Origin of the sequence: Methylophilus sp. Leaf414 (genome assembly GCF_001425425.1) — a bacterium.
Taxonomy (GTDB): Bacteria; Pseudomonadota; Gammaproteobacteria; order Burkholderiales; family Methylophilaceae; genus Methylophilus.
Genome location: NZ_LMQQ01000002.1, coordinates 346,028 through 403,698, shown reverse-complemented (window position 1 = coordinate 403,698; position 57,671 = coordinate 346,028). Strand labels below are relative to the sequence as shown.

Annotated in this window: 52 protein-coding genes (2 of these 52 running past the window's edge); 26 read left to right on the top strand and 26 right to left on the bottom strand. The window is 49.5% G+C overall.

Annotated elements, in window-relative coordinates; genetic code table 11:
* Window positions 1-208: the final stretch of a methyltransferase gene (locus ASG24_RS06250; RefSeq protein ID WP_235562332.1), read on the top strand. The gene continues 809 nt to the left of window position 1, outside the view; only the last 208 of its 1,017 coding nucleotides appear in the window; its start codon lies beyond the left edge, outside the window; the stop codon is at window positions 206-208.
* 8 nt (window positions 209-216) lie between these two features.
* Here ASG24_RS06250 and ASG24_RS06245 read toward each other — a convergent pair whose 3' ends face one another.
* From ASG24_RS06245 to ASG24_RS06235, 3 genes are all read right to left on the bottom strand, one after another.
* On the bottom strand, window positions 217-756 hold the full coding sequence (locus ASG24_RS06245) for a YgjP-like metallopeptidase domain-containing protein (protein ID WP_055868915.1): 540 nt from the start codon (window positions 754-756) through the stop codon (window positions 217-219).
* Between the two features lie 117 nt (window positions 757-873).
* Window positions 874-2,790 (bottom strand): bifunctional diguanylate cyclase/phosphodiesterase, encoded by a 1,917-nt coding sequence (locus ASG24_RS06240; RefSeq protein WP_055868914.1) that lies wholly within the window; start codon window positions 2,788-2,790, stop codon window positions 874-876.
* A 472-nt stretch (window positions 2,791-3,262) separates the two neighbouring features.
* A complete protein-coding gene (locus ASG24_RS06235) occupies window positions 3,263-3,637 on the bottom strand; it encodes a hypothetical protein (protein WP_055868913.1) in 375 nt (124 codons plus the stop codon).
* Between the two features lie 248 nt (window positions 3,638-3,885).
* On the opposite strand from ASG24_RS06235, the gene ASG24_RS06230 reads away from it, so the two are divergent.
* The gene (locus ASG24_RS06230) at window positions 3,886-5,694 is read left to right on the top strand and encodes an alpha-amylase family glycosyl hydrolase (protein ID WP_200936976.1); all 1,809 of its coding nucleotides are present in this window, start codon (window positions 3,886-3,888) and stop codon (window positions 5,692-5,694) included.
* Window positions 5,695-5,775: 81 nt separating this feature from the next.
* Here the strand turns inward: ASG24_RS06230 and ASG24_RS06225 are convergent, their stop codons facing one another.
* Window positions 5,776-6,234, bottom strand: coding sequence for a DUF2846 domain-containing protein (locus ASG24_RS06225; protein ID WP_055868911.1), 459 nt, complete (start codon window positions 6,232-6,234; stop codon window positions 5,776-5,778).
* Between the two features lie 169 nt (window positions 6,235-6,403).
* Between ASG24_RS06225 and ASG24_RS06220 the strand changes: the two genes are divergently transcribed.
* Complete coding sequence (locus ASG24_RS06220) at window positions 6,404-6,583, top strand: hypothetical protein (RefSeq protein WP_055830272.1); 180 nt, start codon at window positions 6,404-6,406, stop codon at window positions 6,581-6,583.
* A 6-nt stretch (window positions 6,584-6,589) separates the two neighbouring features.
* Here ASG24_RS06220 and ASG24_RS06215 read toward each other — a convergent pair whose 3' ends face one another.
* Window positions 6,590-7,555: a DUF72 domain-containing protein gene (locus ASG24_RS06215; protein ID WP_055868910.1), complete on the bottom strand. Its 966-nt coding sequence runs from the start codon at window positions 7,553-7,555 to the stop codon at window positions 6,590-6,592.
* A 461-nt stretch (window positions 7,556-8,016) separates the two neighbouring features.
* Here ASG24_RS06215 and ASG24_RS06210 point away from each other — a divergent pair, with 461 nt between their 5' ends.
* Genes ASG24_RS06210 through ASG24_RS06200 form a run of 3 tightly spaced genes read left to right on the top strand, consistent with a single transcriptional unit; the run spans window position 8,017 to window position 11,688 of the window.
* Window positions 8,017-9,528 carry a PAS domain S-box protein gene (locus ASG24_RS06210; RefSeq protein ID WP_055868909.1) on the top strand — a complete coding sequence of 504 codons (1,512 nt, stop codon included), beginning with the start codon at window positions 8,017-8,019 and terminating at the stop codon, window positions 9,526-9,528.
* Entirely contained in the window at window positions 9,500-9,943 is a 444-nt protein-coding gene (locus ASG24_RS06205; protein ID WP_055868908.1) for a response regulator, read from the top strand. Before ASG24_RS06210 ends, ASG24_RS06205 begins: the two co-directional genes overlap by 29 nt.
* 2 nt (window positions 9,944-9,945) lie before the next feature.
* Window positions 9,946-11,688, top strand: coding sequence for a bifunctional diguanylate cyclase/phosphodiesterase (locus ASG24_RS06200; RefSeq protein ID WP_055868907.1), 1,743 nt, complete (start codon window positions 9,946-9,948; stop codon window positions 11,686-11,688).
* 49 nt (window positions 11,689-11,737) lie between these two features.
* On the opposite strand, the gene ASG24_RS06195 is transcribed toward ASG24_RS06200, so the two are convergent.
* On the bottom strand, window positions 11,738-12,628 hold the full coding sequence (locus tag ASG24_RS06195; protein ID WP_055868906.1) for an NAD(P)H-binding protein: 891 nt from the start codon (window positions 12,626-12,628) through the stop codon (window positions 11,738-11,740).
* A gap of 254 nt (window positions 12,629-12,882) precedes the next feature.
* On the opposite strand from ASG24_RS06195, the gene ASG24_RS06190 reads away from it, so the two are divergent.
* Window positions 12,883-13,746 (top strand): bestrophin family protein, encoded by an 864-nt coding sequence (locus ASG24_RS06190; protein WP_055868905.1) that lies wholly within the window; start codon window positions 12,883-12,885, stop codon window positions 13,744-13,746.
* A 41-nt stretch (window positions 13,747-13,787) separates the two neighbouring features.
* Here ASG24_RS06190 and ASG24_RS14635 read toward each other — a convergent pair whose 3' ends face one another.
* The 5 genes from ASG24_RS14635 to ASG24_RS06170 form a co-directional block, all read right to left on the bottom strand.
* Window positions 13,788-13,958 (bottom strand): hypothetical protein, encoded by a 171-nt coding sequence (locus tag ASG24_RS14635; protein ID WP_156376529.1) that lies wholly within the window; start codon window positions 13,956-13,958, stop codon window positions 13,788-13,790.
* A 332-nt stretch (window positions 13,959-14,290) separates the two neighbouring features.
* Window positions 14,291-14,743: a DoxX family protein gene (locus ASG24_RS06185; protein WP_055868904.1), complete on the bottom strand. Its 453-nt coding sequence runs from the start codon at window positions 14,741-14,743 to the stop codon at window positions 14,291-14,293.
* Entirely contained in the window at window positions 14,694-14,978 is a 285-nt protein-coding gene (locus ASG24_RS06180) for a putative DNA-binding domain-containing protein (RefSeq protein ID WP_055869407.1), read from the bottom strand. Before ASG24_RS06180 ends, ASG24_RS06185 begins: the two co-directional genes overlap by 50 nt.
* Entirely contained in the window at window positions 14,951-15,733 is a 783-nt protein-coding gene (locus ASG24_RS06175; protein ID WP_082488006.1) for a DUF692 domain-containing protein, read from the bottom strand. Before ASG24_RS06175 ends, ASG24_RS06180 begins: the two co-directional genes overlap by 28 nt.
* 43 nt (window positions 15,734-15,776) lie before the next feature.
* Window positions 15,777-15,998, bottom strand: coding sequence for a hypothetical protein (locus ASG24_RS06170; RefSeq protein WP_055830290.1), 222 nt, complete (start codon window positions 15,996-15,998; stop codon window positions 15,777-15,779).
* Between the two features lie 167 nt (window positions 15,999-16,165).
* Between ASG24_RS06170 and ASG24_RS06165 the strand changes: the two genes are divergently transcribed.
* The 3 genes from ASG24_RS06165 to ASG24_RS06155 all read left to right on the top strand — a co-directional run bounded on the left by ASG24_RS06165 (window position 16,166) and on the right by ASG24_RS06155 (window position 18,985).
* A complete protein-coding gene (locus tag ASG24_RS06165) occupies window positions 16,166-16,705 on the top strand; it encodes a sigma-70 family RNA polymerase sigma factor (protein WP_055868903.1) in 540 nt (179 codons plus the stop codon).
* Window positions 16,702-17,343 carry a DUF1109 domain-containing protein gene (locus ASG24_RS06160; protein WP_055868902.1) on the top strand — a complete coding sequence of 214 codons (642 nt, stop codon included), beginning with the start codon at window positions 16,702-16,704 and terminating at the stop codon, window positions 17,341-17,343. The genes ASG24_RS06165 and ASG24_RS06160 overlap by 4 nt, the downstream gene beginning before the upstream one ends.
* A gap of 349 nt (window positions 17,344-17,692) precedes the next feature.
* Window positions 17,693-18,985, top strand: a complete 1,293-nt coding sequence (locus tag ASG24_RS06155) for a sodium:proton antiporter (RefSeq protein WP_055868901.1) — start codon at window positions 17,693-17,695, stop codon at window positions 18,983-18,985.
* 101 nt (window positions 18,986-19,086) lie between these two features.
* Here the strand turns inward: ASG24_RS06155 and ASG24_RS06150 are convergent, their stop codons facing one another.
* Together ASG24_RS06150 and ASG24_RS06145 are read right to left on the bottom strand one after the other, a co-directional pair.
* Window positions 19,087-19,320 carry a DUF2171 domain-containing protein gene (locus ASG24_RS06150; RefSeq protein WP_055830297.1) on the bottom strand — a complete coding sequence of 78 codons (234 nt, stop codon included), beginning with the start codon at window positions 19,318-19,320 and terminating at the stop codon, window positions 19,087-19,089.
* A 42-nt stretch (window positions 19,321-19,362) separates the two neighbouring features.
* Window positions 19,363-19,827: a PA2169 family four-helix-bundle protein gene (locus ASG24_RS06145; RefSeq protein ID WP_082488005.1), complete on the bottom strand. Its 465-nt coding sequence runs from the start codon at window positions 19,825-19,827 to the stop codon at window positions 19,363-19,365.
* Between the two features lie 188 nt (window positions 19,828-20,015).
* Here ASG24_RS06145 and ASG24_RS06140 point away from each other — a divergent pair, with 188 nt between their 5' ends.
* From ASG24_RS06140 to ASG24_RS06115, 6 genes are all read left to right on the top strand, one after another.
* Complete coding sequence (locus ASG24_RS06140) at window positions 20,016-20,252, top strand: DUF2789 domain-containing protein (protein WP_055830299.1); 237 nt, start codon at window positions 20,016-20,018, stop codon at window positions 20,250-20,252.
* Window positions 20,253-20,541: 289 nt separating this feature from the next.
* Complete coding sequence (ovoA, locus tag ASG24_RS06135; protein ID WP_055868900.1) at window positions 20,542-22,644, top strand: 5-histidylcysteine sulfoxide synthase; 2,103 nt, start codon at window positions 20,542-20,544, stop codon at window positions 22,642-22,644.
* Window positions 22,626-23,852: a MalY/PatB family protein gene (locus ASG24_RS06130; RefSeq protein ID WP_055868899.1), complete on the top strand. Its 1,227-nt coding sequence runs from the start codon at window positions 22,626-22,628 to the stop codon at window positions 23,850-23,852. The genes ovoA and ASG24_RS06130 overlap by 19 nt, the downstream gene beginning before the upstream one ends.
* A 98-nt stretch (window positions 23,853-23,950) precedes the next feature.
* Window positions 23,951-24,610, top strand: coding sequence for a tetratricopeptide repeat protein (locus tag ASG24_RS06125; protein ID WP_235562330.1), 660 nt, complete (start codon window positions 23,951-23,953; stop codon window positions 24,608-24,610).
* A gap of 63 nt (window positions 24,611-24,673) precedes the next feature.
* The gene (locus ASG24_RS06120; RefSeq protein ID WP_055868897.1) at window positions 24,674-26,488 is read left to right on the top strand and encodes an ABC transporter ATP-binding protein/permease; all 1,815 of its coding nucleotides are present in this window, start codon (window positions 24,674-24,676) and stop codon (window positions 26,486-26,488) included.
* 141 nt (window positions 26,489-26,629) lie between these two features.
* Window positions 26,630-27,721, top strand: a complete 1,092-nt coding sequence (locus tag ASG24_RS06115; RefSeq protein ID WP_162241158.1) for an ADP-ribosylglycohydrolase family protein — start codon at window positions 26,630-26,632, stop codon at window positions 27,719-27,721.
* Between the two features lie 88 nt (window positions 27,722-27,809).
* On the opposite strand, the gene ASG24_RS06110 is transcribed toward ASG24_RS06115, so the two are convergent.
* Together ASG24_RS06110 and ASG24_RS14630 are read right to left on the bottom strand one after the other, a co-directional pair.
* Complete coding sequence (locus ASG24_RS06110) at window positions 27,810-28,013, bottom strand: hypothetical protein (RefSeq protein WP_156376527.1); 204 nt, start codon at window positions 28,011-28,013, stop codon at window positions 27,810-27,812.
* 46 nt (window positions 28,014-28,059) lie between these two features.
* The gene (locus ASG24_RS14630) at window positions 28,060-28,218 is read right to left on the bottom strand and encodes a hypothetical protein (protein WP_156376478.1); all 159 of its coding nucleotides are present in this window, start codon (window positions 28,216-28,218) and stop codon (window positions 28,060-28,062) included.
* A 103-nt stretch (window positions 28,219-28,321) separates the two neighbouring features.
* On the opposite strand from ASG24_RS14630, the gene ASG24_RS06105 reads away from it, so the two are divergent.
* The 3 genes from ASG24_RS06105 to ASG24_RS06095 all read left to right on the top strand — a co-directional run bounded on the left by ASG24_RS06105 (window position 28,322) and on the right by ASG24_RS06095 (window position 30,967).
* Window positions 28,322-29,251, top strand: a complete 930-nt coding sequence (locus ASG24_RS06105) for a hypothetical protein (RefSeq protein WP_235562329.1) — start codon at window positions 28,322-28,324, stop codon at window positions 29,249-29,251.
* 182 nt (window positions 29,252-29,433) lie between these two features.
* A complete protein-coding gene (locus ASG24_RS06100) occupies window positions 29,434-30,408 on the top strand; it encodes a DUF3034 family protein (RefSeq protein ID WP_055868894.1) in 975 nt (324 codons plus the stop codon).
* 49 nt (window positions 30,409-30,457) lie between these two features.
* A complete protein-coding gene (locus ASG24_RS06095) occupies window positions 30,458-30,967 on the top strand; it encodes a group 1 truncated hemoglobin (protein ID WP_055868893.1) in 510 nt (169 codons plus the stop codon).
* 97 nt (window positions 30,968-31,064) lie between these two features.
* Here the strand turns inward: ASG24_RS06095 and ASG24_RS06090 are convergent, their stop codons facing one another.
* The 5 genes from ASG24_RS06090 to ASG24_RS06070 form a co-directional block, all read right to left on the bottom strand.
* Window positions 31,065-31,994 carry an acyl-CoA desaturase gene (locus tag ASG24_RS06090; protein ID WP_055869394.1) on the bottom strand — a complete coding sequence of 310 codons (930 nt, stop codon included), beginning with the start codon at window positions 31,992-31,994 and terminating at the stop codon, window positions 31,065-31,067.
* Window positions 31,995-32,017: 23 nt separating this feature from the next.
* Window positions 32,018-33,043 carry a YheT family hydrolase gene (locus ASG24_RS06085; protein ID WP_082488004.1) on the bottom strand — a complete coding sequence of 342 codons (1,026 nt, stop codon included), beginning with the start codon at window positions 33,041-33,043 and terminating at the stop codon, window positions 32,018-32,020.
* A 16-nt stretch (window positions 33,044-33,059) separates the two neighbouring features.
* Window positions 33,060-33,533, bottom strand: a complete 474-nt coding sequence (locus ASG24_RS06080; RefSeq protein ID WP_055868892.1) for a cupin domain-containing protein — start codon at window positions 33,531-33,533, stop codon at window positions 33,060-33,062.
* Between the two features lie 12 nt (window positions 33,534-33,545).
* The gene (locus tag ASG24_RS06075; RefSeq protein WP_055868891.1) at window positions 33,546-34,091 is read right to left on the bottom strand and encodes an RNA polymerase sigma factor; all 546 of its coding nucleotides are present in this window, start codon (window positions 34,089-34,091) and stop codon (window positions 33,546-33,548) included.
* Between the two features lie 474 nt (window positions 34,092-34,565).
* Window positions 34,566-35,210 (bottom strand): hypothetical protein, encoded by a 645-nt coding sequence (locus tag ASG24_RS06070; protein ID WP_055868890.1) that lies wholly within the window; start codon window positions 35,208-35,210, stop codon window positions 34,566-34,568.
* 241 nt (window positions 35,211-35,451) lie between these two features.
* Here ASG24_RS06070 and ASG24_RS06065 point away from each other — a divergent pair, with 241 nt between their 5' ends.
* Window positions 35,452-37,785, top strand: coding sequence for an ATP-binding protein (locus tag ASG24_RS06065; protein ID WP_055868889.1), 2,334 nt, complete (start codon window positions 35,452-35,454; stop codon window positions 37,783-37,785).
* A gap of 140 nt (window positions 37,786-37,925) precedes the next feature.
* Window positions 37,926-40,145, top strand: a complete 2,220-nt coding sequence (locus ASG24_RS06060) for a bifunctional (p)ppGpp synthetase/guanosine-3',5'-bis(diphosphate) 3'-pyrophosphohydrolase (protein ID WP_055868888.1) — start codon at window positions 37,926-37,928, stop codon at window positions 40,143-40,145.
* A gap of 21 nt (window positions 40,146-40,166) precedes the next feature.
* On the opposite strand, the gene ASG24_RS06055 is transcribed toward ASG24_RS06060, so the two are convergent.
* From ASG24_RS06055 to ASG24_RS06040, 4 genes are all read right to left on the bottom strand, one after another.
* On the bottom strand, window positions 40,167-41,114 hold the full coding sequence (locus ASG24_RS06055; RefSeq protein WP_082488003.1) for an alpha/beta hydrolase: 948 nt from the start codon (window positions 41,112-41,114) through the stop codon (window positions 40,167-40,169).
* A 328-nt stretch (window positions 41,115-41,442) separates the two neighbouring features.
* Window positions 41,443-43,779 carry a P-loop ATPase, Sll1717 family gene (locus ASG24_RS06050; protein ID WP_055868887.1) on the bottom strand — a complete coding sequence of 779 codons (2,337 nt, stop codon included), beginning with the start codon at window positions 43,777-43,779 and terminating at the stop codon, window positions 41,443-41,445.
* 62 nt (window positions 43,780-43,841) lie between these two features.
* Window positions 43,842-44,534: an NrdJb gene (locus ASG24_RS06045; RefSeq protein ID WP_055868886.1), complete on the bottom strand. Its 693-nt coding sequence runs from the start codon at window positions 44,532-44,534 to the stop codon at window positions 43,842-43,844.
* Window positions 44,535-44,726: 192 nt separating this feature from the next.
* Entirely contained in the window at window positions 44,727-46,892 is a 2,166-nt protein-coding gene (locus tag ASG24_RS06040) for an adenosylcobalamin-dependent ribonucleoside-diphosphate reductase (protein WP_055868885.1), read from the bottom strand.
* Window positions 46,893-47,262: 370 nt separating this feature from the next.
* Between ASG24_RS06040 and waaA the strand changes: the two genes are divergently transcribed.
* Window positions 47,263-48,528, top strand: a complete 1,266-nt coding sequence (gene waaA / locus ASG24_RS06035; RefSeq protein WP_082488016.1) for a lipid IV(A) 3-deoxy-D-manno-octulosonic acid transferase — start codon at window positions 47,263-47,265, stop codon at window positions 48,526-48,528.
* A gap of 1,008 nt (window positions 48,529-49,536) precedes the next feature.
* On the opposite strand, the gene ASG24_RS06030 is transcribed toward waaA, so the two are convergent.
* Together ASG24_RS06030 and ASG24_RS06025 are read right to left on the bottom strand one after the other, a co-directional pair.
* Window positions 49,537-50,277: an LrgB family protein gene (locus tag ASG24_RS06030; RefSeq protein ID WP_055868883.1), complete on the bottom strand. Its 741-nt coding sequence runs from the start codon at window positions 50,275-50,277 to the stop codon at window positions 49,537-49,539.
* On the bottom strand, window positions 50,270-50,650 hold the full coding sequence (locus ASG24_RS06025; protein ID WP_055868882.1) for a CidA/LrgA family protein: 381 nt from the start codon (window positions 50,648-50,650) through the stop codon (window positions 50,270-50,272). The genes ASG24_RS06030 and ASG24_RS06025 overlap by 8 nt, the downstream gene beginning before the upstream one ends.
* Before the next feature lie 80 nt (window positions 50,651-50,730).
* On the opposite strand from ASG24_RS06025, the gene ASG24_RS06020 reads away from it, so the two are divergent.
* From ASG24_RS06020 to ASG24_RS06005, 4 genes are all read left to right on the top strand, one after another.
* A complete protein-coding gene (locus tag ASG24_RS06020) occupies window positions 50,731-51,432 on the top strand; it encodes a DUF2490 domain-containing protein (RefSeq protein WP_055868881.1) in 702 nt (233 codons plus the stop codon).
* 58 nt (window positions 51,433-51,490) lie between these two features.
* Window positions 51,491-55,279: a methionine synthase gene (metH, locus tag ASG24_RS06015; RefSeq protein ID WP_055868880.1), complete on the top strand. Its 3,789-nt coding sequence runs from the start codon at window positions 51,491-51,493 to the stop codon at window positions 55,277-55,279.
* Window positions 55,280-56,529: 1,250 nt separating this feature from the next.
* Window positions 56,530-56,853: a hypothetical protein gene (locus tag ASG24_RS06010; RefSeq protein ID WP_235562328.1), complete on the top strand. Its 324-nt coding sequence runs from the start codon at window positions 56,530-56,532 to the stop codon at window positions 56,851-56,853.
* Between the two features lie 265 nt (window positions 56,854-57,118).
* On the top strand, window positions 57,119-57,671 hold the 5' portion of the coding sequence (locus ASG24_RS06005; protein WP_055830343.1) for an efflux RND transporter periplasmic adaptor subunit. It continues 527 nt past the right edge of the window; 553 of the gene's 1,080 nt are visible here — the first part of the coding sequence; the start codon lies at window positions 57,119-57,121; its stop codon lies beyond the right edge, outside the window.

Genomic DNA, 57,671 nt, shown 5'->3' with positions numbered 1-57,671 from the left:
GTTTCTGGAAGAAGTCAAACAGAAGACCAAAGAAGCTGGTTGCACCTATCAATATTCAGAGATTGACCCGGATATTTTCAGTGAAGAACTTGCTACCGATGCCTATGCGCGGGCAGACAGAATTGCCGCCGTCTGGTTATTGATCAGCCGGCCTACCATTGAGGCAGATAACTTGCTGCAACTCATCAGCACAGTAGCTGAACCGTAAGCCAGCACTTACTTTGTAATGGATACAGGGGTTGCAACAGTCGGCATCTTGTTCAACGTCAGCCATAGCAAATGTACCCGGCAATCAAACTCATATTGCATGTAATTGGGTTCCATATGCTGGCACAATTGATAAAACGCTTTGTCGTGATCACGTTCTTTCAGGTGCGCGAGTTCGTGCACGACGATCATGGTCAGAAATTCAACCGGGGTAGATTTGAAAAACGCTGAAATGCGGATTTCTTTTTTGGCTTTAAGTTTGCCGCCCTGCACCCGCGAAATAGCAGTATTTAATCCTAGCGTCTGTTTTTCTACCGTGAGTCGATTATCAAAATAGACTTTATCTAACAACGGTGCATTTTTTAAATAGCGCTGCTTAAAATCGTTGCAGAAGTCATACAGTGCCTTATCGCTTTGAATAGCATGTGCCTGCGGATAGCGCTTGCTTAGGTAATCGCCCAATTTGCCTTGGTCATGCAATTGTGCAATCTGCACATGTAACTGTGCGGGATACCCGGGTAAATATTGCTGGATTAACTGCAAAGACATACAGCTATTTTAGTGCACCAGCCCAATATTGGAAAATCAAACGGATTTAGGCAATGTAACAAGTTTGGAATCGGATACGGTGAAACTCCCACGCCAGCGATTGCTTAACAGAATCACCTAGGCAACCAAATCCTGTTTTAACTCATGTTCAGCCAGGTATGCAGGAATATGTTCCGCTGCCATAGGCTTGGAATAGAAATATCCTTGTACCAGCTGGCACCCCATCTGCTGCAAAAACTGCACCTGGCTACCGGTTTCAGCCCCCTCGGCAACGCACTCAACCTGCATGCCCTGGCACAAGGCCAGAATTGAACGCACAATGGTTTGGCTAGTGGTGTTGGTTTCAATATCCTTGATAAAACTACGGTCGATTTTGAGCTTGTCCAGCGGCAGGTTTTGCACATGGCTCAGACTGGAATAACCGGTGCCGAAATCATCCAGGGCAATCCGCGCACCCGCCTGGCGTAGCAGTTCGATATTATCTTTGGCGGTGGCAAAGTCCTGCAACAGCGCCGTTTCGGTGACTTCAAAAACAAAACGTGAAGGATGCAAACGGCTCTGCGCTACCATGTAAATCAGCTCTTCAATCACCGCTTTATTGGTCACGTCATATGCTGACAAATTGAAAGAGAGGCGAATGTGTGCCGGCCATTCTGCCATCACGATAATAGACTTGTGGAACATCAACCGCGTGAGGTCAGAAATTACTCCTAAACTTTCTGCCACACCAATAAACACCGCTGGTGGCACAATGCCTAAAGTTGGACTATTCCACCGCGCCAGGCTTTCAAATGAGCTTATCTCGCCAGTGCCTACATTGATGATAGGTTGAAACACCGGGAACAGCTCTGCCTCCATATCCGCCACACGCAATGCCTGGTCTACCTTGTGCAGATGCTGTCGCTCTTCCTCGAGTGTCTTCGAGTAAATCTCCATATTGCCACGGCCAGTGCGTTTCATGTGATAAAGCGCAAAATCCGCATGTTCATACAGTTCTTGCGCAGTATCTTTGGTGTTGGAAAACACGCAGGCACCAATTGAAGCCTTGATGTTAATGAGAATGCCGTCGACATTCATAGGTTGCGAGATGATACGATTAATCTCTTTGCCTACCTGCTTTAAAATCGCATTCTGCGCATCCGTGACTATCTCGAATGCAAACTCATCGCCACCCAAACGGTAAAACTGCACGCCGGCGATCTTTACACGTGCCAGGCGCTCGCCTACTTCCCTCAAGACCAGGTCGCCAGTATGGTGTCCGTATACATCATTCACTGGCTTAAAATTATCCAGGTCTATAATGCCGACCGCAAAGGGTTCTGCGGTTTTTTTGGCACGTGCGAGTTGCTGTTCTACATGCAGGAAAAACTGGCGGCGGTTCGGCAATTGCGTTAACGCATCCAGATTTGCCAGCCGCCGGTTTTCTTCCAGCAAAGTATGGGTTTCGTAAGTGGCATTAATAAGCCGGTCAAACACGTTGTTGCTGGCCCGCATGGCGAATAGCATGCCTATCTCAAACACCAGCACCAGCCCGGCCAGCACATACGGTTGTTGAAAATTTCCCATGAAAATGCATACCAGCGCAGCAGAAATTAGCAGAAAATTATAGATGAAAGCCGCAATCCCAATCTTACTGAAGATGAATGCAAAACACAGGCCAAACAGTGTGATATAGATAACGAGGAAATAATGCCCGAAGCTATCGGTATGGTTGAACAAATACAAACTGCGGAAAAATGTGATGGTGCCGGAAATGATCAGTACTACCGATGCCGCGCGCAAGCGCCAGCGAACTTTTTCTATGCCAGGGTTATCTTCGCGGTGCCAGAACCAGTACATAAACAACATGGCGGCAAAGGTCATGCGTATCAGCGGCAAGGCAATAGATACGCGCCAGTCAACGCCATCCCGCAAAGCAATAATCTGGATAGCCGTCGCACTTAAGCCGGCAAATATGACGACAGGCACATCAGCCATCAGGCTGTGATACCTGGCCAGCAAAAGCTCAGAACTCGTTGTTTTAGAAAAAGGCATGTTTTAATTCACTTCTGATTGACTGATATTAATTGCTGTCAATTTGTTTTAATCTTTTGGAAATAGACACATTTTCCACTCTATTCTCAATTGTCAGCTTCATAAAAAGTGCATCAAAACCAATTGGCGACGGGCTGTCACTCTCTTTAAATAGTTATCACATCAAAAATTCAGTCACCGCCAGCTGGACAAATCAACATAGGGGAAAAGATTCCGTATGGTAAGCTAGTCCTACAAAAACTGAGCTTTTCGTGAACAGTTTTTAATAAAATGATTATTAAATCCATTCCAGCTGACTAAATGGTGAATTTACTAGCATTTGCTAAGCCGCTATTGGATCAGATCGCTTACTCTTAGCAGAGACGGTTAATCGCTCGCTACAGAGCAAATTTGTTCGACTTCCATTGCATTGATTGAAAAAGAAAAAGCCGGGGAATCCCGGCTTTTGTCATTGTAAATTCTAAGACTTCATTTAAATCGTTGCTGAATACCCTCTATGCCTGACAGGTCTTGCGATAGGCAAAGGCGCTTCTTCAAACTCATTCTGGTAAACCTTGATTAGCTCATCGCCATGCTTCAAAGTCAGTTCAAATCTAGTCACATCTGATGAGGTCAAAGTCTCAGTGCACTCCATTGATTTGTAAGTCAGAGAGAGATAAATATCTGGCTCAATCTGCAATTCGAAGCATTGACCATAAGCAGCGCCACAGCTGACGTCGGTCTGGCTGAATCCCAGTACCCGCGCATTGCGGCAGGCAATAAACCAATAGCGCTCTTTGCAAGCCTGGTTTATCGAAACCCTTAACTCTTCAAACACTTCATTCGCAAATTCAATCGATGTCAGCATAATTCTTTAACCTGTCCACAACTTTAATAATTTAAATTTTCGGCTATTTTAGTGGCGCAGCCGATTTTTGATTGCAGGCTTGCGGCTGATTCTCAAGTAAGACTTTTCTGACAGAGTCCGCTGACAGCATTATCAGAATCAGACTTCTTTTGACACCTTTATAGATTGTATAGATTCTCCTACATTATCCACGCGTGAATAATTCACGTGCGGCTCAACACTAACGATTTATTAACGGAGTTATCATCATGTCGTCTGCCAGCCTGCAACCCTCCTTCGATCCATTGCCCGGAATGGGCGCTATTCCACATGCGCATGGGGTGGCATTTCGCGTATGGGCGCCTAATGCAGACAAGGTCTCAGTTATCGGCACTTTTAATGACTGGCAAGCGGAGACGGATGACTGTGTGCATGAAGAAAATGGCTACTGGTATGCCGATCTTTCCCATGCCAAGCCAGGTGATGAATACAAGTTTCATATCGTCAATGGTGAACAGCAACTGCAACGTATAGACCCTTACGCCAAAATCGTTACCAACTCGGTAGGTAGCGGCGTGATTCCTGCGCTGGATTTGTTCGAGCCGCCAAAAAACCATTTTCAAATGCCCGCCTGGAATGACCTGGTCATTTATGAAATGCATATCGGCACGTTTAATACTGAAGAAGGCAAGGTCGGCACGTTTGACAGTGCCATTGAACGCCTGCCACACCTGAAAGCATTGGGGATCAATGCGGTCGAGCTGATGCCGATTGCTGAGTTTGCCGGTGATTATTCCTGGGGTTATAACCCTGCGCATCCTTATGCTATTGAAAGCGCTTACGGTGGTGCGGACGGCTTCAAGCGTTTTTTAACCGCAGCACATGAAGCGGGCATCGCCGTGATTGTGGATGTGGTTTACAACCATTTTGGTCCATCCGACATCAGCTTGTGGCAGTTTGATGGCTGGAGCGAAAACAATAAAGGCGGTATTTATTTTTATAATGACTGGCGTTCCACTACGCCTTGGGGCGATACGCGCCCGGATTATGGCCGTGGCGAAGTGCGCCAGTATATTTTTGATAACGCCATGATGTGGCTGGGTGACTACCATGCCGATGGTCTGCGTTATGACATGACGCTGTATATCCGCAGCGTAGAAGCCGATGCGCAGGACCTGATTGCCGAAGGCTTCAGCCTGCTGCAATGGATCAACAGTGAAGTGCAAATTCGCCATCCGGGCAAAATCACCATTGCAGAAGACCTGCAAAATAGCGCGGAGCTCACCTTGGCTAAAGAGCATGGCGGCGCTAACTTCAGCAGCCAATGGGATGCCGGGTTTGTGCACCCGATCCGAGAGGCATTGATAGAAGGCGATGATGCCCATCGTTCTATGCATGCCGTGCGCGACGCCCTGCTGAATCAGTACAATCATGATGCATTCCAGCGTGTGGTCTATACCGAATCACATGATGAAGTTGCCAACGGCAAACAACGCCTGGTTTCTGAAATTGACCCTAGCGATCGTCCGAACAGATATGCCATCAAACGCTCAACCCTGGGCGCTGCACTAGTCCTGACTGCGCCAGGCATTCCCATGCTGCTTCAAGGCCAGGAATTCCTGCGTGATCAATGGTTCCGTGATGACAGACCCATCGACTGGCAACGTGCAGAAGAGTACGCCGACATTACCACCCTCTACCGCGACCTGATCAATCTTCGCCTGAACCGAGCAGGGCATTCCGCTGGTTTAAGCGGGCAACATACGTCGGTTTACCATGTGAATGACAACGACAAACTGATCGCCATGCATCGTTCAAAAGAAGGTGGCGCTGGTGATGACGTAGTCGTCGTGTTCAACTTCGCCGAAGGCCGCAAAGAAAATTATGTCATCGGCCTGCCGCAAGGTGGTGAATGGAAGCTGCGTTTCAACAGCGACGCCACGCTCTATAACGAAGAGATGGATGAAACCCCTTCAGGTGACATCAATGCCAACGAAGAAGGCAAGGACGGTTTAGGCTACTCAGCGCCAATCACCATTGGCGCCTATACATGCCTGATTTATTCGCAGGATAAATAAACAAACGACATCTTCAAAAACATTGAAAGCTTGTTAACAAGAAAGCCGCACTTAGCGGCTTTTTTGTTAGGCTTAATGCGATTACTGACTGCAATGTCCTTGGCTTGCCAAACCCAAACCAGATATTTGTTTCTGTCCCTCAGTTTCATCTACCAGTTTCAACCCTGCACCACCAACTGCGACGCCAAACTTAATATATTGCTGGATGAAGTAATTTTTTCCACTTTCGGTTTTAAGCAATAAATCGTTAGGTGAAAATTCGGATTCAGTTGAAATCTTATGTTCCTGGTTTGCACTTACTTCCTGGAAGAAAAATACGTTAGGCGCTGTTTCGCCCAAACATTTCCCATCCACCCAGACATCCTTCTTCAAAGCGCCGCCAAACGAACCATAGCGATATACGTAGAGACCGGACTTGCCATCTGCTGGTGGCTGGAATTTTTTGGCATCACTTGTTTTTTGTGAAGATTCCATCGGCACTGAAGCACAACCAACGACCAGAAAAGCGCTTAAAGTAACTAATAACGTTTTGTTTTTCATATTATCTTTCTTATTTTTTTAGATAATTAATAACCCAGAGACGTTTAACAGAGAACTGCCAAACAATGCTCAATATACATGAATTTACAAACGGAATTATTAAGCGACTCAAACTTTAACTGCGATCAACTGCTCCAACCTATAGGTAACTTCCTGAAGGAGAAACATCATGACCACAGCGTTAAAAGAAGCCAAACTGGAAGCGCATTTAGATGCGGTGGAAAAACACAAAGCATTACTCGAAAAATTACATTTGAATGGCAACCAGCATCTGGATGAAGTAAATAGCTCGTTGCAAGAATTGACCCTGACATTGGAAGAGTATTTGAAGATTATCGGCATTCCGTAAAGCGGGTTACTTTGCCGGTTTTGCTTTCCCCCGGGCTTTGGTGGGATTCAATTCGCCAGGCTCATCCGCGTGTGACCAATCCAGTTCACGCAACCCGGATTCCAGTTCCAGCCGCCTTAACAGCTTGCGTGCATCAAACGGCGCTTTCACTTTGATATCATTATCAAAATAGCAATACACATCGCGTGATTTGCGTTGTGTCGGAGCCTCTTCAGAAACCAGTTTCGCATCTTCCGGCTGGCTGCCTTTACTCCAGGCATCGATGCGCGCAGCCCAGTGATCGAGTGCCTTATCGGTGTAACCACTGGCATACAGCTCTTCTGCGCCATGCAACCTTAAGTAAGTGAAATCGGCGGTGATATCTTGATTATCCGGCCACTTGCCTGCCGTATCTGCAATCACCAGTGCCACGTTATATTTGCGCAGCAATGTTATAAATTCGGGAACCTCGAAACTCTTGTTGCGGATTTCTACCGCATGCCGCAACGCACGTTTTTGATCGGCTTTGATAAATTCACGATTGTGCATAGTGGCATCACGCTTTTCAGCCAGCTTGGCAGCGGCTTCTGTGTCATGCGGTAACTGCTTCAAAAAATTTTCGAACAGAGCTGCATCGAACCTGAAGCTCGGCGGAAACTGCCACAAGACAGGTCCCAGCTTTTCCTTGAGCGCCAGCAGGCCCGAGGCAAAAAAATTCGCCAAGGCTGTTTCAATATTTTCCAGCCGTAATATATGGGTAATGTAGCGCGTGGCTTTAATGCTGAATACAAAATCTGGCGGTGTTTGCTCATACCAGCTCAGGTAACTACTTGGCCGTTGCAAGGCATAAAAAGAGCCATTGAGCTCGATGGTTGGCAACGCCTGCGAAGCAAACTCAAGCTCACGCTTTTGAATCAGGCCTTTAGGGTAAAAGACCTGGCGCCATGGCGGATAACGCCAGCCTGAGATACCAATCAAAATTTGCTTAGCCATCAAGGTTGGTATGTCGTCGCCAGTATTAAGTTCAACCGCTTGCGATTTGCGGGCCCGTTATCATTCAAAGAAAACCAGCAATTTTACTTACACCCTGACAAACATATCCTGATATCCGCATCTGCAAGCGATTGTCAGAAAAACAATATGAATGGCAGAGGTTATCCCTGCTACAAACGGATCATCTCGTTGTGGTAATTTTTAAAAAAATAGATAGAATTGGCATAAATATGTATATAGAACCACTGAGGTTCACCTCAGTCGCAGTCACGTTTGCCAGGATGGAGCAGCCATTGCTGAAGCAGCCGTTCTAGCAGCATTTGTCACGCAACCGGACACTTAATAACGTTAAGCAGTAAACAAGAACTTAGTCAGGAAATTGCAAAAAGCTTGTCCTGGTGCGACCACATTGCATCAGGGCTGCTCACCCGACAAATTTGTGACACCAAAGGGGGCTGTAGATGCATGATGACATCGGCGACATCGAGCGTGCCAATTTGCGCTTTCGCCAGGTAGTTGAAGCCGCGCCCACAGCCATGGTCATGGTCAACAAACGGGGCATCATCGAAATGGTGAATACCCAGACCGAACTCATTTTTGGCTATAGCCGTGACGAATTGCTGGGTCAGCTCATTGATATCCTGTTACCAGAACGCTTCCGCCACCAGCACCCGCAACACCGTGATTCCTTTTTTTCTGACCTCAGTCCGCGCGCCATGGGAACCGGCAGGGACCTGTTTGGCCGCCGCAAGGACGGCAGTGAGTTTCCCGTAGAGGTTGGTATCAATCCGATTGAAACCGATGATGGTGTCAAAGTCTTGTCAGCTATCACGGATATTTCTGCCCGCAAGCGCCTGGAAGAGCGTTTCCGCCAGGTAGTTGAAGCTGCACCCAATGTCATGGTCATGGTGAACAAGCGCGGCATCATTGAAATGGTCAATACCCAGGCCGAGACAATCTTTGGTTACAGCCGGGCGGGACTACTGGGCCAGCCCATCGACATCCTGCTGCCGGAGCGTTTCCGCCACCAGCATCCGCAACACCGGGATTCCTTTTTTTCCGAGCTGAGTCCACGCGCCATGGGAACTGGCCGCGATCTGTTTGCCCGCCGCAAGGACGGCAGTGAATTCCCTGTCGAAGTAGGCCTTAACCCGATTGAAACCGATGATGGCGTCAAAGTGCTTTCCGCCATCACCGACATTTCAGCCCGCGTCAAAGCCAGCATCAAACTCGCTGAGCACAGGGATGAACTTGAACGCAGCAATAAAGAACTGGCGACTTTTGCCTATGTCGCCTCGCATGACCTGAAGTCGCCGTTGCGCGGCATTTTCCAGATTTCGCACTGGATTGAAGAGGACCTTAACAACGGTCACACCGAGGCAATCCCACAGCATATGAACCTGCTGCGTGGCCGCCTGCGCAGGATGGAACGCCTGCTTGACGACTTGCTGGCCTACTCCCGCGCCGGCCGCCTGGAAGGCAGTGTCAGTCAGGTGGATCTCGGAAAATGGGCGCAAAATATTTTTGAGATGCAAACACCTCCGGAAGGCTTCACGCTGGAAGTGGCTGCCGACCTGCCAACCTTCAACACACTGACCACACCACTGGAACAAGTCCTGCGCAACCTGTTCAGCAATGCAATCAAACATCATGATAAACCTGCAGGCCGGATCAAACTTAGCTGGCGGGTAGCCAGTAAGCATTACTATGAATTCAGCGTGGCTGACGATGGGCCGGGCATTTCGCCAGAGTACCAGGAGCGTGTATACATCATGTTTCAAACCTTGCGGCCGCGCGATGAAGTCGAAGGCAGCGGTATGGGGCTGGCGCTGGTAAAAAAGATAGTCGAAGCCTATGGCGGCAGCACCAGCATTGAGTCAGATGGTATTCGTGGCAGCGCTATCCGTTTTACCTGGCCAATCAACATTGAAGAGAGGCTGAACCGTGCAAATTCTGCCGAAGCAAAACTATAAAGAAGTCACCCTGCTGATTGTTGACGATGACGACATCGACGCGATCGCACTCGAGCGTGCCTTACGCAAAATGCGACTACTCAACACCGTGCTGCGTGCACGTGATGGTCGGGAAGCGCTGGATTTGTTACGCAGTGGTGCGGTCCCCCAACCTTATATTATCTTGCTCGACCTCAATATGCCGCGCATGAGTGGGCTTGAATTTTTAAAAATGCTGCGTACAGATCCGCAGCTGACACATGCCGTGGTATTTGTTCTGACCACATCGAAATCAGATGAAGATCTGGTGGCCGCCTATCGCAAACACGTTGCAGGCTACGTATTCAAGCAGCACATGGACCGTGACTTCATGGAGGTGATCGGGTTTATCGAGCATTACTGGCGGCTGGTAGAACTACCCGTCACAAAGGAATAAAGATGCGATTGCTACTCGTGGATGACGATGAACTGGACCGGATGGCTGTTATCCGGGTTTTGCAAAATCCCAGGCTGGTCAAAGACATTGTGCAGGCCAATAATGCCGTCAGGGCTCTCAAACTGTATGATGAACATACATTTGATATCGTCCTTCTGGATTACCGCCTGCCTGACATGGAGTGCTTGGATGTCTTAAGCAAGCTCACGCAGCACGCTGAAAAACATGCTGCCGTGGTGATACTCACCGGCATGGAAGACAATGAGATCATAGAGAGAAACTGCATTTTCGCGGGCGCCCAGGATTTTTTGCTGAAAAAAGAACTTTCAGAACGCCACCTGACCAAGGCACTTCTGCATGCAAAGGCGCGGCACGAGCTCACCAGCAAGCTGATTGATACGCATAAGCGTCTCAAATACCTGGCGGAAAATGATCCCATGACCGGGTTATCCAACCGCTACTACTTTGAGGAACACCTGCGAGGCGCCATCCAGCGTGCTCAGCGCCTCAATTTCCAGCTCGGCCTGATCTACCTGGATATCGACAATTTCAAACTGATCAACGACAGTCAGGGTCATGACTCGGGAGACCAGTTACTCCAGCAGATTGCACAGCGTTTACTGACCGTGGTGCGTGAAGGTGATGTAGTCTGCCGCCTGGGGGGCGACGAGTTTGCCATTGTCGTGCACGATCTGGATACCGAAACCTCGGTGGGCGCCCTTGCACAACGAGTGCTTGAGAGCATACGTGAACCGATTCCGCTGAACAATACTGAACACTTTGTCACCTGCAGCATAGGGATTGCAACCTATCCCAGGTGTGCGACTAACGCTGAGGATATGCAAAAACGGGCGGACCTGGCCATGTACCAGGTCAAGCGTGAAGGCCGCAACGGTTTTCATTTCTATAGCGAAGACCTTCAAGACCAGATACTGCACCGGATCATGCTCGAGGGAGAGTTACGCTCCCAGCGTTTGCAAAACCAGCTGGTTCAACACTACCAACCGGTCATCAATGCCAAGACCTTCCAGGTATGCGGCGCCGAGATGCTGATGCGCTGGAAACATCCGGTTAAAGGACTGCTACCTCCCATCGAATTTATAGATACCGTTGAAGAACTCGGCTTCCTTGCCGCCATTGACACCCAGAACAGGCAACTGGCATGCCTGCAGCTTGCCCAATGGCGTAAAGAAGGCCATGTCGATGACCAGTTTGTATTAGCGGTCAACGCCAGTGAGCAACTGTTGCAACGCGAAAGCATGTTCAACGACATTCAACACGACCTGGCAGCCGCAGGCCTGAGTGGCGGCTGCCTGTCGATAGAAGTCACGGAAAGTGTACTCGTATCAGACTTCGAGAAAACATCGGCCATCCTCAATAACCTCAAGTCCCTGGGCGTGAAGATCGCCCTCGACGATTTTGGTATCGGATACTCTTCCATGTCTTACCTCAAGCGCCTGCCCGCTTCCATCCTGAAAGTGGACCGCTCATTTGTGCAAAATGTACCGGAAAGCGAAGCTGACAGCCGTATATTGAAAGCCCTGATTGTCATGGCAAAAAGCCTGGATCTCGATGTGGTGGTAGAAGGCATAGAAACCGTCGCACAAGCCCGCCTCTGCCGTGAATTAGGGGCGGATATGCTGCAGGGCTATCTGTTTGCCAAAGCACTCTCGCCAGATGACTTTGTCGCATTTTTAAACGCACACGACCCCGTCAGGTATCGCACATTATCATCAAATGATTAAACACCCGCCAATCTGCACTGGCGGGTGTTTAGTGAATGCAAACGGTTGGTCACTGCCATTCATCCAGCGCTAGCTGTTGTCTGATAAAGTCTTCCGGGGACGCAGGCTCTAAACCAGTCAATCGCTTGAAATCTGCCGTTTGAATATCCATCGCCCCCTGCAACAGGGCTTGATCGATCTCTACCAGCAATTTTGCTACCGCATGTGGCAAGCCAGCCTTACCGTATTGTTCAAGCTTTTGCTCCCCATTGATCGCCTGATAGGTAACCGGTTTATTCAACAACGAACCGAGCCTGCTGGCAAACGTCCGCAAATTGAGGGTTTGCCCGGTCAACGTGAAAGTCATGTCCTTGCTTTCAGTAATCAAGGCTTGTGCCGCCGCTTTGGCGCAATCTTCACGTGCGATATAGGCGATGGCGGCGTTACCAGAGACTGAAGAAACCGTACCCGTTTCAATTGCCTCTCTGATCTGGGGCATAAGCATGTCGTAGTAAAACGCATTTCGCAAAATCGTATAGCGCATCGTACTTTGTTGTATCAGTGCTTCAGTAGCTAAATGATCCCTGGCAGGCGGCATCGGCAAGCCATGCAATGGTTGGATGAAGGAGGTATAGACAACCTGCTCTGTGCCAGCATGCCTGGCGGCGTCAATAGCATGGCGATGCTGCTCTACGCGCTTGCCCGTGCCATCCAGCAGATTGGTACTAATAAGCAGCATGCGTTTGGCACTACGAAATGCACTGGCAAGCTCAGCCGGTTCATCAAAATTCGCCTGCCGGATCTCCACACCCGGTTGTTGATACATCGCCAGCTTCTCAGGGGTACGCGTTGTGAGAATCAACGGTCGCTGCTGATGAATTTTTTGCTTTAGAAGTGTTTGCACTACAGCTTGGCCCAGACGGCCAGAAGCTCCTGAAATCAGGAGAGGTGAGTGAGTCATATGGTTTCCTGTCAATAGATGACGCGCCAATCGAAGCTGGACTGGCTGGCGTCAAATGTAATGGGAGCGATGCACAACTACATCGCCAAACATTTAAATCAAGCAGGAAAATACAATCAACATGGCTGAATTATGCAATTGAAACGGGCGAGACACAATACCATCCTGTTTAGCCTGCCCTTTTGCTGGCGCTTGTTTAACCATGTCTGCGCCTCCATGCTAAACTCGACCCATTACAAAACCAACCTTCCACCATGATTCAATACAACCCAAAAGACTGGATTATTTTCATCTTCCGCTTTCATGAGTCAGACACCTTCCGGCGTCTGTTTCCCATGATGGTGTTTATCGGGATTTACGCCGCCGGGATTGCCTACCTTGAATTGCAATATTTGAAGTTATCCGACAGCAGCCATGTTAAAAACCTGTCGTTAATCCACACCACGGTCGGGTTTGTATTGTCATTATTACTGGCTTACAGAACCAACACCGCGTATGACCGCTGGTGGGAAGGCAGGAAGTTGTGGGGGGCATTGGTGAATAATAGCCGCAACCTGGCGATCAAGCTTTCGGCTTATTTATCCGATGAATCAGACCGCGATTTTTTCAGGAAAATCATCCCGACTTATGCCTCGGTGCTTTCTCAGCATTTAATGAATGAAGAAGTGAGCAAAATGCTGTTTGAAGGGCTGGATCTGGAAATCGATCACCACGAACATCACCCGAACCAGATTGCACAACATCTATTCCAAAAAGCCAATGAACTCTATACCACCGGAAAAATCAGCGGGCACCAGTTCTATATCATTAACGCCGAGCTGCAATCTTTTACCGATATATGTGGTGCGTGCGAACGCATTAAAAATACGCCTATCCCGTATTCTTACAGCGCTTTTATCAAGAAATTCATTTTCTTTTATGTGATGACTTTGCCGTTTGGGTTTGTGTTTAACCTGGGCTATTACGTGGTGCCGGTAGTGGTCTTCATTTTCTATGTACTCGCCAGCCTGGAACTGATTGCCGAAGAGATCGAAGACCCGTTTGGCAGTGATGCAAATGACCTGCCCACCGCAAAAATCGCTTCCAATATCCAGAAACACGTAGAAGAATTATTGTAAAAATAACTACAAAAAAGCCGCATCTAGCGGCTTTTTTCTATTCATAGTTCCAGATTAGGTCGACCCTGAAGCTCTTCCCTGAATTCGTCTCTCATTTCTGGAATATGGATGAGTGTTTCCGAAGTGGAGTTACTGTAGGCATCGCCAGCTAAATATTCATAGTCAGTGTAGCCGGATGCTTCTTCATTCATGCTAACAAGGTTGATTGCCATCTCACTCTCCTTATCAAATAGATGGTTAAATCATAGAGAATAGCGCCTGGCAGGATTATCAGAAAATTGCTGATTTTTTTGTCAGCGTCAGGCTGACCATCACCCCGGCTTTGGGTGGCTAATGCAAATATTTCAACCTGCGTAAATACTCATGTTTTGAATACGATGTCTTCACCCAGCAGGATTTTATTCATAACACACCCCGAAGAAAGTCATTTCCGTGGGGTTCAGTTTTTACGGATTCACGGAAGAAAGGTCTGCGTGAACGGATTGCGTCGCCGTGCGTTGCTCGCAATCGCTCCACCACTACTCCAAAATCCTGACGAACGATCTCACTTCGTAATGCTATAACGCCCACTACCCTGCGTCACAATCGTGAACAGCATCAGCCCCAGCATCAGCGGCACTTTAAAGCCTAGGCCTGCCTCGGTATCGATCTGGTTCCATCCAGACCAGCCCAAATCAAAATGCACGGTGTAGATCGCGACATAGGTGATAAACAGCAAGCCCAGCGCAGCCAAACGGCCATACAACCCGACCAGCAATGCCAGGCCAAATACAATTTCCCCTGTGCCAGCCATCACCCAGTTCAAGTCCGCGCCAAGCAACCCTAGCGGGAAAGGAAATTGCAGTCCACTAAACCATTCCGGCGCATGAATACCGCCACTTAACTTGGTGTAACCGGCCACCAGAAACTCCTGGCCAGCAAAGATCCTGAGTGCCAGCAAGCCAAGGTCACGAATCGCTGCTATCAGCTTCGCGTGCAATAAATGCAAGGAATTCATCTTTTAAATCTCCATAAAAATGTGAGGTCCAGGCTGACTGGCGTACAAATGCCTGTATTAATTCTTTCCAGGCCGGTTCGCCCATCTGCTGCCGGATTTCAGGGAAATGCGCTTCCACCATCTGACTGGCGCCCAGGTAAACCAGGTAGCGATAGGCACGCATGCCGGGTTCTGCATAGCCGGCTGGCACCACATCGGTTTCGCCCCTTATATAGCTGTAGAAGTCTTCAGGCATGCCAGCTCTTGGTTGATGTGAGTAATTGAAGGGATATCGTTATCCCATTCCAGTAGCACGGGGATCTGGTATTGCTGGTGCAAAGCCATCGCCACTTCACGGGTGCCGGCCTCCACGCCCTGGCTATGTGTATCAATATACAGCCCGAAGCGCTCATCAAACTCGTGGCCAGCCACATGCATATAAGTCACGCGTTGCATGTCGAGTTGCGAAACAAAGTCATGCACGCCTAACAGCTGATGGTTTTTGTGGTTCACCGCAATATTATTGATATCCAGCAATATATTGCAATCGGCACGTTCCACCACCTGCATCAGGAACTCAGCCTCGCTCATTTCCGCAAGGTTGGTGTAATAAGTGGTGTTTTCTACCGCGATCCTGATTCCCAGTACATCCTGCACCTGCTTGATACGGTCACTAATACGGATGACTTCACTGTTGGTAAACGGGATAGGAAACAGATCGTACAGCTGATGCGCATCGCCACTGGCAGCCAGGTGGTCAGAATAATGTTCAATATCAAGATCCTGCATAAGCTCGCGCACCGACTTCAAAAATGCGTGCTGGACAGGCGCTTGCCCACCCAGGCTGAGGGACACACCATGTAGCTGGATCGGGCGACCCGACGCTAATAGCTGATGCAGTGGGGTTCTGTCGCGTCGAATCCAGTTCTCGGGGGCGACTTCAAAAAAGTCAGCCGCCACCGTCGACATTTCCCACTCTGCCATTTCTTGTCGGTAACCCAGCCCAGCCATGGTGATAACCCTTATTTCAGTAATCACGCTTATTGCGTGATCATTATTTCTTGGAACAACTGGATTCTTTTTTAGAGCATGATGACTCTTTGTCTTTGTGCTCGCCTGCGTCTTTTTTGGAACATGAAGATTCTGCTTTTTTGTCTGAAGACATCTCTTTTTTACTACATGTGCCAGCACTGCATTTTTTTTCTGGCGGGCTGCCTGCGAATGCACTGGTGGCAATAATGGTGGTGGCTAATGCAGCTAACTGTTTGATATTCATGTTAAGTCTCCAATTAAGTTGATAAGCATTGCTTGAATGAAACAGTCATTTTTCACAATGTTCACTTGCTAATACGGGGCCATTAGCAATATGGTTACACTACCTGATAAAAATTTATTTATTCATGTCTGTGTAACCTTTTTCTCAATAAAGCGAATTAATAACCAATGATAGAAGAAGAATTGCGGCATTTGATGTTAATGGCGTTAGACGGGCATGCAGCGTCTTACCAGCTTTTGCTCCAGCAAACCAGCGGCTTGATAAGAGCCTACCTCAGGCGCAGGCTGGTGCGCGTGCCCGATGAGGTAGAGGATCTGGTGCAGGAGACATTGCTCGCCATTCACACCAAGCGCCATACCTATCGCCGCGAAGAACCTTTTACGCCGTGGCTGTATGCCGTGGCTCGCTACAAAATGATCGACTGTTTGCGTCGACGCTCGCAGCACGAGGCGTTGAACGACCCGTTTGATGATGAAGTTGAATGGCTTGCCATCAGCGATCAAGATGCGAATGACTCAAAAAAGGATTTAGACAAGTTGCTAGAAACATTACCAGAAAACCAGCGTTTATCCATACAGCACACCAAGCTTGATGGCCTGTCCGTCGCAGAGACTGCCGCAATCACCGGCATGTCAGTGTCGGCGATCAAAGTGAGTGTGCACCGTGGCATGAAGACGCTGGCAAAAATGTGGAAGGAACAAGCATGAAAACCGATGAATTAATCACAATGCTCGCCACCGGGGTTGAACCCGTACAGCCACACGTGCCTGAAAAACTCATCAGCAAAGCCTTGCTGACAGGCGTAGCCATCTCCTTCATATTGTTACTCACCTTCTATGGCATACGCCCTGATATTAAAGAGGTCAGCAGCACTTTCCCTTTCTGGATGAAATTAGGTGTCCCGCTCGCCAATGTCGTGCTAGGGCTGGTATTTGTTTTCGCGCTGGCGCATCCTGGCAAACTTCCGAGGATAGATTATTGGGTGTTGCTTATCCCGATTGCGGTTTTATGGGTATGGGCAATCTGGACCTGGGTCAACGCTGACCCCAGCCAGCATTCAGAAATGCTATGGGGCAAAACCTGGCGCGTATGCATCAAGAATATTGCGTTTTTAGCAGTGCCGACCGCAGTTGCCACCCTTTTCGCTCTACGCAACCTGGCGCCCACACAACCCATGTTGAGCGGAGCGATTGCCGGCTGGTTAGCGGGTGGCGTCGGTGCAAGCGTCTATGCCCTGCACTGCCCTGAAATGGCCGCCCCTTTCCTGGCGGTCTGGTATGTGCTTGGCATGCTGGTGCCCACCGCGATCATGGCCTGGGTAGGCAATCGCAGTTTACGCTGGTAAAAACCTGCCCGCTTTAAAAGTGACTTCAAGAATCCGTACCAGGCATCCCTCAATATGGGATGCGCTGGTGACGGCAATCTTCGTGGCAGAGCAGCCACTCCTGACTGGGATTTATCTGACAATTCAATCAGCGCAACGCTGATTACCGCACTGTTCACATCCCTTTAATCTACATCACTATCCTGCTGATATATTCATTGCATCCCCGCATTCAACGGTGCAATGTTGATCTGTAAAAATGCTATCGTTTCTAAGTGGTTACACATTTGCTATCCATAGTCCACAACACGCATTACACTGATAGTGACTCCAATAAACAACGCGACTTAACTATAAACTTAGGACGAAGATGACCTATCCCCTGTGGTACTTACTCATCGGACTTCTAATGTTAAGCAGGGGCTTAAGCAAAACCTCCTTGCAGAAGTTTCCCATTACACCGGCCATAGTCTATCTCGCCATTGGCTTCCTGCTCGGGCCTTCCGTATTACACCTGTTTTATTTTGACCCCATCAAGCAATCCGCCTTGCTGGAAGTGCTGACGGAAATAGCAGTCCTCATCTCCTTATTTTCAGCCGGGGTGAAGATGCCCGTGCCTTTCAGGTTCAAGAAATGGCGATTGCCGTTACAGCTGGCATCGCTGTCCATGGTTATTACCATTGGGCTGATCGCTGTGTTCTCAGTGCTGGTACTTCATTTGCCGATCGGGGCCGGCGTGCTACTGGGAGCCATGCTGGCGTCTACAGACCCGGTGCTGGCAACGGATGCACAATCCCGTTACCCGGGCGACCGTGATCAGCTCAGGTTCACCTTAACCTGTGAAGCCGGTATTAACGACGGCACGGCCTTTCCTTTCGTCATGCTGGGCTTAGGCTTGTTGGGCCTGCATCAGCTAGGCGATTTCGGCTGGTTATGGCTGCTCAAGGATGTTATCTGGAGCACAAGCGCCGCCGTGGTGATAGGCATCGCCGGAGGGGTGCTGACAGGCATCACTGTATGGAAGCTGAGAGGCCAGGAGCACAAGCATGATGTGCTGGATGACCTGGTCGCGCTAGGCCTGATCGCCTTGGTATATGGCCTGTGCTTACTGGTTAGTGCATGGGGATTCCTGGCAGTATTTTTTGCAGCTGTAGCCCTCAGGCATACCGAACTCAAACTTGCAAAAGACATTGGGGTAAAACCCGAACAACTGGGTGCCGGGGTGGAAGAACCCACTACTGAACTGGACGACACTAACGTCCCCGCGATTGTCAGTGCAGAAGCCCTGGTGTTCAAGGAGCACCTGGAAAGACTATCGGAGCTGATGCTGGTCCTGCTGGTGGGAGGCATGCTGTTACTGGAATTCTGGAACTGGCGCACCATCAGCCTGGCTATGTTTATTTTCGTGATCGCTCGCCCTGTCAGTGTATTGATCGGCTCCCTGGGCACCCATACGCCGTGGCGGATCCAGGGCACCGTGGGATGGTTTGGCGTACGCGGGATAGGGTCTATTTTTTACCTGATGTATGCGCTGCAGCATGGTCTGCAGCCACCCCTTGCCAGGGATTTAACGCAACTGACACTGATTGTAGTGGCGCTCTCCATCCTGGTGCACGGCATCAGTGTCAAACCTGTATTTGGGATCATGAAAAAAGACGCTTAGTCAGCCCATGCTAAACGGCGCAGCAGCAAGCCGCAAAACAAAAAGACCCGGAACCTGCGCTCCGGGTCTTTTGATCTTGGCTTGCTGGAATCAGTGATTCATTAATGTGTGGGCGATTCAGTCCAGTCCTCCATGGCTTCTTCACCAGGACGGTCGACCACCACCTTGCCATTTTCAATGCCAGTTACCCAGCTGGTGGGAATGTAATGGTGCTGGCCACGCTCATCTTTTTTAAGCTTGATGGAATCAGTCCCCTCCATGTGGTCCACAGTAGCAAACTGGCCGCCTTGCGAACAGACAACTGGCATTTCTGGAACAATCTGGCTCGTATTCATCGTTTTCTCCTTTAATCATCCGGGCATACATGCCCGGAAAAGTTAATGAACAGCTGCTTCAGTCTCAAAGACTTCACGCAATTGCTTCACTAAATCACGGTTGCGTTTCAAACCATCCATCTGGCGCAACACAATCGCCCGGATATCACCGGGCAGATCCATTTCCAGCACCCCACGGTACGATGCCAGGGCGGCATCTTCACCACGCTCGGTTTCATTGAGCACAGTCAGGGTATCCTGTGTGGTCAGCGCGGTCTTAAACTCCATCCAGCGCCGGTGTAACGTGCCGCCAATCGATGTCGAGTCGGCAGGCTCGCCGCCTAAAGAGCGCACCAAGTCCTGTAATTCACGCACACTCATACCCACATCTTTTGAACGACGCAAGAAAAAATCCTTCAGACGGTCATCCTTAACGTGCTCGGCAGCACTGCGGAACCCTTCTTCACCGTCCCTGGATGTTTCGATCAATTCATTCAATATGGCAATCACATCATTGTTATCAATCATTTTCCTGTCTCCTGAATAGATTTAAACAATTTGAGGTTAAAGTATGGTCGTGGCCGTGAAACCTCTCCATCAGCGTTTACTTAATAGAATGTAGGAATTCTCTACTGCCTTATATGTCACAGACTCTGCAGGGCCTGACATCATCATATTGGCATCACAATAAAGATAACCACTAAAGGAATTAAACAATGGAACCTACACAACATACCCTCAACAATCTTTTCGCCCAGCTCGGTTTACCCGCCAGCGATCAGGAGATCGAAACCTTTATCCAAACCCATAGCCATCTGGCAGGCTATCTCACACTGGCTGAAGCGCCTTACTGGACACCGGCACAAGCCGCATTTTTACGCGAAGAGATTTTGAAAGATGCCGACTGGGCAGAAGTGATAGACCAGTTGAATGCCAGGTTGCACAAGAAATAAAAAACTATGTCTGCGAATGACCTACCAGCTCAAGAAATTGCCTGAATATGAAAGGCATCATGCTCGATAATCATTATTGCAGCGGTATTGAATGAACTAATCCGGTGGAACACCGAACAAAGTAGAGTCTTCAGCCAGGCGTAGCCATCATGCTTGCCCGCCCTCGCTGCCCGGGCGCCCGCTTTAGTGCGCTTTAACTTGAAAACGTATACTTAAAGTATTCTTAAAAAAAGTATATTTCTGAAACGTATTTATTGGCGCTACCAATTAACCTGATCATTACAAAAACATGAACAAGCAACCCCATCGTAGCATTCCGATACACAACAAGAATACATTCGTCACCCGTGAGGATATACGCCGTTATTTTCATGAAACTGCGGATGTCTATGAAGCATTATTTGAGGTGTTAACCAGTGACGAGGCATATTACGTCAAGCCCAATCCTTTAAGACATCCGCTTATTTTTTATTACGGTCATACCAATACTTTTCTCGTCAATAAGCTCATCCTCGCAGGCTTAATCGCTCAACGTGTGAATCCGCAATTCGAGTCCATGTTTGCGGTAGGCGTGGATGAAATGGGTTGGGATGATGTCAACGAGATGAACTACACCTGGCCTACTCCGGCCGAGGTCAAAGCCTACCGTGCCAGCGTGCGTCGGGTGGTGGATGCGCTGATCAGTACGCTGCCGTTTAATCTGCCGATTGATTGGGATAGCCCCTGGTGGCCCATCCTGATGGGCATAGAGCATGAGCGCATCCATCTGGAAACCAGCTCGGTATTGATCCGGCAACACGCATTGCAGTACGTCAAACAACATCCGGACTGGGCGCACTGTACGCTGGATGTGCCTGCGCCAACCAATAGCCTGGTAGACATTCCGGCCAGGGATATACAGCTCACCAAATCCACCGATTATTACGGCTGGGATAACGAATACGGCCAGTTCAAAGCGCATAGCCCCGCCTTTCAGGCCGCAAAATACCTGACGTCGAATGCTGAGTTTTTAAGCTTTGTTGAAGCGGGTGGATACCAGAAGGATGAATACTGGCTGGAAGAAGGCTTGGCCTGGCGCCGGTTTGCGCAGGCCGAACATCCGACATTCTGGGTAAAACAGGGCGATAGCTGGAAACTGCGGTTAATGACCGAAGAGATCGATATGCCGTGGAGCTGGCCGGTTGAAGTCAATTACCACGAGGCAAAAGCCTACTGTCACTGGCTCTCGGCACAAACGGGCAAACCGGTACGCATGCCTACCGAGCATGAGTGGTATAGTCTCTATGAACATGCCGGTTTGTCAGATGAAAAAGTAGCAGGTAGCACAAATGCCAACCTGTTCCTCGATCACTTTGCGTCTTCCTGCCCGGTGAACCAGTTTGCACACGGCGAGTTGTTCGATGTGGTCGGCAATGTCTGGCAATGGACTGAAACGCCTATTTTCCCGTTTGACGGCTTTCAAGTGCATCCTTTGTACGATGATTTCACGACCCCGACCTTTGATGGCCGCCATAATCTGATCAAGGGTGGCTCATGGATTTCAACCGGCAACGAGGCACTGAAAAGTGCCCGTTATGCGTTCAGGCGCCATTTTTTCCAACATGCAGGATTCCGCTATATCGTGACCGATACCCCGATTGAAGAAAATGCCTCGCACTACGAGTCCGACAAACTGCTGTCGGAGTATGCCGAGTTTCATTACGGTGATAGCTATTTTGGCGTCCCCAACTTTTCCAAGGCACTCAGTGATTATGCGGTACAACACTTGCAATCCAGACCCGCTGCAAAGGCACTGGATTTAGGCTGTGCCACCGGGCGCGCCACCTTCGAGTTAGCCAGGCATTTTGACCACGTCACCGGCATTGATTTTTCTGCCCGGTTTATCGGCCTGGCCCTGAAGCTGGCGCAGCAAGGGGTGTTGCGGTACACCATGATCACCGAAGGTGACCTGGTCAGTTACCAGGAACGTAACCTGGCTGCGCTGGGTTTGAATGAGGTGGTAGAAAAGGTTGAGTTCTGGCAGGGAGATGCCTGTAACCTCAAGCCCCAATTTACCGGTTACGATTTTATTCTCGCGGCAAACCTGATAGACAGGCTCTACAGCCCGCGTCAATTCCTGAGTGCCATTCATGAGCGCCTGAATATCGGTGGCGTGTTGATGCTCAGCTCGCCCTATACCTGGCTGGAAGAACACACGCCACGCGAGGAATGGATAGGCGGCTATAAAAAAGATGGTGAAAACGTGACTACATTAGATGGCCTGAAAGCCATACTGGGCGAGCACTTTACCCTGATGCAGCCTCCGGCTGATATCCCGTTTGTGATTCGTGAAACCAATCACAAATTCCAGCACACGCTGTCGGAAGTGACGCTATGGGAACGCATCCGTTGAGCGGGTTATTTGATCAGCCGATAGCCCGTGAAGGTACTGAGTCACTCAAGTACGATGGCAGGCCAGCCACCTTCGGCACCGATGACGTGCTGCCGATGTGGGTAGCCGATATGGATTTCGCAGTGCCGGAAACCATCAGCAAAGCACTGCAAACCCGCGCCAGCCATCCGGTGTTTGGTTATTCAATGGCGCCGGAAAGCCTGTACCAGGCAATGATCGATTGGTTGCTGAATACCCATGACTGGCAAGTGAAACGCGAGTGGATTGTGCTGACACCTGGCGTAGTACCTTCGTTAAACCTGGTGGTGGCCGCCTTGACTGCCGAACAGGCTGGCGTGATTGTGCAGCCGCCGGTGTATTTCCCTTTTTTCACTGCCGTCACCAATCAACATCGTCGTTTAATTCAAAACCCGCTGCGCCTAATAAATGATGGCAATCCTGCTTACCAGCTGGATTTGGCCCAGCTGGAAGAATGTGCAAAAGAGGCCGAGCTGTTGCTGCTTTGCTCGCCGCATAATCCGGTAGGCCGCGTCTGGCAAAAAGACGAACTGCTCGCGTTGCTGGCAATCGCTGAAAAACACGACCTGACCATTTTAAGCGACGAGATTCATGCCGATCTGGTATACACAGATGCGCAACATATCCCTTTAAGCAAACTGAGCCTGGACTCAGCCTCAGCCTCAGCCTCAGCCTCAGAAGCATCGCACCGCATCATCACCGCCGTTTCACCCAGCAAAACCTTTAACATCCCCGGCCTGGGGCTTTCTGCCCTGATTATTCCTAACGAGGCACATCGGCGCGCCATCCAGAAACATCTTCAACACATGGGCGTTTCCGTCACCAATCCATTTAATATGGCCGCGTTTGAAGCGGCCTATCGCGAAGGTGGTGAATGGCGACAAGCGTTAATCGCGTATTTGCAGGACACGCGGGATGAGGCCATCGCTTTTATCAACAAGCATCTACCTGCCATCCGCGTCATTCCCCCGCAAGCCACTTATTTGCTGTGGCTGGATTGCCGTCAGCTAACACTGGATGATGCCGCGTTAAACCGTTTTTTTATTGAAGAAGCCAAACTGGGCTTATCCCCGGGCGCCATGTTTGGGCGCGGTGGCGAAGGCTTTATGCGCATGAACATCGGCACGCCGAAAGCCAATGTGATGGCGGCGCTCTCGCGCTTGCAGGCAGCCTTGGCAAAAAGTAGCTAAAACTTTTCCACCAATCCAGCAACCCTATCAATACTTAACACCGAGAGGTCCATATGCTGCAAATGCGATTGTTCATAGTAGGGATGCTGGTCTGTTGTATGGCGCAAGCTAACACGCTGGAAGAAGCCAAACAAAAGTTATCGCAAAAGGATTTCGCGGCGGCGCATGCCATTTACTTATCCCTTGCCAATCAAAACGATGCGAAGGCCTGCTACAACCTGGGCCTGATGTACCACGATGGCGACGGCGTAAAGCAGAACATGGACGAAGCCGTGAAATGGTATACAAAATCGGCTGACCTGAATTACGCCGAGGCGCAGTACATGTTGGCCTCGCTGGTGTTCCGGCGTGAAATCCAGAGCATCCCTTATGACAGGGCAGCGCAGTATTACCAGCAAGCGGCAGAGCAAGGCCATGTCAAATCGCAGTTAAACCTGGGCATGCTGTATTTCCGTGACGATGTGATCCCGCAAGACCTGGTGGCATCATTCAAATGGATAAGCCTGGCTGCCAGCAACAACAATAGTGAAGCCCAGGGCTACATGGCGAATATCTACATGCAAGGGATAGGCGTAGAAAAAGATCCCGTCAAAGCTGCGATGTGGTTGATGCTGGCGACACAAAACGAAGATAAGCACCTGGTTAACCGACACAGCAAAATGCTGAATTACACGCTAGCGCAACTGACCCCAGAGCAGGTCGCCTCTGCAAAACAACTGGCCACACAGTGCAAAAACCAGCAACTCAAACACTGCTAAGCAAAATTTCCGTGAAGCTCTCCCACCGCTTTTATCATCTTCATTTAGAGACTCGCCAGCCCTATGCAGCACTCTAAAAGTGACCCCGCTCCGGCGGTTGAAAAACGCCAATCACAGGATTGGCAGGTCATTAAACATTTGTTGCCTTATTTAAGGGCTTACAAGGCACGTATATTTTTTACTTTGCTGTGCCTGGTCATCGCCAAAGCTGCCAACCTGGGTGTACCTATAATGCTAAAAAAGCTGGTAGACACCATGAGCATCAGCACCCCGGCAAAAGCCTTGCTGGTGGTGCCGGTGAGTCTGATCGTGGGCTATGGGTTGTTGCGACTGTCAGCCTCACTATTCGCTGAGTTACGTGAGCTGATTTTCTCGAAGGTGACTGAGCAGGCAGTGAGACAGGTAGGGTTGCAAGTCTTTGACCACCTGCACGCCCTGTCATTGCGGTTTCACTTGTCGCGCCAAACGGGGGGCATGACACGCGACATTGAGCGAGGCACCCGTGGCATTCAATCGTTAATCTCCTTTTCGCTTTACAGCATTATCCCCACCTTCATCGAGCTTGCCATGGTGCTGGGCTATTTTTTATACGCTTATGACATCTGGTTTGTGGTGGTGACGTTTATTGCGCTTTTTTGTTATATCGTTTTTACCGTGATCGTGACCGAGTGGCGCACCCATTTCAGGCGTGAAATGAATACGCTGGACTCTAAAGCCAGTCAAAGCGCAGTGGATTCATTGATTAATTATGAAACCGTGAAGTACTTTGGCAACGAGCATTTTGAATCTGCGCGTTATGGTGAGAATCTGAAAAAATATGCGCATGCCGCCATCAAATCGCAAAAATCACTGGCTTTTCTAAACGTGGGTCAACAAACCATCATCGTGATTGGCCTGGTGTTTATTTTAGCGTTGGCAAGCCAAGGCGTTGCCAGCGGCAAAATGACTATCGGCGACCTGGTGCTGGTTAATGTGCTGATGATTCAGTTATATATCCCACTGAATTTTTTAGGGGTGCTTTACCGCGAGATGAAACAATCGCTGACAGACATTGATCGCATGTTTCACCTGCTTGAAACGGGCCAGGAAATTGCCGATGCGCCCGATGCACAAGCATTGAAAATTCATTCTCCGGCGTTAGGACCGCATGTCAGTTTCAAAGACGTGTGTTTTTATTATGAACCAGACCGTGGCATCCTGAACGGCGTGTCATTTGAGATATTACCTGGCCAAACCACGGCGGTGGTCGGACACAGCGGCGCAGGTAAAAGCACTCTTTCACGCCTGCTATTCCGCTTTTACGATGTGCAATCGGGCGAGATTCATATTGACGGGCAAGAGATTAAAACCGTCAAACAAGATAGCCTGCGCAAAGCCGTGGGAATCGTGCCGCAGGATACGGTGCTCTTTAACGACACCATTGGTTTCAATATCGGCTATGGCAAGCCCGGCGCTACTCAGGCTGAAATCGAAGCGGCGGCACAGTCTGCACAAATCCATGACCTTATTACGCGTTTACCAAAAGGTTACGACACGGATGTGGGAGAGCGTGGGCTCAAGCTGTCAGGCGGTGAAAAACAGCGGGTGGCCATCGCAAGAACGCTGCTGAAAAATCCTGCTATGCTCATTTTCGATGAAGCGACTTCAGCGCTGGATTCTGAAACCGAACGCTCCATTCAAAACGCGTTGAATGCACTGGCCAAAAACCGGACTACCTTGATCATTGCCCATCGCCTGTCTACCATTACGCATGCCCATCAGATTTTAGTCATGGAAGATGGCCAAATCATTGAGCGCGGTACGCATGCTTCATTATTGATGCTGGGTCAACGTTATGCAGAGATGTGGCGGGTACAGCATACTCAAACTGAGTCATAAGAGCATCCCGCTGAACCCCTCTTTCACTTTACGTTTTGGGCTTGAAAAATGGATGACAGCATAGACCGTTGAACTTCGTCTCATCATGCCAGCCTCCTCTAAAGGATGCAGCCCGCCAAACCATTAAAACAGGATAATCTTATGCCCGCCCAACCATTGAGTAAAGCCGACCGTATGCGAGGCGCGCTATGGGGAATGTTTATTGGAGACGCATTAGCGATGCCAGTACATTGGTACTACAACATCGCTGCCCTCTGGCAAGACTTCGACCAAATCCGCGATTACCAGGCGCCAAAGTCACACCATCCAAACTCGATCATGCCGTTAGCTAACACAGCCAAAGCTGGCCGTGGCACACAAGAAGGCGACATCGTCGGCAACGTGATTCTTAAAGGCAAAAAACAGTTTTGGGGGTTACCCAACGGCCATTATCACCAGGGCATGCAAGCAGGTGATAACACCCTGAACCTGTTATGTGCGCGTGTATTCATGCGCTCACTGATCGCCACCGGCCATCACGACCCGGCAGACTTTTTGCGTGAATACATCAGTTTTATGACCGAGCCAGACCGGCACAACGATACCTATGCTGAATCGTACCATCGTGATTTTTTTGCAAACTACGCACAAGGTGTCGCGCCAGAAAACTGTGCCGGCAAAGAAGGGCATGACACAGCCTCTATCGGTGGCCTGGTCAGTTTACCTCTGGTGATGATGGCGACCTTACGCGAGGGCGACCTGGCAGCTTCCAATCAGGCAGCGTTGACCCAGCAACGCCTGACGCACCGCTCATCAGTGTTAGAAAAACACACGCTGGAACTCAGCCAGTTACTGTTTCATATTTTTCATGACACAGCGCCAGAGACAGAACAGCTGGCTTGTGCGGCGGCGAATCGCCTAGGTTTTCCGGCGGCAAAAGTGCTTGCACGTGTACGCGCCAACCAGAGTCCGGATCGCGATATTATTGGCGGCATGCTCAGCCCTGCCTGCTATGTAGACCAATCGTTTCCGGCAGTGCTCTACCTTGCCGCACGTTACCATGATGATTTTGAAAAAGCATTGATAGCCAATACAAACGTGGGTGGTGATAACTGCCACCGTGGTGCCGTGCTTGGTGCGATACTGGGTGCCTCACTGGGTGTGGACGCCATCCCTCAACGCTGGATTCACGGACTCACTGCGTATGCTGAATTAAATGACGAGATTGAACAGTTTATTGCCCGTTTCGCATAAAAATATGTGAGCGGGTTCAGGTAATTGAGCCTGTCGGAACAATAAAAAATAGCCCGTGCAGGGCTATTTTATTAGGGCGAAAACACATTTAGTTCTCAGTGAATTTCTTATCTTCAGGTAATTTCCCCGGCTCAACATCCGGCGGTGTTCTCCGGTCAATGGCAGAGTTTTTCGCGATGTTACCCAAGTTATCTTTTACGTCTTCTTGCTGCCTGGTATCTTTATCTACATTCTTCACCACAGTAGATTTTTCTTCCACGCCTTCCACAGGTACTGCTGAATCAAATGCCATCATCATCTCCAATTCAAGTTATATTTTTACCAGAAGCATGACTACGCTAAAGCTCTTCTGCAGGAATAAAATTTTCTGAATCCTTCAGTGGTTTCTCAACCGATTCGTCATAAGGCTCTAAATCGGGATCAACCACAGTATCGTCATCGGGTTCAACCACTGTGTCTGATTCAGGGTCAGGAATCTCGTTTGGGTCACTAGCCATCTCGCTCTCCTTTTTTGCCGAGTAGAGATCTTAATGAACAACTGACGCAATATTTATCAGAGATAGGCTGATTATGTTGTCGGAGTTTTCAGCGCTTAAAATCATGTTTTACGGGCTTAAACAGCCGACCGGGCATTCGCAAGATAAAATGGATGACATGAAAGTGAACTACGATTTCAACCTGCCACCAACCTATACCACCACGCGGCTGCAAAACCTGAGTGTGGCCGAACAAACCAGGCTGCTGCCGCAAGTGTTTACACTTGCCAGAGAACAATATCCTGAATGGCCTGCCGAGCAATTGGAGAACTGGCTAGCAGCGTTGGCGGGTGGCAATAAAAACGGCACCAAAATGGCAGTATCGGTAGTACTTGATGAGCAAGGCGACGTTGCCGCCACCAGCGCAATGGAGCTGTATCACAATGGCACCGCCATGATCAATTACAGCCTGGCCAGAAAAAGCGCTGATAACGATTCTTTCCCTAGCTACGCCGCCCTTATTTACGCTGCCACTAAAGACATGGCGGCGGGCATCAAAGAGCTACAAGCACGCGGTGAAATCATCCACTTTGTTGGCAAAGAACATCATCTAAAAAGCCTGCGGGCGATTGCTGGCTATTATGCAGTTGGCAACGTGCCAATTGATGGGCCAACCTCGCTGCTTACGGGCAATGTGAAATATTACGAAGTAGCTTATGGCGACCCGAAAGAGGTAGAAAACCAGGCCAGGATAGCCCATGCGTTTAAGCTGGCAGACCCTAAGGCTGGTTATACAGAAGAGGAAGATGTTCACCTGTGGCTACTCAGTGACTTCATTCCTAGCGACCCAAATAAACCACTTGCAGAATCGCTCAGGGCGCTGGCGGAAACCTACGCCAAAGAGCACAGCATATTTCGCGGAAAAGATTTTCGGTTGGACCCCGGCTACCTCTCGCTACACCAGCTTGCCGACCATCTGCCAATCAACGCCACTTATCAGCAAGCATTACACGCCTCGGCACTTGGAGCCGCGCAATGGATGGAGCTCGTTTAAGAAGCCAAGCCGAAATTTCATACCTCTTTACCACAATGATAAGCAGTACTAACCCCTGGCAGACTTCTTAAGCAATTTTTTCACCCAGGTAATGAATCCAACTCCTTGAATTGTTCGTATATGTAGAAGGAACATCATTGTTTCTTGCCTCATCAGACATTCATCATCAAGGAGCTCACCCCATGCATCTGAACAAAAATAAAAAACTCATCCCGGCCCTGTTCGCGACATGTTTTAGCGTAGGTGCCAATCTGGCATACGCCGAAATGCCTGTCAGCAACAAGCTGCTATTAACCGGTGGCGTATCGCAAGTGGAAGGTGCGGCAGGTGGCGGCCTTACCCCTTGGGCTGTGATCGGCGGTTATGGTACCAATAATGAAGTGGGCGCAAACGTTCATTATTCATACGTCAAATCCAGCGACTATCGACTAGACACCTACGGCGTCACATTTGGTTTATTTGATCGCGTCGAATTTTCAGTCGCGCAACAAGATTTTGATGTAGGCAACTTGCGGAATAAAGTGGCCGCTGGCTTGGGAGCAGACGTGATAGGCAGAGACACCCTCAACCAGATCATCGTTGGCTTAAAAGTCAGGGTACTGGGCGAAGCGATCCTTGACGCCGATACATGGGTGCCTCAAGTGGCAGTCGGTGTGCAATATAAAGAAAACCAGGATAAAGAATTCATCAAAAGCGCCGTGATCGGTGCCAAAAGTGACCACGGCACAGATGTCTACATTGCTGCCACCAAACTGTTGCTCGATAAAAACCTGCTCTTGAATGGCACCCTGCGTTTCACCAAAGCCAACCAATTCGGTCTGTTAGGTTTTGGCGGGGACAATCACGACAGTTACCAGCCTATGGTAGAAGTGTCGGCTGCCTATTTATTGAGTAAAAAATGGGTGGTCGGTGCAGAGTACCGCATGAAGCCAGACAACCTGAGAAGCCCGGCCAATAACGCCTTGTTTGGCGGAGCCAATGTGGTAGACCTGAAAGAAGATGACGCTTTCGATGTGTTTGTTGCCTATGCGCCAACCAAAAATGTTTCCCTGACAGCAGCCTATGTGAACCTGGGTAATATCGCCACCGTGAAACCGGTAGGCGCTAACTATGGCACACAAGAAGGTGTTTATCTGTCAGCACAGTTCGGTTTTTAAATTCATTTAACAACTAAAACCGCTTATTACTTAATTTAAGGAACATATCATGAATTTAAAAATGAATACCCTGCTCACTGCTATTTTCACTTCTACCATCATGCTGCTAGCCAACCCCGTGTTCGCAGAAGTGGCAACCGGTCACAGCCCGAATCTTGGCAACACCCCTATGGAAGGTACAGAAACCTTTCAGGCGTTTGGCGGTAAAGAGGGTTTAGTCAAAATCATGGATGACTTTATGGTCGGCCTGGTCGCAGATCCGCGCACCAAACCATTTTTTGATAACAACAAGCAGGCGCATATCAAAGCCATGCTGGTAGAACAAATGTGCGAATTAATGAATGGCGGCTGCAAATATCCCGGTCGCGACATGACCAGCTCACACGCCAATATGAAAGTAAATCGTGAGGCTTTTAATGCTCTGGTAGAGCAATTCCAGTTTGCGATGGATAAAAACAATGTGCCATTTTCAGCACAAAACAAATTGCTGGCCAAACTGGCACCTATGTACAGAGTCATCGAAACTACCGATGGCGCTGCAGTTCCACCAAAATTGTAGCGTCCGTTTGTAGTATCTCCCCCTAGCCTGCTAGAGAAATTATCTAGCAGGATTTTTTATCTGTCTACTGCAAACATTCACTTAATCAACGCTGGGATTATTGAGGCGAATCCCGGATAGCAACTGGCACCAGGCGCAGATTCCAGATAATGCCCAGCATTGCCAGCACTCTCAGGCCATAATAGGTCAAGTCTATCTCCCACCAGTAAAAGCCCTGCCGGGCAGAGCCTGGGAAGTAATGATGATTGTTATGCCAGCCTTCACCAAACGTCAAAATGGCAATCAGCAGATTATTGCGGCTGTGATCGCGGGTTTGATAACGGCGCTTGCCCCAAAGATGCGCTACCGAATTCACGCTAAAGGTCGCGTGATACAGGCATACGGTAGAAATAACGAATCCCCAGATAAACAGCTGCCAGCCATTGGTATTGAGCGCAGGCGCTGCTGTTTCCAGCCATGACCCGAACAGGAAAATTGAAACCGCAAACACTATCGGCACCACGACATCAAAGCGGTCCAAAAAAAGTAACTCGGGGAATGTTGCCAGGTCTTTTACGCGGCCAGATCGGGTAGCAAAGTTTTCACTCGATAAAAACCAGCCAATGTGGCTCCATAGTAAACCGTGCTGGACGGGTGAGTGAGCGTCTTCTTTCTGATCCGAGTGCATATGATGATTGCGGTGGTGCGATGCCCACCATAAAGGGCCACGCTGTACAGCAGTCCCTGCAATCAACGCAAACACACCCTGGCAAACGCGTGAAGTCTGGAAAGATTTGTGTGAAAAATAGCGATGATAGAACGCTGTAATGGCGAACATACGTATGCAATACAGCCCTGCAGCGAAGCAGACTGCAAACCAGCTCCAGCCGACAAAAATGACAGCAAAGCAAGCCAGGTGCATCCCGATAAAAGGGACTACGCGCCACCAGTCAATGCTGTGTGTGTCAGCGTCGTCCTCAATCCCATAGACAATGGAATTATCAAACCAGCTGGTGATGGCTTTAAAAATAGAGCGTAAGTGATACATACCTTTAAATACGCCGGATGTGATCAATCAGATGCAGATAAATGCTCAGCCTGGAAAAATTCTAGTAGATGGGTGGCGAACCAGTTGTTGTCGCGCGGGAATCCTGCATGCCCGCCGGTGTCAGGGTATTCCAAAGTCACCAATCCAGAAACCTCATCCGCTGTTGGTAAACTGCTGGCAGGTATAAACGGATCATTCTTTGCATTGAGTATCAGGGTGGGTAAGCGAATGGATGCCAGCCAGGGTTTTGAGGCATTCTTGGCATAATAATCTTCTGCATCAGTGGCCCCATATAGCACCGCAGTCACGGCATTATCGATGTCATGAATGGTCTTGGCCGCCTTTATTTTCTCTTCACTCAATAATCCTGGAAAGCGTTGTGTCATCTCCAGCGCTTTAGGCCTCATAGAGTCGACAAACATGGGCGTGTAAATCAGCCGGTTCAAGCCTTTATCCAGGGAGTCTGCAGAGGCAGCCAGGTCTATAGGGGCGGACACGGCAATCGCTTTATCGATAATAATGGCCGCCTTATCACCCTTCTCTCCCAGCCATTTCAAGAGCGCATTGCCACCTAAAGAAACACCGACCGCATAAATGGGAACAGAAGGCGCATGGCTGCGCACACGGGAAAGAAACAGATCTATTTCCGGTGCATCTCCAGCGTAATACACACGGGGCAACCGGTTAGGTTCACCGGAACAGCCCCTGAAATGAATCACAACCCCGCGCCAGCCCTTAGCCTTTACCGCTGCCATCAGCGCTCTGGCATAAGCACTTTGAGAGTTACCTTCCAGCCCGTGAAATAACACCACAATGGGTGAGGCTGCATGATTTTCCGGGGCATTGTCTACCCAGTCTGCATCGACAAAGTCACCGTCGGGTAACTCCCAACGTTCACGCCGGTAGTCTACGTTAGGCACCGGATTCAAAGTGGCGGCAAAAATTGTCTGTAAATCACCGCCAGGTAACCAGAATGGCGCGGAGTAAGGGGCTGCAGTCAGATAATCACAAGAGAACAACAGGCTAACCAGCAAGAAGAGTTGCTTCATTTGATAGCCGCGGTGATCAGGAACACTTCACCAACAGCGTACATCCTTTATCTGTATGGATTTTTTCGTGCCGGCTTCCAGCCTTTGCGTAATGATAGTCTCCCGCATGGCACAATATGCCTTGCAGCCACACCTCACCCTCAATCACATACGACTCCTCATTGTGGCTATGCGCATGTTCATCCAGGCTGGTATTTGCGGCCATTCTGACCAGAAAGGATCTGGCGTCATCCGTTTTATGCAATAAGCGAATCTCTATGCCAGCCGAGATCTGCTTCCATTGATCTTCATTGTTGAACTGGAAAAAATAATCCTGTGATTTCACACGGCTCAATAGACGATCTTTAATGCGTGCCGATACTTCAGGCGCAGGAGTCGTTGGTAAAACGTCAGCTGCAATTGCGGAAATTACTTCTTTATCCAATACAGACTGCTCGCTCGCAGCTTGGATAGTCGATTTAGCCATAGGCTGTTTTTTCATATCACTCATAAGAAATCTCTTTCAGAATAATGCACTTCTGAGTTTAGATTGTGCACGCTTGATCAGCGATTTCACTGACCCCAACGGCATGTGCATTTGGCTCGCTATTTCTTCGTGGGTGTAACCCTTAAAAAATGCCAGCGCAATCAATTGCCGGTCTCTGGGTTGTAAAAATGTCATTGCCCTGTATACGTCAGATTCACGCTCCAGCGCCAACAAAATATCTAACGGGTTGTTATTAACATCATTTTCTGGCTTCAGCGTTTCAGGCTCAGCGTAAGACTCCGCAATATCAAGTCGTCTTAAGGTATCAATCGCCCGCGAACGACAAATTGTTGTCAGCCAAGCAAGAATACACCCTCTGTTACTGTCAAATTTAGCGGCTTCCAGCCACACTTGCATATAAGTGTCTTCAGTGACCTCTTCTGCCAAATCGTGACGCTTTGTGATTTTTAAGGCCAGGCCATACACCTTTTTTAAAGTGCAATCATAAAAATCAGCTAAGGCGTCTTCATTCCGGTCGATCATGCCTTGAACAAAATGAGTTAACTGGTCTGGTTGCGGCATGAGTTAGTTTTATTCTTGATATTCGACTATCGTTGATATCTGTATATAAAGCGTTCACTATATATACGCCAATTAAATGATTTTGGATGCAAGTTCATTGCTATGGCTCTGATTTATTACAACCTCACAGATAATAAATATCGCGATAACTTGAATGCGCATTATGGAATGCTTTAAGAACTTTTTGCGAGAAAAATTGGCTTGGGAGGTAACAAAAATTGTAAAAGCTACTGCTTATTGAAAGCTCATTTTTATTAGTACTTGATATCGATTGGGGCTTTATCCTCCAGGCAGCAAAATCACTTGTCTAATACTCATAACGCTGGCAGATGCTTTATCCCTGAAACGCAGCGCATTCCGCAAAAAAGATTATGCTTAAACCATGACTATGGTTCGTGGCAAGATGCCCACAACCTGTCAGGTTCTGATACAACCCTCGTTCAGATTACCGCACAATGGATGAGATTACTTACTCTAACTTGACTGCAGCACAACCTTAGCCCAAACAAAAAACCCACCCGCCTTTGCTGAAGAATAATCCAGTTCCACCACTTTCAACTTATCCCCTATCTTGGAAACCGTCGTCACCGGCGCTTTGGAATGCCATTGATCATTGGTGACTGCGCGGATGTAAACGTCATCTTTCACTGTGAGCACATCATCGGGTTTGATTGGCCAAGCTGCGGTGGTGGTAGGTGAACCGCCATCTTGCCATTGGGTTTTATTTTTATCCACGCGGCCCAGAAAAACCCAGCCTGCGGATGGCAGTATTTGTGGCGCAACGCGCTCTGCTTTGAGGATAGCTTCTTTAAAGTTTTGATCGACCGGTTTATTGGATGCTTCAACTGGCGCTTCGTCTGAGTTGGTGCTGGTGGAAGCGACCACTTGGGCGGTGACTTTTTCCTGGGCTTTGGCGATGATTTCTTTTTCTTCTGCCACTTCAACCGTAAAGCCCCAGCCGCCAAATTTGCTCAGGCCGCTCTCTTTAAGAAATGTCTTGATATAGCTGGGCTGGAAAAAGCATATGGCGATCAATAGCGTGATCAGGATATCCCTGGCTAGTGATGAATATTCTTTTAAGTAGAATAAGACATCCACCTTTTTTGGCTCTTCACTCATGGCTTCTCCCTTTTTTATTATTTGGGCAAAACGTATTGGCGACGGACAAAAGGCGGTTAACGCATAAGCTGCAACTGCCTGTTGTTGAATAATATAATAATTCGAATAACGAAACCAATTCAGGTTTGAATGGTGCAGTAAAACCCATCCTACAGCTCACAAAATTGGCAAAAGATGCAAGTAACGTTATATTGCCTTATATGTAGTTAAATTTTGATTCAGGTTATAAGGGGACGCACCCATGCGGATGGCAGATGTCATCGATTCACATTTGGACGAAATTCTCAAAGCATGGGATGCATTCGTCGCATCGCAGTTTTCATCTGTCGCAAACATAAACGCATTGGCGGGGCGTGACCATCGCTCTGAAATCCTTCGCGCGATTGCCGAAAACTTGCGTCAGCCACAAGCCAGCGCCACCCGTCTTGCGAAATCGCGAGCATTGGCACCTGCTATCAAGAATGCACCGGAAACCGGCGCTGAAAAGCATGGGCGGATCCGGGCAGAGGACGGGTTTTCCATTACCGAGATTGTGAGCGAGTTTCGCAACCTGCGAGCTACAGTGATGCGGTTGTGGGCAATGAGTAATACCACGTTATCCGATGTCACGGCCATAGAGGATGTGACGCGCTTCAACGAGGCGCTCGATCAGGCGATTGCCGAATCTGTGGATTACTACAACCAGGTGTTTTCCAGTGACCGCATTGCACGGGATACCTTGGATAAAGAACTTAAGATCAATCGCGGGCGCCTCGAATACGCAAGCCGGATCTCGCATGTAGGGTTTTGGTATTGCGACCTGCCCTTTGAAGTTCTGGAATGGGACACGCAGGTAAAGAATCATTTCTTTATGGAACCTAACGCGACGGTCACGATTGAAGACTTCTACGACAGGATTCATCCGGAGGATAGGGAGCGCACCAGGCTAGCGATTGCTGAATCGATCAGCAGCCGGGATGCCTATGACATCATTTACCGCACAGTGCACCCCATGACGAATGAGGTGAAGTGGATTCGCGCGCTCGGGGGCACCGATTACGACGCTGACGGTAGCCCTATCCATTTTGACGGCATCACCGTGGACGTGACAGCGCAAAAACTGGTTGAGATGCGCGTGGCTGAAAGCGAAGCCAGGCACCGTGGTGTGATCACCAATATGGATGAAGCGTTTGCCCTGTTTGACCAGGATTTCAACATTATTGAAGTCAATGACGCCACTTGCAAGTTTGTAGCCATGTCCCGCTCGCAAATGCTCGGTGCTAATCACTGGCAGCTATTTCCGGGCACATACGAATCTGACATTGGCAAAATGTACAGGCAAGTCCAACTGGATGGGCAGCCTAAATTTCTGGAACATCATTATGTATTCCCGGACGGCCGTACATTCTGGTTTGAGGCGCGCGCCTTTAAAGTTGGAGATGGCGTGGCGGTACTTTTCCGCGACATTACCAAAAGAATCAAACTGATTGAAGCACTGAAAGAGTCCGACAAGCGCAAGGATGAGTTTCTTGCCATGCTGGCCCACGAGCTGCGTAATCCGCTGGCCCCGATTGTGACAGCAGGCGAGATTCTTTTGCGGCTTTCTCAAACGAATGAATCGATTGCGCGCCCTACTGCCATCATCCGCCGGCAGGCCAAGCACATGACGCGGCTGATTGATGATTTACTGGATGTCGCCCGGGTCACGCAAGGGCATATCCACCTGCAAAAAGAAGTGATTGATATCAATGAGGTACTCGCCCAGGCAGTTGAAATGTGCGAGCCGCAACTGCAGGCAAAAGAACTGCACCTTAATATATCCACCGAGCAGACCACGCCGGTATTTGTTGAAGGGGATATGGCGCGGCTGGTGCAATGCGTTGCAAACATACTGACCAATGCCATCAAATATACCGAACCCGGTGGGAAAATTAATCTCGTGGTCCGCAGTGAAGATGCGGAAGTGATCATTGAAGTGGCTGACACCGGCAGTGGCATTGCGCCTGAGATGCTTACACAGATTTTCGAACTGTTCGTGCAAAGCCAAATTACCATAGATCGCTCCCAGGGAGGGTTGGGCGTAGGCCTGGCCATCGTCAAGCGCCTGATCAACATGCATGGCGGCCATGTAAGCGCATTCAGTCAGGGTGAGGGGCTAGGTTCCACTTTCGAAATACGACTGCCGCGCATTGTTTCTTCCACCACCACTGATCCCCAGGCCATAGAAGACAATGGAACGAATGGGCGCGTGTTGATTGTCGACGACAACGTGGATGCAGCCGATACCCTGGTGATGATCATGGGGATACTGGGGCATGATTGTATGGCTGTGCATAGTGCGCAAGAGGCACTGTCCACTATTGATACTTTCAAGCCAGACATCATGCTGATTGATATTGGCCTGCCTGATATCAATGGTTACGAACTGGTACAGCAAATTGGCAAGTTGCCGATGGGGCGAGACCTGCGCAAGATTGCTTTAACGGGGTATGGGCAGCCTGAAGATAAACAGCGTGCGCTTGAGGCCGGGTTTGACGAGCATCTGGTAAAGCCGGTCGAGATTGATATATTGGAGCGCGCGATAGGCGGAGGTTAAGGTTTATACATTGAACTGAAAACCATCACCAGGCAATTGACTGTCGAGTCTTTCCGTACTTACAGGAAAAATGCGCTGTGAATGATGGCTTTTGCTTGTATCGAGATGCGATTTGAACAGGACTGATGCCATAATACCCCATGGTTTCTGTGCATCATCCAATCTCTGCTTTACTCGCCTCAAATGAAGGCGATTTTTCCACATGGCTGGAAGCGGCAGCCAAACGATTCTCGCCTTCCGAAGTGGAGTTGATCAGTTGCGCCTATGCGTTGGCAGTTCCTCTCTATTCCGGGCGCTCAGCACTCACTGGCACGCCACTGCTGTTACATGCACTAGGTGCGGCGACTATCCTCATTGACATGAACATGGATGTCGAAACAATCGCTGCCACGATATTGCATGCAGTGCCTGAATATCTGGCCGATTGGCGGGCAACGCTGGAAACGCATTTGGGCACCAATATTGCGGACCTGGTGGAAGGCATTTCACGCATGGAACAAATCCAGGCGCTCAGCGAGACCGAGCGCTTGCATGGCACGGACCGGAAAAACGACGACCACGCGCAACAAATAGAAAGTCTGCGCAAAATGCTGCTGGCCATGGTGCAGGACATCCGTGTGGTGTTAATCAAACTGGCAGAACGTACGCAAACCCTGCGCCATTTGTCCGGGGCTAGCACTAGCCTGCAGAAACAGATTGCACTGGAAAGCCAGAGCCTTTTTGCGCCACTCGCCAACCGCCTTGGCGTGTGGCAAATCAAGTGGGAGTTGGAAGACCTCTCTCTGCGCTATCTGGAACCCCAGATCTACAAGGAAATCGCACATAAGCTAGATGAGCGCCGCGTCGACAGGGAACAATATATTATTGACGTCGTGGCAGAGCTGCAAAAAGAGCTGCTTGAAGCAGGCATCAAAGCGGAGGTTGCTGGCCGACCCAAGCACATTTACAGCATCATCAAGAAGATGAAAAGCAAGCGTCTGGATTTTACCCAGCTCTATGATGTCCGTGCTGTGCGCGTGCTGGTTAACGATATCAAAGACTGCTATGCCGTGCTCGGGCTCATCCACAACCTGTGGCAGCCCATCCCCGGTGAATTTGACGACTATATCGCGCGCCCCAAGAGCAACAATTATCGTTCGCTACATACCGCGGTTAGTGGGCCGCGTGGCCTGGCACTTGAGGTGCAGATCCGCACTTTCGAAATGCATCAGCATTCTGAATTGGGCGTCGCGGCACATTGGCGCTACAAGGAGGGCGGAAAATCCGACGCCAAATTTGACGAAAAGATCGCCTGGCTACGCCAGATCCTGGCATGGAAGGATGACGTCTCTGAGAGTGGCGACCTGATTGAGCAATTCAAGAGTGAGCTGTTTCAGGATCGCGTTTATGTGCTGACGCCACTTGGTAAAGTCATCGACTTACCCAAAGGGTCTACCCCAATCGATTTTGCTTATACGCTGCACACCGATCTGGGGCACCGCACGCGTGGCGCCAAGATTAATGGCAGCATCGTGCCGCTCAACACCAAATTACAGAATGGCCAGCGCGTAGAAATCCTGACTTCAAAACTTGGTTCGCCTAGCCGGGACTGGTTGAATGCTTCACTTGGTTATCTGCAAACCACCAGCGCCCGCGCCAAGGTCAGGCAATGGTTTAAATACCAGCATTTTGATGAACATGTAGCCCAGGGTCGGGTGAAGCTGGATCGTGAGCTACATCGGGCCGGCATCGGTGCCATCAATCATGAAAAGATCGCCCAGAAACTCCACTTTCAGAAACTGGAAGATTTTCTGGCCGCCATTGGGCGTGGGGATGTCACTGAACATCAAATCTCGCTTGCCATCCAGGAAGATACTGCGCCCAAGACAGCAGACGTCGCAATCACACGCCCTCCCAGACGGAACACAGCGCTGCACCTCCACGCCGGTATCGTGATTGAAGGCGTTGGCAACTTGCAGACAGGGTTTGCCAAATGCTGCAAACCATTACCGCCGGATGCGATTGTTGGCTACCTGACGCGCGGTCACGGGGTGACTATCCATCGCGGCACCTGTGGCTTCATAGCACGGTTACCAGAGGAGCGGCGCGACCGTGTACTGGGTGCGCAGTGGGGCAGCTACGAGAACTTCAGCGCAACTGTTGATATTGAAGTGGAGGCCCATGATCGCCAAGGCTTGCTCCGGGATATTAGTGATCTATTTGCACGGGAAAAGATCAACGCTACCAAGGCTAACACCATCACCAGGCACAATCTGGCGCTGATGCAGTTTTCGATTGAGGTGACAAACCTTGAGAAACTCAGTCACCTACTGACGTTGATTCAGCAGGTGCCGAACGTCATTTCAGCACTAAGAAGGTGAAGTCCAACCCCAATGATTGCTTTATAGCGGAAAACCTTGTGATCTCATAAAAGCGTCCACTTTATCGGTATAAGCACTTTCCAAACCCAGTTGCTCATTGATCTCCCCATGCGACATAGCCACCGGGAAGGTGCTGGCCTGCGAGCCAAGCAGAACGGCCTTATCCACGAAGGCCTGTGCCTGAACGCAGGGTTTATCTTTTCTCTCCGTTGAGCAGACTGCCAGCATGGGCACGGTTTTCTGTGTGAGCTGGTAAATGGGCGACACACTTTGCCAGAATTTGGGGTCTTTGCCGAAGGCATTGTCATACAGGCCCATGTGGTGCCCGGCCATGGTTTTTTCGATGTCGTAGCCACCGCTATCCAGCATCACGGTGGCTAGCCATGGTTGCGGGCCTTGTTGCTTGACGATGCTAGGTTTGGCGGTGATCAGTGCGACCAGGTGCGCACCGGCTGAGTGGCCCATGATCACGAACCGTTTGCTGTCCCCACCCCAACTTGGGGCTAGACTTTGCGCTTTAGCCAGGGCGAGTGCGATATCGTTGGCTTGCACCAGAGGATCTGCCTTGGGCACCATCCGGTAGTTGGTGGAGACAACGATAATGCCCTTGGGTAGCCAGTGATTGGCCTTGTTTTCTACCACGCGGTTCATGGCCTTATCGCCGCGCTTCCAGCCGCCCCCATGCACCATGAAGATGACCGGTGCGTTTTGCGCATTGGCCGGGATATACACATCCATGCGCTGGTCCTGGTCGCTACCGTAGGAGATATTGCTTTTCAATACCGCACCGGCAGGCAGATCAAATTTCTGGCGGATACCCACGTCGCCTTCTTCGACCTCGTTGCCTTCATTCGCCTGCTGGCGTTCGGCAATCCTTTCCTTGATTCGGTCACGCAAGGGCCCGGCGGATGCAGGCGGGATGAGCGAACTAAGGATAAACAGAGAAAAGCAAACAGACATTAATTTCATGACGAACGCCTTTTAAAATCAATTATTAATTGCGTTAGGGTTGTGTGAAATATTAATTTACTCTGTCCCCAATTATTCGTGGAGCTCCCAGATACTAAAAATTTATGAACATCTTACTGCTAAGTACTTGGTAGTTAACTGAAATACTGGCCATCAAGAGGATTGCGAAGGAGTATATGTTTGTGGGCGGAAAATTTTAGAATACGAAACTCCAAGCGTCTGGATTCTTGACCCAGACACCCTAATTACTAGTCACCCAAGGTACTCATGATCCTTAGATATAAAAATATGCATCATCAAAGGATTGCCCCCTTAACTTCTTATCAAACTAGACTTGTTTTTCTCTAATATTCAGAGACGGCCAGAATGCTGGATTTATACAGAAAATTGCATTTCCGTTTGAACGCTCAATCCTAATATTCAGCTTCCGCAAATCATAATTAATATCAAATATGTAGGTGATTTCACCGTCAGAATTTAAACCTATAACACCATAGTAAAGTAGAAAATTCAATAAATTCGGATATTCCGCCCCATCAATACCAGCCTCTTGGAATAATTTAAATATCTCATCCTTGTTTAACACTGGACTTGCATCTAAGAAGTGATATAAAAAGTCCTTTGCAGTAGGAAAAACATCAGTCAGCTCTTTATCAAGCTCTAATAGTAGATCTTGAGAGTAAGCGGAGAAGCCTTTCTCAACATCGCCTTCTTCTATTCGAGAATGATTAAAATTGCTTGCAAACCCACGGCAATGGCTAAATATCTTAAGCAGATTTCTAGGCCTCATTAAAGAGCGCTCAATCATATAGTCGACTATTTCATTACCTCTGTAATGTGAGATCGCAACTTTGGGAATGATTTCACTTAAATCAGCATCCGAGGCATCTTCTTCCAGCCCCGCTACTAAACGCAAGCGCAGCATCTCACGTAATAAATCTGGCTCAGTCCAATCAAGCACGGCTCTCATTTCTTTGCCATAATCTGCACTATTTGCCATCAAATGCTCATACACATCATTTCTTACAAATACAATGCAATGCACAGTTCTTTGCCCTTTACGCATATCCCGTTCAATGATCCTGCCAGCATTTATTAAACATCTAAGAACTGTTACATCAACATCATCTACCCCATGGGTACTCCAGCCTTTGTCTAGATTATCGAATAGTATCCAAACAGCTTGCTTTTGCTCGAGATAGCTAGATATTCGTTCTCTTAGCAACCGTAGATCATGGACGTAGATTAGTTCTGTGACTTGCTCACTAGTCAGTTTCTCGACCTTAACCCCACCAAACCTTGCCTGATACTGGCCAACTAACCGTTGAGATAAAGCTAATAACCTTTCTGAAAAATCACCCTCAGTAGATAAATCAGTAATTCTGTATGTATCTTCAAGCTCAATATAAAGTTGAGTTATTAGGTGATTGTGTTTATAAGTGTGCTTATCTTTTTCCAAAAGCTTATGTGCAACCTCTAATAAAAGTAAATACTCCCAAAATGCTGTAATAAGATGCTGCCTCGTACCCTCAGAAAGATAATTTAAAATATCTTCTTTGATTTTTAATAATTGATATCCCTCTGGCTTCAAATCAACAACAATATTAGTTTTATTATTGCGGATACGATCTCTTACTTGTATAAAAAGTGCTGTTTTACCAGAACCCTTCCTACCGACAACAAGATTGACATCTCCTTGTAAAGCTCGCCTGTATTGATCAATTTGCAAATAGTAATTTGACAATGTTGTCATCTCATTTTCTGCTGTTGGGTCGCCAATTCTTAAAGACTGAAGCTTGGTACTAAACTTGATTGGAGTTGGGTCAACTTGCTGCTGATACTCAGTTATATCAAGAGTCAAGTTTGCAATATGCTCATTAATGTCTTCTGGATATCTATAAAATTTCGTCTCATCCATTATATCCAGAGGGGCCTGATAACCAATTGGAGAAAGAATAAGAGTTGGTTTTCCTAATCCGTGGCTTAATCCTGCTACAAATAATGCCCTAACATTATTCGCACGACTGCCCTCAGTACTATCATTTTGTAGGCAAACCAATACACCTGAAGAGCTAGCAACCTGTCTGATGGCATCAACCCCTGATAACCTAGAGTCTTCGACTGGATTAAAGCTTCTATATCTAAATCTCGCTTTTTTAATTTTAGACACCATCACAGTTTCAGCATCACCCGTGGATTGCGGAACAACAATATAAACAGGCGCTTTTCTATCGAGAGCTTCATCAATTTGGAGACAGGTAGGATCGATAAAACTAGTGAGCCTATCCACTAGATCACTCTCGTCTCTATATGCCAAATAGCCCAGAGTATCAAAAATCCCTACTTCTTTAACTAACGACTTATCACCTTCTGTTGGCTGATGACGAATAAGAAATGCACGCTTGCGACGTGCGATCGCAAAACCAATCTCATAAACAACATTCGGATTTAAATAGGTAATGTCTGCAACGATAAAAGATGAATCACCTATCCCTTCAATAATAGGGGAGATTAAGGGGTTCCCAGGAATATCATTAAACTCCCAAGTCTCGTAGCGTATATTTGTTGATTTTGAGTTTGCTTTGGAGACTGAATCAGAAATCAACTTAGCTAAATGTTCATCTCTACCGGTGTAAGCTACGAATGATTTTTGCTTATTAGTCATGATTTATACTTATCGTTAATTGTCTTTATAGAAAAAAACCAGCAGATGCTGGTTTTAATTATTTATCCGCACTTACTATCCCCACAATTCAAGCAAGTCATGCATCCATCCATCAGTATGCTAGCTTTGGTATTACATTTTTTACAAAGCTGCGCGCCTTTGGGGAAGCCTTCATCGTTTGACTCGTCACCTGATTTGGCGTGTTTTTCGAGGTATTCGGCTTTTTTCTCTTCAACCAGTTTTTGCTGATGCTCGTCCAGGCCCGGCTTTTTCAGCATGCCGATTTCTTGCAGGTGGGTTTCTACCACTTCCCCAATCTCGGCCACCAGGCTAGGTACGAACTTGCCGCCTTTTTTGAAGTAGCCGCCTGACGGTTCAAATACACTTTTCAGTTCTTCTACCAGGAAGGTGACATCGCCACCTTTGCGGAACACGGCAGACATGACGCGGGTCAGCGCGACGATCCACTGGAAGTGTTCCATGTTTTTGGAGTTGATGAAGATCTCGAACGGACGGCGGTGCTCTTGTGGCGTGCCTTCGTTCATGATGACGTCGTTGATGGTGATGTAGAGCGCGTGCTCGGTCACTGGCGTTTTGATCTTGTAGGTGTTACCCACAAGCATATCCGGACGGCTTAGCGGTTCGCCCATTTGGATAACATTCGTAGCAGCCGCTGCTGCGGCCTCGGTTGCTTTTTTGTCTTCATCGGTCACCAGTTTGTAGGCGGTGATTTTTTTGTCGATCTTGATTGCCATGTTGTTCTCCCTATTGGAGTGCTCAATTTTTCAATAAATTCAATCATCTAAATCTTAAAAATTTTAGATGGTTGCCGTCGCGAGCGAAGCCAGTGCCAGGCGAAAAGCGGTTTTAAACCGGAGTGTACAAACAGTACATGAGGATTTAAAACTGCTTTTTAACGCCGCAATGGCGAGCGCAGCAGGCAAACACTAAAATTTTCCGTAGTAGCCTTCCTTGAAGGCATCAAACAGATTAGCCGCCGTATGAATCTCGCCGTCGTACTCAATCTCTTCATTCCCCTTGGCTTCGATCTCGGTGCCATCTTCCAGCGTGAACTTGTAAGTGGTGCTTTCGAGATCTTTCTCGGTCACCAGCACACCCTGGAATGCTTCCGGGTTGAAACGGAACGTCGTACAACCTTTCAGGCCCTTGTCATACGCGTAGAGGTAGATGTTCTTGAAATCCTCAAAGTCGTAATCGGTCGGCACGTTAATGGTTTTGGAGATGGAGCTATCAATCCATTTTTGTGCCGCGGCCTGAATATCCACATGGGCTTTTGCCATGATGGTGGATGAATCGAGGAAGTAGTCCGGCAATTGCTCTTCCGGCTTGTCGCTGAACGGCATGGCGTTGGCATTCACCAGTTCGCGATAAGCCAGCAGCTCATAGCTGAATACATCGACTTTCTCTTTCGATTTTTTGCCTTCACGGATCACGTTACGCGCATAGTGGTGGGCAAAGCTAGGCTCAATACCGTTGCTGGCGTTGTTGGCCAGGCTCAGGGAAATCGTACCGGTAGGTGCGATGGAGCTGTGATGCGTGAAGCGTACACCCTTGGTCGCGATCTGGTTACGCAGGCCTTCCGGGAACTGCTGCATGTAGCGGCTGTATTTACCCAGCAACACTTTACCGGCCAGTTTCTGGCCGACCTTGATGCCATCGGCAGCCATTTCAGGACGCAGGCGCAACATGTCGGCAGTCACTTCAAATTTTTCGTCCATGATAGGTGCCGGGCCTTTTTCTTCGGCCAGTTGCACGCCGACTTCCCAACCCACTTCAGCCATGATGCGGGTAACTTCTTCGGTGAATTTCACGGAATCATCTTCACCGTATTTCATTTTCAGCATGGTGAGTGTGGAGCCCAGGCCCAGATAGCCCATGCCGTGACGGCGTTTGCGGGCGATTTCCACGCGTTGCTGTTCCAGTGGAAGGCCGTTGATTTCCACCACGTTATCCAACATACGGGTAAACACGCCAACCACGTCTCGGTATTCTTCCCAGTCGAAATGCGCTTCTTCGGTAAATGGCTTGCGCACGAACTTGGTCAGGTTGACGGAACCCAGCAGACAGGCACCATATGGTGGCAATGGCTGCTCGCCACATGGGTTAGTAGCGCGGATGTTTTCGCAGAACCAGTTGTTGTTCATTTCGTTAACGCGGTCGATCAGGATAAAGCCCGGCTCGGCAAAGTCGTAGGTGGAAGACATGATCACGTCCCACAGGCGGCGTGCCTTGATGGTTTTGTAGATGCGGCAGGCGACCTTGCCTGCATCCGGGCCATCGACCTTGCTCAGGTATTTGTGCTTGATCGGCCAGTCACGCCACACCACTTGTGACTCGTCATTCACGTTCAGGCCATCAATAATCGCTTCTTTCTCGGTGACCGGGAAAGCCAGGCGCCATTCGTCATCGGCTTTTACCGCCTCCATGAATTCTTTGGTGATCAGGCAGCTGAGGTTGAACTGGCGCAAACGGCCGTTTTCACGCTTGGCCTTGATAAAGTCAGTCACGTCGGGATGAGAAATATCAAAGGTTGCCATTTGCGCGCCACGACGGCCACCGGCAGAAGACACGGTGAAACACATTTTGTCGTAGATATCCATAAACGACAGCGGGCCGGAGGTATAGGCACCGGCACCGGCGACGAACGCGCCTTTTGGACGCAGGGTGGAGAATTCGTAACCGATACCGCAACCGGCTTTCAGGGTCAGGCCGGCTTCGTGCACCTTGCCCAGGATGTCATCCATGCTGTCTTCCACCACGCCGGATACCGTGCAGTTAATGGTAGAGGTCGCAGGCTTGTGCTCCAAAGCACCGGCATTGGAAGTGATACGCCCGGCAGGAATGGCGCCGCGGCGTAACGCCCACAGGAATTTCTCGTGCCATTCGGCTTTTTTCTCTTCGGTGGTTTCTACATCGGCCAGTGCACGGGCGACACGGCTATAGGAATCATCCATGTCCTGATCGACATGCTCACCGGTTTTAGTCTTGAGGCGGTATTTTTTATCCCAGATATCGAGCGAGACCGGCTGCACTGGAATGTCCACTGCACCCTCTTCTGAATAAACCTTCTTCGTTTCAACTGCTTTTAGCATTGAGCTTCTCCATACCTTGGTGATTCTTATGATTTGACACATCAGTCTGTAAGCACCAAGGCTTTAGCGACTGACATCGCTTTCTGAAACCCGCCGGGCAAGCATTTGCATACTCGTCAATGCACGCGCTACTGCTAGAAGCACGTACCCGGCCAAACACAATATCTTGTGTTAGTTGCGGTAATTTATGCCTATATTTTGTTGACGTCAACCCATTTTTTACGCCTTTTTTTGGTGCGTAATGCTTGCATTTTTCCAATCACTTTAGACACAAGGGCTGCGGCATAGGTGAGTCATCACTCTCCTGTTTCGCATGCATTTCATTGGTGCGTTCAATCAAGATATCAACAAAATATGCGAGAATAGCGCCATGCCAAAATTCGTGTATACCGCACTAATCTATATGGTGGCGCTGCTGCTGCCAGTCAAGCTGCTCTGGCGCGGCCTGAAACAACCCGCATACCGCCAGCATGTAGGCGAACGTTATGGGTTCTATACCCAAAAAATAAACGCACCATTGATCTGGGTACATTGCGTTTCCGTAGGTGAAACCCGCGCCACCCAACCACTGATCCAGGCATTACTCAAGGAATATCCACAACACCAGATACTGATGACGCACGGCACCCCCACTGGGCGCGAAACCGGTCAGCAGGTATTGCGTGAAGAAATTGCCAGTGGCCGTGTATTGCAAGCGTATTTACCGGTAGACACACCTGGCGCCGCCAAACGCTTTTTTGCTCACTTCAAACCGGCCTTAGGTTTGTTAATGGAAACCGAACTATGGTTTCACCTGATTGCTGAAGCCAGTCACAGACAGATGCCGGTAGCCTTATTAAGTGCACGCCTGTCGGAAAAATCAGCACGCGGTTACGCCAAATTGGGCAAGCTCACGCATGACTGCCTGCAGCAACTGGCGCTGGTGGCTGCCCAAACTGAGGCGGATGCACAACGACTACAAGCCTTAGGTGCCAGCAATGTGATGGTATGCGGCAACCTGAAGTTTGACGTCACGCCACCGGCAGAGAGTGTGACCAACGGTGCAGGTTTGCGCGAGCTGCTTGGTACAAACCGCACTGTGCTGATGGCGGCGAGCACACGTGAAGGCGAAGAGCCTATGATCCTGGACGCGGTAAAAGACAGTGACGTTTTGCTGTTATTAGTCCCGCGCCATCCGCAGCGTTTTGCCGAAGTAGAAGCATTGCTAAAGGCACGCGGCTTACGCTATGTGCTGCGCACCGAGCTTGCGCAAACGCTGAATGAAGATGTGCAAGTAGTGCTGGGTAACAGCATGGGCGAGATGTATACCTATTATGCTGCGAGTGATTTTGCGATCATGGGCGGCAGTTTGCAGCCACTGGGTGGACAGAACCTGATTGAAGCCGCGACGATGGGAGTGCCCACTATTTTAGGGCCGCATATGTTTAATTTTGCGCAGGTGACGAGAGAGGCGGTTGCGGCGAATGCGGCGGTGCAAATGGCGGATATTGCTGAGTTAAAAAACACGATTGCAAACCTAGCGAAGGACAAAGCCAAGGTCAGAGCAATGTCTGAAGCGGCGAATGATTTTACGGTGCAACATCGTGGAACGACGCAAAGATTGATGGCAGCAATCAATAAACTATTAAAAACTTAATTCTTTAGACTTAAAAGCTATTGGCTAAATTTATTAGCTTCGTAACGCTTTTACTGCATTCCTTTTCGCCTCTAGGCGACCGTTCTTTCTTCCATAAGTAAAAGCAAAGAAAAAGACGAGCATTTTTTCAGAAAAGTTATGCTTTGTAGAAGGTTTCTAACTAGTGGGAGCTTCCTTTTCGCCTCTAGGCGAATTACTTTTCTTTGCTTGCCCAAAGAAAAGCTAACCAAAAGAAATGCACCCTAGCCTCCGCTTGTTTCCTGCGTTGCTCGACTTAGGACTTTCGTCCGTTGCTTTGCCGGACTTAGGCACAAGCGGTCGCGAAACTCGACCTGGCAGCTCATACAGAACATGAGCTGCTGCGAGACTCAAACAAACGCTCCCTTTCCCCTTATTTTGACTCCGCTACTCGGCGCGTCAGATAGGGACCCGGTTAAAACCATCACGATGCAGCAATTTTTAGTACATTAAGGATGGCGGGCGCTTAGTGAGTTTTAAACTTCGAAGACCAAATTCAAATTCTGATACCTCTGTTTCTTTGCTTGTTTTTAAGGAGTGTTTGAGCGTGCTGCAATGTAAAGAATTACTCTCAAGCGAAAGCGTGTGCTTTTCATGGACCCCTATCTGACGCGCCGAGTAGCGCAGTCAGCGTGGGAGGTTTCGGCCAGCGTCTGTCCGAGTTCCGCAGCAAGCCACGTTTTGTGTGGCTTGTCAGGGCGAGTTTCGTTGGCCGCCCACGTTGATGAGCAACGCAGGAAACAAGCGGAAGCTAGGGTGCCTTTTCTTTTGGTTACTTATTCTTTGGGCAAGCAAAGAAAAGTAACTCGCCTAGCGGCGAAAAACACTGGTAAATATTCTTAGAAGTACCTATTAAAACAAACCTAAGCAAGTGCAGCATACCCTCTTCGATTGCAACTAAGTTAAGTCTCCACCTCGCCTAGATTCTGGTCGTCGCCAGAATGACGATCAGATGCAATAAAGTAATGTACGAGGCATTCCTCCTCAATCTCAAAACCCTAAATGCGGCCGTAAATAAGTCAGCACTATCGGCAATCCAATCGCACTGATCACCCCATTCAACCCCATCGCCATACTGGCATAAATCCCCGCTTCTTCATTCACACTAAATGCCCGCGTAATCCCCAACCCATGTGCTCCCACACCAATCGCCGTGCCACGTATCCACCATTGATGTACTTTGCAAGCATTCAAAATATAAGGTGCCAGGATCGCGCCCAGCATTCCGGTAATCACAGTGAATACCGCTGTCAGCGTTGGCGAAACACTCAGCCGCTCGGCAATGCCCATCGCAATCGGCGCAGTGACCGATTTGGCATACATGCTGCCGACAATATTGTCAGACGCGCCCATCAGTTTGCTGATGGCAACTGCACTGACGATCGATACCGTACTGCCCGCAGTCAGTGCAACCCAGATATGGAAAATCTTGCCCTGCATGCGTTTGAAGCCGTGATAAATAGGTACTGCCAGCGCCACGGTTGCCGTGCCCAGCAGGAAGTGCACAAACTGTGCGCCTTCAAAGTATTTCTCGTACGGCATATCCAGCGCATCAATAATCAGGCAGGTCAGGATTACCGCAATTGCCACTGGGTTGACCAAGGGATGGCGTTTGGCACGAACGTACATCAGATAGCCTAGTTGGTAAGTGGCCAGCGTGATGATCAGCGCAAACAGGGGGTCGCCGGACAGGTAGACCCAGATTTCAGAGATAGGCAGGCGGTTACTCATGGCGCTGCTCCCGGGGAATGCCTTTATTGCGTTTCAAAGAAAAATACCAGAATACTTTGAGCACGATTGCCGTCACCGCAATGGTCAGGATAACGCTGACCAGCAAGGCGGTACTCACAGCCAGCGCATGCGTTTGCAATTCAGGCAGGAATAACAGCACGCCGACCGAGGCGGGCACAAACAGTAAGCCGAGATGCTGGCGGAAAGCGTCCGCAACGTCGGCAAGGTCTTTATCCACTTGGCCGCGCAGGCACAGGAATGCCAGCAGTAACAATAAGCCAAGCACCGGCCCCGGAATACTGGGCAGGAAAAACTTGCTGAGCAACTCGCCCAGGCCCTGCCACAAAAAGAGTTGAACCAAACCTGATATCATGCAATCCCCTTATATACATGGCCGCGCTGCTACGGCCAATTTTCCATGCCGATTTACACCCATAGAATGCCGCGATGTTAATGTCATTTACCAGATTCGACCATATTTTTTTCAACCGTGTGCTTTTCATCCTGGGATTACTGTTTGCAGCTGCCGCTTTTGCCGATACAGAGGAAGATGGCCGTTACTGGTTAAGCATCTACACCCAGGGCAAGTTACCGGCAGATAACTTTTACTGGAGTATGGATACGCATCCGCGCTGGCGTGAGGAAGGCAAGGAGTTTGACCAGCTGATTTTGCGGCCGGCGGTATTTTACAGATTCAATCCAAAATCCAGCGTCTGGCTGGGTTATGACACCGTGATCAATCATCCTGCCGGGCAATCCGATTTTCGCGAAAACCGCTTATGGGAACAGTTCCAGTACCAGTTTGATGAAGTGGCCGATATCACTTTCACCAGCCGCACCCGTTTCGAGCAACGCCGCCGGGAGGATTTCCAGGACGTAGGGCATCGTATGCGGCAGATGGTGCGGGCTACAACCCCAAGTACACTGCATCCGCAGATGCAGTGGGTGGTGTATGACGAATTGTTTATCAACTTCAACCAGACCGAATGGGGCGTGCGGCGCGGCATAGACCAGAACCGCCTGTTCCTGGGTATCAACTGGAAATTCAGCGATTTTTCCAACGTGGATGTCGGTTACCTGAACCAGTTCATCAATACCCGCACGGTAGACCGCGAAAACCACGTATTGATGACCACCTTTCGCTTCAACTTCTAACCGCGGAGCTTGAAACGCGCTGTGTTAAAATGGCGCTTTTATTTTCAAGTTGATACGCATGACGCAACTGACGGTTTCCCCCACCGAGCAATGGCTACGTGAAGCCTTGTCCAAACGCATCCTGATCCTGGATGGCGCGATGGGGACCATGATCCAGCAATACAAGCTGACTGAAGCCGACTACCGTGGCGAGCGTTTCAAGGACTTCCAGGGGCCGGCCGGCGAGCGCGAGCTGTTTGTCAAAGGCAATAACGAACTGCTGACACTGACCCAGCCGCATGTGATCCAGGAAATCCACGAGAAATACCTGGCTGCCGGTGCCGACATTGTAGAAACCAATACTTTTGGTGCTACCAGCGTTGCCCAGGATGATTACCATATGGCGCACCTGGTGTATGAAATGAACGTTGAGGCGGCCAAATTAGCCAAGGCCGCCTGCGTCAAATACAGCACACCGGACAAACCACGCTTTGTGGCTGGCGCGTTGGGCCCTACTCCAAAAACCGCTTCGATTTCACCGGACGTCAATGATCCCGCCGCCCGTAATGTCAGTTTTGACCAGCTGGTAACTTCTTACCACGAGCAGATCCGCGGCCTGGTCGATGGTGGCGCCGATATCCTGATGGTGGAAACCATTTTCGACACCCTTAACTGTAAAGCCGCCTTGTTTGCGATCGAGACATTCTTTGACGAGCAGGGCAAAACCTGGCCTATCATGATTTCCGGCACGGTGACTGATGCTTCCGGCCGTATCCTTTCCGGCCAGACCGTCACGGCTTTCTGGCACTCGGTCCGCCATGTCAAACCGCTGACCGTAGGCCTGAACTGCGCGCTGGGTGCGACGCTGATGCGCCCGTATGCTGAAGAACTCAGCAAAGTGGCGGATACCTTTGTGTGTATCTACCCAAATGCCGGTTTGCCTAACCCGATGTCAGACACCGGTTTTGACGAAACGCCGGATGTGACTTCCAGCCTGGTCAAAGAGTTTGCTGACAGCGGCTTTATCAATATCGCCGGTGGCTGCTGCGGTACCACGCCCGGCCATATCAACGCGATTTATACCGCGATCAAGGACCTGCCCCCGCGCCAGGTACCCACGTTACCGGTCGCCACCAAGTTGTCCGGGCTGGAGCCATTTATCATTGATGAAAGCTCGCTGTATGTGAACGTCGGCGAACGTACTAACGTCACCGGTTCCAAAGCGTTTGCGCGCATGATCATCAACGAGCAATACGAAGAAGCACTTAGTGTCGCCCGCCAGCAGGTAGAGAATGGCGCCCAGGTCATCGATATCAATATGGATGAAGGCATGCTGGATGCCGTTAAGGCGATGACGCACTTCCTTAACCTGGTTGCCTCCGAGCCGGATATCGCCCGCGTGCCCATCATGATCGACTCCTCCAAATGGGCGGTGATCGAGGCTGGCCTGAAATGTGTGCAAGGCAAGGCCATCGTCAACTCGATCTCGATGAAAGAAGGCGAAACCGAATTCCTGCGCCAGGCCAAGCTATGCCAGCGGTATGGCGCGGCCGTAGTCGTGATGGCGTTTGACGAAGCCGGCCAGGCCGACACGTTTGCCCGTAAAACCGAGATCTGTAAACGCGCTTACGATCTGCTGGTAGGCCAGGGTTTTCCGCCGGAAGATATTATCTTTGACCCGAATATTTTCGCGATTGCCACCGGTATCGAAGAACACAACAATTACGCGGTGGACTTTATCGAAGCCACGCGCTGGATCAAGCAAAATCTGCCGTATGCGCGTATTTCCGGTGGCGTATCCAACGTCAGCTTCAGCTTCCGGGGCAACGAACCGGCACGTGAAGCCATCCATACCGTGTTCCTCTACCATGCTATCCAGGCGGGCATGACCATGGGTATCGTCAACGCCGGCATGGTCGGTGTTTATGACGATATCCCTGCTGAGCTGCGCGAACGCGTTGAAGATGTGGTGCTGAACCGTGTGGTCGACCCGGATAATCCGCTGGCGGCGACCGAGCGCATGATCGAGATCGCCGGTACTTTGGTCGCTGGTGGCAAAAAGGCGGAAGCCACACTGGCCTGGCGCGGTACACCGGAAAATCCGGTGCCAGCCAGCAAGCGCCTGGAATATGCACTGGTACATGGCATTACCGACTATATCGTCGCCGATACGGAAGAGGTCCGCCAGGACATCATGAACAAAGGTGGTCGCCCTATCCATGTGATCGAAGGCCCGCTGATGGACGGCATGAATGTGGTCGGTGACCTGTTCGGCCAGGGCAAGATGTTCCTGCCGCAAGTGGTGAAATCGGCGCGTGTGATGAAATCCGCCGTCGCGCACCTGATCCCGTTTATCGAAGAAGAAAAAGCGCTGGAAGAAAAACGCACCGGTGTGGTGGCCAAGCCCAAGGGCAAGGTGGTCATTGCCACGGTAAAAGGCGATGTGCACGATATTGGTAAAAACATCGTCTCGGTGGTGTTGCAGTGCAATAATTTTGAAGTGGTGAATATGGGTGTGATGGTACCCGCCGCTGAGATCCTGGCCATGGCCAAGGCTGAGAATGCCGATATTATCGGCTTAAGCGGCCTGATTACGCCATCGCTGGAAGAAATGGCCTATATCGCTAGGGAAATGCAGCGCGACCCGCATTTTGTAGCACAACAGACCCCATTGCTGATCGGTGGTGCGACCACCTCGCGCGCGCACACCGCCGTGAAAATTGCGCCTAACTACGAAGGCCCGGTAATTTATGTGCCGGATGCTTCCCGCTCGGTCAGCGTCATGCAAAACCTGCTGACGCCGGAAACGCGCGGCGCTTACCTGGCCGAGATCCAGGCCGATTACGAAAAAGCCCGTCACCAGCATGCGAATAAAAAAGGCGTGCCTATGCTGACCATCGCTGATGCGCGTGCCAATGCGGCCAAAGTAAACTTCGCCGCGCCAAATGCGCCGGTAAAACCCAAATTCATTGGTCGTCGTGTGTTCAAGAATATCGACCTGGCATTGATTGCACAATATATAGACTGGGGTCCTTTCTTCCAGACCTGGGACCTGGCCGGTTTTTATCCTGCCATCCTCAAGGACGAGGTCGTCGGTGAAGCCGCAACCAAAGTGTTTGCCGAAGCGCAAACCATGCTCAAGCGCATTATTGATGGCCGCTGGTTAAATGCCAATGGCGTGATTACCTTGCTGCCAGCCAACCAGGTCAATCACGATGATATCGAGATCTATACCGATGAATCCCGCAGCCAGGTAGCGTTGACCTGGTACGGCATGCGCCAGCAAACGCAGAAGCCGGTGATTGACGGCGTGGCACGCCCTAACCAATGCCTGGCCGACTTTGTTGCGCCCAAAGGCACCGATGACTATATCGGCCTGTTTGCGGTGACGGCTGGCCTGGGTATGGAAAAACGCCTGGCTGAGTACGAAAAGAATCATGATGACTACAACGCCATTATGTTCAAGTCACTGGCTGACCGCTTGGCCGAAGCGTTTGCCGAGTATATGCATGAGCGTGTACGTACTGATTTCTGGGGCTATGCCGCCAGCGAAGCGCTCGACAAGGAAGCGCTGATCAAAGAGCAGTACAAAGGTATCCGTCCGGCGCCAGGCTACCCAGCCTGTCCTGATCATACGGTGAAAGCGGATATGTTCAGGGTGCTGCAGGCGGAAGAAATTGATATGCAGTTGACGGATAGTTACGCGATGTTGCCGGCAGCGGCAGTAAGCGGTTTTTACCTGGCCCATCCTGAATCCAGGTACTTCAGTGTCGACAAGATAGCCAATGACCAGGTGGAAGACATGGCGAAGAGAAGGCATGTGGATAAGGCCTGGTTGGAGCGGTGGTTAGCACCTAACCTTGGGTAATATTTATCGAAAGAAGACTTTTTGCGGACGGGGGTTCGATTCCCCCGCCAACTCAATGTGATGAAAAAGGCGCGCTGAAAAGTGCGCTTTTTTGTTTTATGCAAATGATTTAGAAAGTCATTCTTTGGGTTGTTGCATTGGCGGATTGGTTGGGGGCTTTTTTCGCCTTTAGGCGAGTTACTTTTCTTTGCTTGCACAAAGAAAATGTAACCAAAAGAAATGCACCCTAGCTTCCGCTTATTTCCTGTGTAGCTCGAACCAGGACTTTCGTCCGTTGCTTTGCCGGACTTAGGCATAAGCGGTCACGAAACTCGCCCTAGCGGCTTGCATACTGCGCAAGCCACCGCGGAGCTCAGACAGTCGCTCCCTTCTCCTTATTTTGACTCCGCTACTCGGCGCGTCAGATAGGGCCCGGTTAAAATCACCACGATGAAGCGTTAACGAGACGCAATGGACAGAGCGCGCTAAGTAATCTTTGTAAGCTCTAAGACTAAACCAGCTATGTTGCTTTTTGTTTTGCACGACAATTGAGCGGGATGCTATGTATAGAAGTAATACACCCAATTGAAAGCGTGTGTGTTTTAGAGTCCCCTATCTGACGCGCCGAGTAGCGCAGTCAGCGTGGGAGCTTTCGGCCAGCGTCTGTTCGAGTTCCGCGGTGGCTTGCGTCTTTTGCAAGCCGCTAGGGCGAGTTTCGTTGGCCGCCCACGCTGATGAGCAACGCAGGAAACAAGCGGAAGCTAGGGTGCCCTTTCTTTTGGTTACTTATTCTTTGGGCAAGCAAAGAAAAGTAACTCGCCTAGGGGCGAAACACAATGGTAAATATTAAAAGAAATACCTATTAAAACTACCAGCAAGCGCGATACTAGCTTTTATATTGCAGCCAAGCTAAGCACTAACCCGGCCTGGATTCTCCCTGCGGAAGCCCTGCTATACCCCCCCAGAATGACAATGCAAACACCAAACCATGTTCTGAAAACTCTTGTCACATTCCCTCAACCACCCGATAAATTGAAATAAATGCTTACGAAACTGACACCCACCTTACAAAGCGCCATTTAATGCGAACTACGCCCTTTGGCGACTTGTCATTTCCCATGTAAAAGCGTTTAATGTAAGTATTGTAAAGACCATAAAAATATTTTTGATACCTGGATCTTGATACTTTGCCTTACGCATTTACACCATTATAAAAACCGTTATTACAGAAATTTGATTCTTTTCCGTTAACTGATTTAATGCATAAACATTTGAATACAGCCGCAACACAACTCAGACTGTGGGTCGTCACAGTACTGCTGACTGTACTCGGCTTTGCATTAGTCGCTGAATTCTCTGATCACTCCAGCTACAGCGATGACACCGTCCGGATACGTGTTGCTGAAATTGTTGAATATACCGGCGATGGCGAATCACCGCTGACTTCGCCGCTTTACCTGATCCCCCCCGCCGCAAGCATCACTATTGCCTGCATGATTCCTTTTGCGTTGCTGTGTCTCTCTCGCCGTCGCGTGGCTCCACGCCCGGTGGTTGTTCGTCACCTGCATTCGCGCGCTCCGCCTGCCTCACACTAAGGTGTCATCCGCGTAAGCGCCTGTGCATGGCGCGCGCTGAACCTGAACACCCACCCGCCTGATTCCGCCATAAGGTACCCGTTTGCTTGCCTCAAATAAGCAAGACTGACCTAGCAATATCACCTTAATCACCGCGGACAACACAGGCTGTGTATCGCAAGACAGGTTCAACGCTCATGCCAGTTCAGCACACGGATGGGCATGCGTTGCATTACCCTTTCTTTATTATCTGATACACATAAATATGATGATTAAACAGCACTCAATGATTAAGCAGTTGGTCGTTTTAGGCTTTCTTGGCACTGTGCTCAGCGCCTGCCACAAAGAGGAAGAGCACAAGGAAGCGCCGCCTAAACTGGAAGTCACGTCGCCGTTGCGCAAAGACACCAACATTACCAAGGAATATGTCGCCCAGATCCATGCAACCCAGCATATTGAATTGCGTGCGCTGGAGCGTGGTTACCTGCAGGATATCTTTGTCGATGAGGGGCAAGTCGTCAAACAGGGGCAACCGATGTTCAAGATCATGCCTAACGTTTATCAGGTCGAATTACTGAAAGCGGAGGCAGAAGCCAAAACGGTGCAGATCGAATATGAGAATACGCGTGCGCTGGCGGAGAAGAATATTGTTTCTCCTAATGAACTGGCACTGGGTAAAGCCAAGCTGGATAAAGCCAACGCCGAAGTGAAACTGGCGCAGACCCATTTGAATTTTACCGATATCAAGGCACCCTTTACCGGCGTCATGGACCACCTGGCAGCGCGAAAAGGCAGCCTGATGGACGAAGGCGACCTGCTGACTACGCTGTCTGATAACA

What these genes read in the sequence shown, in the direction of transcription:
- ASG24_RS06245 (WP_055868915.1), bottom strand. Translation starts at nt 756, where the DNA reads ATGTCTTTGCAGTTAATCCAGCAATATTTACCCGGGTATCCCGCACAG.
- ASG24_RS06240 (WP_055868914.1), bottom strand. Translation starts at nt 2,790, where the DNA reads ATGCCTTTTTCTAAAACAACGAGTTCTGAGCTTTTGCTGGCCAGGTAT.
- ASG24_RS06235 (WP_055868913.1), bottom strand. Translation starts at nt 3,637, where the DNA reads ATGCTGACATCGATTGAATTTGCGAATGAAGTGTTTGAAGAGTTAAGG.
- ASG24_RS06230 (WP_200936976.1), top strand. Translation starts at nt 3,886, where the DNA reads ATGTCGTCTGCCAGCCTGCAACCCTCCTTCGATCCATTGCCCGGAATG.
- ASG24_RS06225 (WP_055868911.1), bottom strand. Translation starts at nt 6,234, where the DNA reads ATGAAAAACAAAACGTTATTAGTTACTTTAAGCGCTTTTCTGGTCGTT.
- ASG24_RS06220 (WP_055830272.1), top strand. Translation starts at nt 6,404, where the DNA reads ATGACCACAGCGTTAAAAGAAGCCAAACTGGAAGCGCATTTAGATGCG.
- ASG24_RS06215 (WP_055868910.1), bottom strand. Translation starts at nt 7,555, where the DNA reads ATGGCTAAGCAAATTTTGATTGGTATCTCAGGCTGGCGTTATCCGCCA.
- ASG24_RS06210 (WP_055868909.1), top strand. Translation starts at nt 8,017, where the DNA reads ATGCATGATGACATCGGCGACATCGAGCGTGCCAATTTGCGCTTTCGC.
- ASG24_RS06200 (WP_055868907.1), top strand. Translation starts at nt 9,946, where the DNA reads ATGCGATTGCTACTCGTGGATGACGATGAACTGGACCGGATGGCTGTT.
- ASG24_RS06195 (WP_055868906.1), bottom strand. Translation starts at nt 12,628, where the DNA reads ATGACTCACTCACCTCTCCTGATTTCAGGAGCTTCTGGCCGTCTGGGC.
- ASG24_RS06190 (WP_055868905.1), top strand. Translation starts at nt 12,883, where the DNA reads ATGATTCAATACAACCCAAAAGACTGGATTATTTTCATCTTCCGCTTT.
- ASG24_RS14635 (WP_156376529.1), bottom strand. Translation starts at nt 13,958, where the DNA reads ATGGCAATCAACCTTGTTAGCATGAATGAAGAAGCATCCGGCTACACT.
- ASG24_RS06185 (WP_055868904.1), bottom strand. Translation starts at nt 14,743, where the DNA reads ATGAATTCCTTGCATTTATTGCACGCGAAGCTGATAGCAGCGATTCGT.
- ASG24_RS06180 (WP_055869407.1), bottom strand. Translation starts at nt 14,978, where the DNA reads ATGCCTGAAGACTTCTACAGCTATATAAGGGGCGAAACCGATGTGGTG.
- ASG24_RS06175 (WP_082488006.1), bottom strand. Translation starts at nt 15,733, where the DNA reads ATGGCTGGGCTGGGTTACCGACAAGAAATGGCAGAGTGGGAAATGTCG.
- ASG24_RS06170 (WP_055830290.1), bottom strand. Translation starts at nt 15,998, where the DNA reads ATGAATATCAAACAGTTAGCTGCATTAGCCACCACCATTATTGCCACC.
- ASG24_RS06165 (WP_055868903.1), top strand. Translation starts at nt 16,166, where the DNA reads ATGATAGAAGAAGAATTGCGGCATTTGATGTTAATGGCGTTAGACGGG.
- ASG24_RS06160 (WP_055868902.1), top strand. Translation starts at nt 16,702, where the DNA reads ATGAAAACCGATGAATTAATCACAATGCTCGCCACCGGGGTTGAACCC.
- ASG24_RS06155 (WP_055868901.1), top strand. Translation starts at nt 17,693, where the DNA reads ATGACCTATCCCCTGTGGTACTTACTCATCGGACTTCTAATGTTAAGC.
- ASG24_RS06150 (WP_055830297.1), bottom strand. Translation starts at nt 19,320, where the DNA reads ATGAATACGAGCCAGATTGTTCCAGAAATGCCAGTTGTCTGTTCGCAA.
- ASG24_RS06145 (WP_082488005.1), bottom strand. Translation starts at nt 19,827, where the DNA reads ATGATTGATAACAATGATGTGATTGCCATATTGAATGAATTGATCGAA.
- ASG24_RS06140 (WP_055830299.1), top strand. Translation starts at nt 20,016, where the DNA reads ATGGAACCTACACAACATACCCTCAACAATCTTTTCGCCCAGCTCGGT.
- ovoA (WP_055868900.1), top strand. Translation starts at nt 20,542, where the DNA reads ATGAACAAGCAACCCCATCGTAGCATTCCGATACACAACAAGAATACA.
- ASG24_RS06130 (WP_055868899.1), top strand. Translation starts at nt 22,626, where the DNA reads ATGGGAACGCATCCGTTGAGCGGGTTATTTGATCAGCCGATAGCCCGT.
- ASG24_RS06125 (WP_235562330.1), top strand. Translation starts at nt 23,951, where the DNA reads ATGGCGCAAGCTAACACGCTGGAAGAAGCCAAACAAAAGTTATCGCAA.
- ASG24_RS06120 (WP_055868897.1), top strand. Translation starts at nt 24,674, where the DNA reads ATGCAGCACTCTAAAAGTGACCCCGCTCCGGCGGTTGAAAAACGCCAA.
- ASG24_RS06115 (WP_162241158.1), top strand. Translation starts at nt 26,630, where the DNA reads ATGCCCGCCCAACCATTGAGTAAAGCCGACCGTATGCGAGGCGCGCTA.
- ASG24_RS06110 (WP_156376527.1), bottom strand. Translation starts at nt 28,013, where the DNA reads ATGGCATTTGATTCAGCAGTACCTGTGGAAGGCGTGGAAGAAAAATCT.
- ASG24_RS14630 (WP_156376478.1), bottom strand. Translation starts at nt 28,218, where the DNA reads ATGGCTAGTGACCCAAACGAGATTCCTGACCCTGAATCAGACACAGTG.
- ASG24_RS06105 (WP_235562329.1), top strand. Translation starts at nt 28,322, where the DNA reads ATGTTTTACGGGCTTAAACAGCCGACCGGGCATTCGCAAGATAAAATG.
- ASG24_RS06100 (WP_055868894.1), top strand. Translation starts at nt 29,434, where the DNA reads ATGCATCTGAACAAAAATAAAAAACTCATCCCGGCCCTGTTCGCGACA.
- ASG24_RS06095 (WP_055868893.1), top strand. Translation starts at nt 30,458, where the DNA reads ATGAATTTAAAAATGAATACCCTGCTCACTGCTATTTTCACTTCTACC.
- ASG24_RS06090 (WP_055869394.1), bottom strand. Translation starts at nt 31,994, where the DNA reads ATGTATCACTTACGCTCTATTTTTAAAGCCATCACCAGCTGGTTTGAT.
- ASG24_RS06085 (WP_082488004.1), bottom strand. Translation starts at nt 33,043, where the DNA reads ATGAAGCAACTCTTCTTGCTGGTTAGCCTGTTGTTCTCTTGTGATTAT.
- ASG24_RS06080 (WP_055868892.1), bottom strand. Translation starts at nt 33,533, where the DNA reads ATGAGTGATATGAAAAAACAGCCTATGGCTAAATCGACTATCCAAGCT.
- ASG24_RS06075 (WP_055868891.1), bottom strand. Translation starts at nt 34,091, where the DNA reads ATGCCGCAACCAGACCAGTTAACTCATTTTGTTCAAGGCATGATCGAC.
- ASG24_RS06070 (WP_055868890.1), bottom strand. Translation starts at nt 35,210, where the DNA reads ATGAGTGAAGAGCCAAAAAAGGTGGATGTCTTATTCTACTTAAAAGAA.
- ASG24_RS06065 (WP_055868889.1), top strand. Translation starts at nt 35,452, where the DNA reads ATGCGGATGGCAGATGTCATCGATTCACATTTGGACGAAATTCTCAAA.
- ASG24_RS06060 (WP_055868888.1), top strand. Translation starts at nt 37,926, where the DNA reads ATGGTTTCTGTGCATCATCCAATCTCTGCTTTACTCGCCTCAAATGAA.
- ASG24_RS06055 (WP_082488003.1), bottom strand. Translation starts at nt 41,114, where the DNA reads ATGAAATTAATGTCTGTTTGCTTTTCTCTGTTTATCCTTAGTTCGCTC.
- ASG24_RS06050 (WP_055868887.1), bottom strand. Translation starts at nt 43,779, where the DNA reads ATGACTAATAAGCAAAAATCATTCGTAGCTTACACCGGTAGAGATGAA.
- ASG24_RS06045 (WP_055868886.1), bottom strand. Translation starts at nt 44,534, where the DNA reads ATGGCAATCAAGATCGACAAAAAAATCACCGCCTACAAACTGGTGACC.
- ASG24_RS06040 (WP_055868885.1), bottom strand. Translation starts at nt 46,892, where the DNA reads ATGCTAAAAGCAGTTGAAACGAAGAAGGTTTATTCAGAAGAGGGTGCA.
- waaA (WP_082488016.1), top strand. Translation starts at nt 47,263, where the DNA reads ATGCCAAAATTCGTGTATACCGCACTAATCTATATGGTGGCGCTGCTG.
- ASG24_RS06030 (WP_055868883.1), bottom strand. Translation starts at nt 50,277, where the DNA reads ATGAGTAACCGCCTGCCTATCTCTGAAATCTGGGTCTACCTGTCCGGC.
- ASG24_RS06025 (WP_055868882.1), bottom strand. Translation starts at nt 50,650, where the DNA reads ATGATATCAGGTTTGGTTCAACTCTTTTTGTGGCAGGGCCTGGGCGAG.
- ASG24_RS06020 (WP_055868881.1), top strand. Translation starts at nt 50,731, where the DNA reads ATGTCATTTACCAGATTCGACCATATTTTTTTCAACCGTGTGCTTTTC.
- metH (WP_055868880.1), top strand. Translation starts at nt 51,491, where the DNA reads ATGACGCAACTGACGGTTTCCCCCACCGAGCAATGGCTACGTGAAGCC.